This is a genomic window from Streptomyces sp. NPDC101194, from assembly GCF_044767885.1.
Classification (GTDB): domain Bacteria; phylum Actinomycetota; class Actinomycetes; order Streptomycetales; family Streptomycetaceae; genus Streptomyces.
In genome coordinates, this window is the sequence record NZ_JBIWOS010000001.1 from 1,097,942 (window position 1) to 1,155,612 (window position 57,671).

Annotated in this window: 46 protein-coding genes (1 of these 46 cut by a window edge); 28 read left to right on the forward strand and 18 right to left on the reverse strand. The window is 70.2% G+C overall.

The features are described 5' to 3' along the window. Positions 1 to 32: 32 nt before the first annotated feature. Positions 33 to 977 carry a hypothetical protein gene (locus tag ACIRP2_RS04820; protein ID WP_404246546.1) on the forward strand — a complete coding sequence of 315 codons (945 nt, stop codon included), beginning with the start codon at positions 33 to 35 and terminating at the stop codon, positions 975 to 977. A 97-nt stretch (positions 978 to 1,074) separates the two neighbouring features. On the opposite strand, the gene ACIRP2_RS04825 is transcribed toward ACIRP2_RS04820, so the two are convergent. From ACIRP2_RS04825 to ACIRP2_RS04845, 5 genes are all read right to left on the reverse strand, one after another. After that, on the reverse strand, positions 1,075 to 2,592 hold the full coding sequence (locus ACIRP2_RS04825) for a phytoene desaturase family protein (protein ID WP_404246548.1): 1,518 nt from the start codon (positions 2,590 to 2,592) through the stop codon (positions 1,075 to 1,077). A 30-nt stretch (positions 2,593 to 2,622) separates the two neighbouring features. Beyond that, a complete protein-coding gene (locus ACIRP2_RS04830; protein ID WP_404246550.1) occupies positions 2,623 to 3,240 on the reverse strand; it encodes a DUF4126 domain-containing protein in 618 nt (205 codons plus the stop codon). A 387-nt stretch (positions 3,241 to 3,627) separates the two neighbouring features. Beyond that, positions 3,628 to 4,239, reverse strand: coding sequence for a TetR/AcrR family transcriptional regulator (locus tag ACIRP2_RS04835; RefSeq protein WP_376280292.1), 612 nt, complete (start codon positions 4,237 to 4,239; stop codon positions 3,628 to 3,630). Positions 4,240 to 4,268: 29 nt separating this feature from the next. Next, positions 4,269 to 6,356, reverse strand: a complete 2,088-nt coding sequence (locus tag ACIRP2_RS04840; protein ID WP_404246552.1) for a YhgE/Pip family protein — start codon at positions 6,354 to 6,356, stop codon at positions 4,269 to 4,271. Continuing rightward, on the reverse strand, positions 6,328 to 7,107 hold the full coding sequence (locus ACIRP2_RS04845; RefSeq protein ID WP_404246554.1) for an ATP-binding cassette domain-containing protein: 780 nt from the start codon (positions 7,105 to 7,107) through the stop codon (positions 6,328 to 6,330). The genes ACIRP2_RS04840 and ACIRP2_RS04845 overlap by 29 nt, the downstream gene beginning before the upstream one ends. Before the next feature lie 167 nt (positions 7,108 to 7,274). Here ACIRP2_RS04845 and ACIRP2_RS04850 point away from each other — a divergent pair, with 167 nt between their 5' ends. The 3 genes from ACIRP2_RS04850 (at position 7,275) to ACIRP2_RS04860 (ending at position 9,351) form a co-directional block, all read left to right on the forward strand. Beyond that, entirely contained in the window at positions 7,275 to 7,802 is a 528-nt protein-coding gene (locus tag ACIRP2_RS04850; RefSeq protein WP_404246556.1) for an SAV_6107 family HEPN domain-containing protein, read from the forward strand. A gap of 102 nt (positions 7,803 to 7,904) precedes the next feature. Next, entirely contained in the window at positions 7,905 to 8,663 is a 759-nt protein-coding gene (locus ACIRP2_RS04855; RefSeq protein ID WP_404246558.1) for a class I SAM-dependent methyltransferase, read from the forward strand. Between the two features lie 295 nt (positions 8,664 to 8,958). After that, positions 8,959 to 9,351 (forward strand): DUF3040 domain-containing protein, encoded by a 393-nt coding sequence (locus ACIRP2_RS04860; protein ID WP_351078137.1) that lies wholly within the window; start codon positions 8,959 to 8,961, stop codon positions 9,349 to 9,351. A gap of 321 nt (positions 9,352 to 9,672) precedes the next feature. On the opposite strand, the gene ACIRP2_RS04865 is transcribed toward ACIRP2_RS04860, so the two are convergent. The 4 genes from ACIRP2_RS04865 to ACIRP2_RS04880 form a co-directional block, all read right to left on the reverse strand. After that, entirely contained in the window at positions 9,673 to 12,096 is a 2,424-nt protein-coding gene (locus ACIRP2_RS04865) for a DUF3488 and DUF4129 domain-containing transglutaminase family protein (RefSeq protein WP_404246560.1), read from the reverse strand. Further along, positions 12,093 to 13,487, reverse strand: a complete 1,395-nt coding sequence (locus ACIRP2_RS04870; RefSeq protein WP_404246562.1) for a DUF58 domain-containing protein — start codon at positions 13,485 to 13,487, stop codon at positions 12,093 to 12,095. Before ACIRP2_RS04870 ends, ACIRP2_RS04865 begins: the two co-directional genes overlap by 4 nt. Next, entirely contained in the window at positions 13,487 to 14,536 is a 1,050-nt protein-coding gene (locus ACIRP2_RS04875) for an AAA family ATPase (RefSeq protein ID WP_404246564.1), read from the reverse strand. The genes ACIRP2_RS04870 and ACIRP2_RS04875 overlap by 1 nt, the downstream gene beginning before the upstream one ends. 265 nt (positions 14,537 to 14,801) lie before the next feature. After that, a complete protein-coding gene (locus tag ACIRP2_RS04880) occupies positions 14,802 to 15,365 on the reverse strand; it encodes a beta-class carbonic anhydrase (RefSeq protein ID WP_404246566.1) in 564 nt (187 codons plus the stop codon). Positions 15,366 to 15,745: 380 nt separating this feature from the next. Between ACIRP2_RS04880 and rsmH the strand changes: the two genes are divergently transcribed. The 16 genes from rsmH to ACIRP2_RS04960 all read left to right on the forward strand — a co-directional run bounded on the left by rsmH (position 15,746) and on the right by ACIRP2_RS04960 (position 33,734). Further along, the gene (gene rsmH / locus ACIRP2_RS04885) at positions 15,746 to 16,711 is read left to right on the forward strand and encodes a 16S rRNA (cytosine(1402)-N(4))-methyltransferase RsmH (RefSeq protein ID WP_404246568.1); all 966 of its coding nucleotides are present in this window, start codon (positions 15,746 to 15,748) and stop codon (positions 16,709 to 16,711) included. A 49-nt stretch (positions 16,712 to 16,760) separates the two neighbouring features. After that, on the forward strand, positions 16,761 to 17,327 hold the full coding sequence (locus ACIRP2_RS04890; protein ID WP_404246570.1) for a septum formation initiator family protein: 567 nt from the start codon (positions 16,761 to 16,763) through the stop codon (positions 17,325 to 17,327). Positions 17,328 to 17,331: 4 nt separating this feature from the next. Continuing rightward, entirely contained in the window at positions 17,332 to 19,314 is a 1,983-nt protein-coding gene (locus tag ACIRP2_RS04895) for a peptidoglycan D,D-transpeptidase FtsI family protein (protein ID WP_404246572.1), read from the forward strand. A gap of 18 nt (positions 19,315 to 19,332) precedes the next feature. Continuing rightward, positions 19,333 to 21,060, forward strand: coding sequence for a UDP-N-acetylmuramoyl-L-alanyl-D-glutamate--2,6-diaminopimelate ligase (locus tag ACIRP2_RS04900; protein ID WP_404246574.1), 1,728 nt, complete (start codon positions 19,333 to 19,335; stop codon positions 21,058 to 21,060). A gap of 4 nt (positions 21,061 to 21,064) precedes the next feature. Next, complete coding sequence (gene murF / locus ACIRP2_RS04905; protein ID WP_404246576.1) at positions 21,065 to 22,471, forward strand: UDP-N-acetylmuramoyl-tripeptide--D-alanyl-D-alanine ligase; 1,407 nt, start codon at positions 21,065 to 21,067, stop codon at positions 22,469 to 22,471. Continuing rightward, positions 22,468 to 23,538, forward strand: coding sequence for a phospho-N-acetylmuramoyl-pentapeptide-transferase (gene mraY, locus ACIRP2_RS04910; protein WP_351078111.1), 1,071 nt, complete (start codon positions 22,468 to 22,470; stop codon positions 23,536 to 23,538). The genes murF and mraY overlap by 4 nt, the downstream gene beginning before the upstream one ends. Next, the gene (murD, locus tag ACIRP2_RS04915; RefSeq protein WP_404247173.1) at positions 23,535 to 24,962 is read left to right on the forward strand and encodes a UDP-N-acetylmuramoyl-L-alanine--D-glutamate ligase; all 1,428 of its coding nucleotides are present in this window, start codon (positions 23,535 to 23,537) and stop codon (positions 24,960 to 24,962) included. Before mraY ends, murD begins: the two co-directional genes overlap by 4 nt. Positions 24,963 to 25,075: 113 nt before the next feature. Next, on the forward strand, positions 25,076 to 26,521 hold the full coding sequence (gene ftsW / locus ACIRP2_RS04920; protein ID WP_404246579.1) for a putative lipid II flippase FtsW: 1,446 nt from the start codon (positions 25,076 to 25,078) through the stop codon (positions 26,519 to 26,521). A gap of 6 nt (positions 26,522 to 26,527) precedes the next feature. Further along, positions 26,528 to 27,622: an undecaprenyldiphospho-muramoylpentapeptide beta-N-acetylglucosaminyltransferase gene (murG, locus tag ACIRP2_RS04925; protein ID WP_404246581.1), complete on the forward strand. Its 1,095-nt coding sequence runs from the start codon at positions 26,528 to 26,530 to the stop codon at positions 27,620 to 27,622. Positions 27,623 to 27,675: 53 nt separating this feature from the next. Continuing rightward, entirely contained in the window at positions 27,676 to 28,470 is a 795-nt protein-coding gene (locus tag ACIRP2_RS04930; RefSeq protein ID WP_404246583.1) for a cell division protein FtsQ/DivIB, read from the forward strand. Positions 28,471 to 28,747: 277 nt separating this feature from the next. Further along, positions 28,748 to 29,962 carry a cell division protein FtsZ gene (gene ftsZ, locus ACIRP2_RS04935; protein ID WP_404246585.1) on the forward strand — a complete coding sequence of 405 codons (1,215 nt, stop codon included), beginning with the start codon at positions 28,748 to 28,750 and terminating at the stop codon, positions 29,960 to 29,962. Further along, positions 29,959 to 30,717 (forward strand): peptidoglycan editing factor PgeF, encoded by a 759-nt coding sequence (gene pgeF, locus ACIRP2_RS04940; protein ID WP_404246587.1) that lies wholly within the window; start codon positions 29,959 to 29,961, stop codon positions 30,715 to 30,717. Before ftsZ ends, pgeF begins: the two co-directional genes overlap by 4 nt. Positions 30,718 to 30,723: 6 nt before the next feature. Beyond that, on the forward strand, positions 30,724 to 31,443 hold the full coding sequence (locus ACIRP2_RS04945) for a YggS family pyridoxal phosphate-dependent enzyme (RefSeq protein WP_404246589.1): 720 nt from the start codon (positions 30,724 to 30,726) through the stop codon (positions 31,441 to 31,443). Between the two features lie 126 nt (positions 31,444 to 31,569). Then, complete coding sequence (locus ACIRP2_RS04950; RefSeq protein WP_404247175.1) at positions 31,570 to 32,187, forward strand: cell division protein SepF; 618 nt, start codon at positions 31,570 to 31,572, stop codon at positions 32,185 to 32,187. Positions 32,188 to 32,257: 70 nt separating this feature from the next. Then, positions 32,258 to 32,542, forward strand: coding sequence for a YggT family protein (locus ACIRP2_RS04955; protein ID WP_404246591.1), 285 nt, complete (start codon positions 32,258 to 32,260; stop codon positions 32,540 to 32,542). Between the two features lie 49 nt (positions 32,543 to 32,591). Beyond that, positions 32,592 to 33,734, forward strand: coding sequence for a DivIVA domain-containing protein (locus ACIRP2_RS04960; RefSeq protein WP_404246593.1), 1,143 nt, complete (start codon positions 32,592 to 32,594; stop codon positions 33,732 to 33,734). Between the two features lie 227 nt (positions 33,735 to 33,961). On the opposite strand, the gene ileS is transcribed toward ACIRP2_RS04960, so the two are convergent. Beyond that, positions 33,962 to 37,111: an isoleucine--tRNA ligase gene (gene ileS, locus ACIRP2_RS04965; protein WP_404246595.1), complete on the reverse strand. Its 3,150-nt coding sequence runs from the start codon at positions 37,109 to 37,111 to the stop codon at positions 33,962 to 33,964. Positions 37,112 to 37,651: 540 nt separating this feature from the next. Between ileS and ACIRP2_RS04970 the strand changes: the two genes are divergently transcribed. The 4 genes from ACIRP2_RS04970 to ACIRP2_RS04985 are packed head-to-tail and all read left to right on the forward strand — an operon-like array spanning position 37,652 to position 40,538. Then, positions 37,652 to 38,446, forward strand: coding sequence for a TraR/DksA C4-type zinc finger protein (locus ACIRP2_RS04970; protein WP_404246597.1), 795 nt, complete (start codon positions 37,652 to 37,654; stop codon positions 38,444 to 38,446). Between the two features lie 59 nt (positions 38,447 to 38,505). Further along, positions 38,506 to 39,096, forward strand: coding sequence for a signal peptidase II (lspA, locus tag ACIRP2_RS04975; protein ID WP_404246599.1), 591 nt, complete (start codon positions 38,506 to 38,508; stop codon positions 39,094 to 39,096). A 24-nt stretch (positions 39,097 to 39,120) separates the two neighbouring features. After that, positions 39,121 to 40,062 (forward strand): RluA family pseudouridine synthase, encoded by a 942-nt coding sequence (locus ACIRP2_RS04980; protein ID WP_404246601.1) that lies wholly within the window; start codon positions 39,121 to 39,123, stop codon positions 40,060 to 40,062. Then, the gene (locus ACIRP2_RS04985) at positions 40,059 to 40,538 is read left to right on the forward strand and encodes a GNAT family N-acetyltransferase (RefSeq protein WP_404246603.1); all 480 of its coding nucleotides are present in this window, start codon (positions 40,059 to 40,061) and stop codon (positions 40,536 to 40,538) included. The genes ACIRP2_RS04980 and ACIRP2_RS04985 overlap by 4 nt, the downstream gene beginning before the upstream one ends. Positions 40,539 to 40,648: 110 nt before the next feature. On the opposite strand, the gene ACIRP2_RS04990 is transcribed toward ACIRP2_RS04985, so the two are convergent. Next, positions 40,649 to 42,967 carry a glycosyl hydrolase family 95 catalytic domain-containing protein gene (locus ACIRP2_RS04990; RefSeq protein WP_404246605.1) on the reverse strand — a complete coding sequence of 773 codons (2,319 nt, stop codon included), beginning with the start codon at positions 42,965 to 42,967 and terminating at the stop codon, positions 40,649 to 40,651. Positions 42,968 to 43,207: 240 nt separating this feature from the next. Here ACIRP2_RS04990 and ACIRP2_RS04995 point away from each other — a divergent pair, with 240 nt between their 5' ends. Further along, positions 43,208 to 44,794 (forward strand): Na+/H+ antiporter, encoded by a 1,587-nt coding sequence (locus ACIRP2_RS04995; RefSeq protein WP_404246607.1) that lies wholly within the window; start codon positions 43,208 to 43,210, stop codon positions 44,792 to 44,794. Between the two features lie 43 nt (positions 44,795 to 44,837). On the opposite strand, the gene ACIRP2_RS05000 is transcribed toward ACIRP2_RS04995, so the two are convergent. Then, positions 44,838 to 45,962, reverse strand: a complete 1,125-nt coding sequence (locus tag ACIRP2_RS05000; protein ID WP_404247177.1) for a mechanosensitive ion channel family protein — start codon at positions 45,960 to 45,962, stop codon at positions 44,838 to 44,840. Between the two features lie 37 nt (positions 45,963 to 45,999). Between ACIRP2_RS05000 and ACIRP2_RS05005 the strand changes: the two genes are divergently transcribed. Further along, entirely contained in the window at positions 46,000 to 46,578 is a 579-nt protein-coding gene (locus ACIRP2_RS05005) for a dienelactone hydrolase family protein (protein WP_404247179.1), read from the forward strand. Between the two features lie 49 nt (positions 46,579 to 46,627). On the opposite strand, the gene ACIRP2_RS05010 is transcribed toward ACIRP2_RS05005, so the two are convergent. The 5 genes from ACIRP2_RS05010 to ACIRP2_RS05030 all read right to left on the reverse strand — a co-directional run bounded on the left by ACIRP2_RS05010 (position 46,628) and on the right by ACIRP2_RS05030 (position 52,690). After that, positions 46,628 to 47,599 (reverse strand): zinc metalloprotease, encoded by a 972-nt coding sequence (locus ACIRP2_RS05010; protein ID WP_404246609.1) that lies wholly within the window; start codon positions 47,597 to 47,599, stop codon positions 46,628 to 46,630. A gap of 315 nt (positions 47,600 to 47,914) precedes the next feature. Then, complete coding sequence (locus tag ACIRP2_RS05015; RefSeq protein WP_404246611.1) at positions 47,915 to 49,576, reverse strand: alkaline phosphatase D family protein; 1,662 nt, start codon at positions 49,574 to 49,576, stop codon at positions 47,915 to 47,917. A gap of 130 nt (positions 49,577 to 49,706) precedes the next feature. After that, a complete protein-coding gene (locus tag ACIRP2_RS05020) occupies positions 49,707 to 50,522 on the reverse strand; it encodes a DsbA family protein (protein ID WP_404246613.1) in 816 nt (271 codons plus the stop codon). Between the two features lie 49 nt (positions 50,523 to 50,571). After that, positions 50,572 to 51,294 carry a hypothetical protein gene (locus ACIRP2_RS05025; RefSeq protein ID WP_404246615.1) on the reverse strand — a complete coding sequence of 241 codons (723 nt, stop codon included), beginning with the start codon at positions 51,292 to 51,294 and terminating at the stop codon, positions 50,572 to 50,574. A 70-nt stretch (positions 51,295 to 51,364) separates the two neighbouring features. Further along, a complete protein-coding gene (locus ACIRP2_RS05030) occupies positions 51,365 to 52,690 on the reverse strand; it encodes a DUF2252 domain-containing protein (RefSeq protein WP_404246617.1) in 1,326 nt (441 codons plus the stop codon). A gap of 169 nt (positions 52,691 to 52,859) precedes the next feature. On the opposite strand from ACIRP2_RS05030, the gene dnaE reads away from it, so the two are divergent. Beyond that, positions 52,860 to 56,399, forward strand: coding sequence for a DNA polymerase III subunit alpha (gene dnaE, locus ACIRP2_RS05035; protein ID WP_404246619.1), 3,540 nt, complete (start codon positions 52,860 to 52,862; stop codon positions 56,397 to 56,399). Between the two features lie 102 nt (positions 56,400 to 56,501). Here the strand turns inward: dnaE and ACIRP2_RS05040 are convergent, their stop codons facing one another. Continuing rightward, on the reverse strand, positions 56,502 to 56,681 hold the full coding sequence (locus ACIRP2_RS05040) for a hypothetical protein (protein ID WP_404246621.1): 180 nt from the start codon (positions 56,679 to 56,681) through the stop codon (positions 56,502 to 56,504). 224 nt (positions 56,682 to 56,905) lie between these two features. Here ACIRP2_RS05040 and ACIRP2_RS05045 point away from each other — a divergent pair, with 224 nt between their 5' ends. Beyond that, positions 56,906 to 57,671, forward strand: partial view of an NYN domain-containing protein gene (locus tag ACIRP2_RS05045; protein WP_404246623.1) — the 5' portion only. It continues 518 nt past the right edge of the window; only the first 766 of its 1,284 coding nucleotides appear in the window; its start codon is at positions 56,906 to 56,908; its stop codon lies beyond the right edge, outside the window.

Genomic DNA, 57,671 nt, shown 5'->3' on the forward strand with positions numbered 1-57,671 from the left:
ACCCGGGGCGGTGGCCGTAGGAGGGGGCGGGCATGGGCTGGACGGTCCTCTACATCGCGTTCGGAATAGTCGCGCTGTGGCTGCTCGGCGAGGTGCTCCTGCAGTACAAGGCACGCCTGCGCTGGCGGCTGCTCGCCTTCGCGGGCTTCTCCTGTGTCGTCGTCGGCGTGCTGATGCCCTCCGTGTTCGTCATCGCCATCGGCACGATCGCGTTCGCGACCGGCCAGACCTACGTCACGTTGTCCTTCCGGCGGGGCTTCTCCACCGGCTGGGCGATAGGGGGCAGCCCCGGCGCGAGCCGTCGCCGCCGGGGTGGCGGGGAGCGGGCCCGCCGCGAGCCCACCCTCGAGGTGTCGGACCTGGAGATGGAGTACGACGGACAGATCGCGCAGGGGGCGGGTGCCACGGCACCGGCGGCCACGGTCTACGAGCCGGAACCACTGCCGGACGACACCGGGCAGTACGGCGTCTACGGCGATCACCGGCAGTCGCAGCAGGCGCACCAGGGTTCGCAGCCCGAGCAGCAGCCGCAGTACGCCGCCTACGACCCCTACGCCGACCACTCCGCGTACGCGGCGCACGGCCAGGACCCGTACGCCGGTCACGATTCCTTCGGCGGACAGGACTCCCTCGGCGGACAGGACTCCCTGGCCGGCCAGTACGACTACGGCACCGACCGGCAGCAGTTCGCCGCGTATTCCGATCCGTACATCGGGACCGGCACCACCGGCGGCTCCGCGCAGTACGCCTCGTACGACAGCCACGGCAACGGCTTCGACGGCTACGGGGGCCAGCAGCAGTACGCCGCCGACCCGTACGCCCGGGACTACTCCACCGAGACCCCGCCCGGGGGTGTCTGGGTGCCGCAGCAGCGCGAGGGCGAGCAGTACCCGGCCGCGCCCGCGCAGCAGCCCGCCCCGTACCCGAACGGCTACGCCAACGGCAACGGCTACGACGAACAGCAGTACCGCTACTGACGACGGCCCGACCGGGGGCTGCGGGGGAGACCGGGGGCGGGTCGGTGCCCGGAACCACCCGGAACCCCCGGCGCTCCGAGGGCGGATCCCTCCTGCCTCACTGGGAGCCCCGGAAGCCGTCACCCTCCACGATCAGCCCGGCGGCCAGCGCCCCCGACATCCCGGCATGGGCGAGCCCGCCGCCCGGATGCGACCAGCCGCCCGCGGTGTAGAGCCCCGGCAGCCGGGTGCGATTACCCGGATGCAGATACGCGCCCTTTGCCCCCGCCAGCGCGGGCGCGGGCACCGAGCCGCCCTCGGCACCGGTCTCCGCCGCGGTCTCGGCCGGGGTCCGCACCTCGGCGTGGAGCAGTCGCTCCCGTATGCCGGGCACGACCGCGCCGGCCGCCTCGATCAGCGCGTCGGCACACCGCTCGCGCAACGCCGCGTCCGTCCAGTCCACCGCCCCGTGCGGAGCGACCGTCGCCATCAGTGTCACCGCCTCGTGTGCGTCGTCGGGGCGGGTCGTCGGGTCGTCGGGGCGCAGTACCGTCACCGTGGGACGGTCGGCGACCCTGCCGCCGAACACCGCCTCGCGCTCCGCTCCGCCGTCGGCCGGGTGCACCAGCGTCCGGTGCACGGCATCCGCGGGCCGGGCGCCACGCAGCGACAGCAGGACCAGGAACCGGCCCGGCAGCACCCCCTGGCCCGGCCGCGGCTGCACCGCCACGTCGCCGTCGTGCCAAGGCTCCTGACCGGGCACCAGCCCCGGATGCGGACGGGCCCCCAGCACCACATGGGCGGCCTCGGCGACCGTACCGTCCGTCAGCTCGACACCCGCCGCCCGGCCGTCCTTCTCGAGGACCCGGGCCACCTCGCCGCCGAAGACGAACTCCACCTTCCGGGCCAGACACCGCTCGTACACCGCCTGCGCCAGGGCCCGGATCCCGCCGGAGACGTACCAGCTGCCGAAGGTCTCCTCCATGTACGGCAGCAGGGCGGCCGCCGCCGGTGTGCGCAGCGGGTCCAGCCCGTACGACAGGGCGTATCCGTCGAGGAGGGCCGCGAGCCGGGGGTCCGAGAGCTCCCACGCCCCGATCTCCGTCACCGTGCCCGCCTGCCGGGCCGGACGCAGCAGCCTGCGCTGCCGGAGCGCCGGATAAGGGTCGCGCCCGAGCACCTGCCAGTCGGCGCGCAACGGCTCTTCGAGCAGCGGGCGCCTCGACCGGTCCCAGGCGTCCCGCGCCCGGTCGAGGAAATCGCCCCAGGCCGTGCCCGCGCCGCTCCCGAGCGCGGCGTCCAGCGCGGCGACCACTCCGGCCCGTGAGGCATTCGGCAGGGATACCGCCGTGCCGTCCGCGAAGACGTGACGGCTCGCCGGATCGACCTGGGTCATGCCGACGCACCGTTCCAGCGGCTCCTTGCCCGTCTTCACGAACAAGTCACGGTAGACCGCGGGCAGATGCAGCAGTGTGGGACCGGTGTCGAAGGCGAAGCCCTCATGGGCATACCGGCCGACGGAGCCGCCGAAGGTCTCCGACCGCTCGTACACCGTCACCCGGTGGCCTGCCACGGCGAGCCGGGCAGCCGCCGCCATTGCGCCCATCCCGGCGCCGATCACCGCAATACGTGCCATGTCAGTGACCTTAACGGCCGCCTCCGACACTTACTCCAGCGGCCAGTGCGAACCCGCCCCGGCCAGGCGTCTCTCCTCGCGGCGCCGGCTCCTGCGGCGCAGGAACCGGCGGATCCGGGAGGCCAGGAAGAGCAGTGCCACGACGCCGAGCAGCAGCAGCGTCCCGGCGACGACGGCGGCCACCAGCGGATGGAATATCGCGAAGGTGACGATCCCCGCGACGCCCAGGTCCTCGGCCGTGCTCACCGCGATGTTGCTGAACGGCTCGGGGGAGCTGTTCACCGCCATCCTGGTGCCCGCCTTCACCAGATGGCTCATCAGCGCGGTGGAACCGCCGATGGCACCGGCCGCGAGCTCCGGCAGCGAACCGCTCTCCCCGGCCAGCAGGGCGGCCACGACGGCACCGGCGACCGGCCTGACGACGGTGTGCACCGAGTCCCAGACCGAGTCCACGTAAGGGATCTTGTCCGCCACCACCTCGCAGAGGAAGAGGACAGCGGCCACCACGAGGACGTCGGTGCGCTGCAGCGACGCGGGCACCTCGTCGGAGAGGCCGGTCGCGCCGAAGACGCCGAGCAGCAGGACCACCGCATAGGCGTTGATCCCGCTCGCCCAGCCGCTTGTGAACACCAGAGGGAGTACGGACACGGGGGCGATCGTAACCAGAGGGCGCCCGGGCCGGGGTGGGGTTCGGTGCGCAGCCATGAGTATCCGTACCTAGGCGCTGAGATGAGTAGGTACGCGGATGGGCTCCCACCTGCGTTGACGGGAGAGTGGAGCACACGGAGAGGGGCACGGCCCGGCACCGCCGGCACGGGGCGGCGGAACGGGCGCGGTACCCCTTCCGGAACGGGGGAGCACGACGGAGGGCCCGGGGACCACGGGGGAGAACGGGGGTCACGGGGGAAGGTTCTCCGACGGCACGGAAGGCGCCGGTCCGGCGCAGGCTCGGGGGGATCGAGCCTCGCCGGACCGGCGCCTTCCGTGCGTCGTCGCGCCAGGTCGTCGCGGGGCCGGTCGGCCCCGCACCGTGGGTCAGCGCCCGCTGACCCTTCCGTGCAGCAGCAGCGACAGCGCCGAGTGCACATCGTCGATCGACCGCTCCGGTTGGAAGGCCTGCCAGTCCAGGGCCGCCACGAGCACCATCCCGACCAGGGCCGCGGCCGTCAGCGGAATGTCGATCTCCTCGCTGAGCTCACCGTTGTCCACGCCTTCGCGCAGCACCCCCTCGACCACGGCGACGGCCTCCTGACGCACCACCAGGAGGGTCGACTGCCAGGCCCGGTTGGTGCGCCACAGCTCCGCGACGTAGAGCTGGGTGAAGGACGGATAGCGGTCGATGAAGGCCAGACCGGCCCTGATCATCGCGTCCAGGGCCTCGACCCGGGTGCCGCCGCGCGCCCCGGTCCCCTCGGCCGCGGAGCGCAGCGATGCCGTGAGCAGCCCGACGCCGTGGCGCAGCAGCTCCTCGAAGAGCTCGGTCTTGCTCTTGAAGTTGTAGTAGACCGTGCCCTTGGCGACCCCGGCGCGCTCGGCGATCTCGTCCACCGTGGTCGCCGAGAAGCCCTTTTCGGCGATGAGAGTGACGGCCGCCTCGTAGAGCCTCTGCCGGGTGGCCTGGCGGCGTGTGGTGCTACTGCTTTCCATGCCCCCGATTCTCACAGGTCCGGGCGCGCTCACAGGCTCAGCTCCGGGTGAAGCCGGTCCAGCGTCCATACCTGCTTGCGGCGCGCGGAGACCGCGGTGAGGGCCAGCGACCCCGCCGTGAAGGCCAGCAGCACCGCGCAGCCCTGCCAGACCGGTCCGAGACCGCCGCCGGTGATCAGCCGCCGCAGTCCGTCGACGATGTAACTCATCGGCAGATAGGGGTGGATCGCGTTGAAGAATCCGGGGCTGGTCTGGACGGGATACGTACCCCCGGCCGAGGTCAGCTGGAGCATCAGCACCGCGAGCACGAGGATGCGCCCCGCGGCCCCGAACCGGGCGTTGAGCCACTGCACGATCGCGGCGAAGCAGCAGGTGACCAGTGCCAGGAAGCCGATCGTCCCGGCGGCCCGGGTCATCTGCAGCCCGAGTCCCCAGTGCAGTACGGACATCAGAGCGGCCACCTGGAGCAGACCGAGCGCGGCCACCGGCAGCCAGCCCGCGAAGGCGATCCGCCAGGCGGAGGCCCCGGCGGCGAGTGCCCGCCGGTTGAGCGGCTGGATGAGCATGTAGGCCACCATCGCGCCGACCCAGAGGGAGAGCGGAATGAAGTAGGGGGCGAAGCCGGTGCCGTAATTGGGTGCCGCGTGCAGCGACTTGGAGGCCAGCTGCACCGGGTCGGCCATGACCTCGGTACGCGCGTCCCGGTCCTTCTTGTCGTAGTCGGGGATCTTGCCGACGCCGTCGTTGAGCCCCTGGGCGAGGCTCGTCGAACCGTCGCCGAGCCGGATCAGCCCGCTGTCCAGGTCGTTCGCGCCCTTCTTGAGGTTGCTCACGCCGGTGTCCAGGTCGGCGGAGCCCGTCCGGGCCGTGGCCAGGCCGGTGTGCAGTTCGTTCGCCCCCTTGGCGACCTTGTGGGCGCCGGTGTTGAGCGCGTTGACCTTCTCCACGGCGGACTTCAGGTCCTCGTCGAGATGCGGCGCCGCCTTGGCCAGGCCGTCGGCCTGCTGCTGCAGCGTGGTCAGCTGGGTGCGCAGCTTCCTCAGATCGCCGTTCTGGTCGGTGACCAGCGCGTTCACGTCGTCGGCGACCTTCGACACATCGGCCGCCGCGGTCTTCGCACGCTTCAGCGGCGGGCAGACGGTGGGATCGGCGGGCGACTGCTCCGTGCAACTGGTGCGGTAGACCTCGGCCAGGTCGTCGGAGGCCGTGTGGGCGGTGGTGGCCGCGGTGGGCGCCGCCTCCACCAGCAGGTCGAGGTTGTCCCGTACGGTCTGCGCGGAGTCGGCGACCAGCCGGGCGGTGTCGCCGATCGACTTGCCGTTGTCCTTCAGGAACGGGCGTACGTCTCCGGCCACCCCGTTGACCTTGTCGGCCAGCAGCTGGGTGCCGTCGGCGACCTGCCGGGAGCCGGTCTCCAGGTCGCCCGCGCCCTTGTTCAGCCTGACGATGCCACCGGCCAGGTTGCTGCTGCCGTCCTTGGCGTTCTTCAGCCCGTCGGCGAGGTCTTGCGATCCCTTCTTCGCCTTGCCGATGCCGCCCTTGAGGTCATCGGCCCCCTTGGCGGCCTTCGCCGTCGCGTCGTGGAGGTCGGAGAAGTTGATGAAGATCCGGTCGAGGAAGCCGCGCGAGGCGTTGGTCGACGCGGCGGTGCGCACCTCGGAGAACACCGACCGGGAGATCTGCCCGACGATGTAGTTGTTGGCGTCGTTGGTCCGCACCTGGAGTGCGCCGGTCTCGGGGGAGTCGCCCGAACTCGACGCGATCCGCTTGCTGAAGTCCGACGGCATGGTGAGCGAGAGGTAGTACGTGCCGTTCTCGACGCCCTTGTGCGCCTCGGCGGAACCGACCTCGTGCCATTCGAAGGTCTTGGAATCGAGGAGCTTGTCGGTGATCTCGTCGCCGGCCGCGACGCGCTTCCCGTCCGTGGTGACGCCCTTGTCGTTGTTGACCAGCGCGACCGGGATCCTGTCGAGGCGACCGTACGGGTCCCAGAAGGAGCACAGGTACAGGGCGCCGTAGAGCAGCGGCAGCAGCAGGAGCGCGATCAGCGCGGCGACCGGCAGCTTCCCCCTGCCGAAACGCTTCAGTTCAAGCGCGGCCAGTCTCGGCGAACGCATCGGCCGGTCCCTCCTCGGTCGTGGTGTCCTCGGCCTGGGCGTCCGCCGGTGCGGCCGTGGTGTCGGTACGTACGGTGACGGCACCCTCGGGCGCCTGGCTGCACACCGCGAGCACGGTGGTCCCGCTGTCGGCGATGGACCGCAACAGCTCCCAGGCCTCCGCGCGTTCGGCGTCGGACAGCTTGAGGTCGGTGTCGTCGACCGCGAGCAGCCCGGGTCCGCCGATCAGCGCGAGGGCGATGGACAACCGCAGTGCCTCCAGCCGTTCCAGATCCCGCACGGAGGTCCGCTCGGCCTTGGGCAGGGTGGCGGTGTCGAGTCCGGCGGCGGCCAGGGCCGCGTCGATCCGTTCCCGCGCGGCGGCGACGCGTTCGGAGCGCGGCCGCAGCAGAGCGCGCAGCGAACCGTCGAAGCGGTGTTGCAGCAGGGCCCGCTCGCGCAGGTGCTCGGCGACGGTGAAGGCCGGATCGAGCTCATTGACCCCGGGCACCTGGCCCAGTGCAGCGAGGCGACGTACGGCGGCCATCTTGCGGGGCAGGCGCAGCCCGCCGATCTCCGCGTGGCCCTCGGTGGGGCGCATCCGGCCGGTGAGAGCGAGCAGCAGGCAGGTGCGGCCGGAGCCGGACGGGCCTTCGATCGCCACCAATGAGCCTGGGCCGGCCTCGATGTCCACGCCCCGGAAGGCCCAGCCCCGCGGCCCCCTGAGCCCGAAATCCTCCGCGGTGACGGCTGCCCCGTGCGGGCTGTCCACAGACTCCCCCTCGTTTTGAACTGACCAGTCAGTTCAAAAAGGTAGCCCGAACTCGCTGTCGAAGCAAAAGAGCAGGTCACGGGCCGGCCGAGGCCGATTGTCAGTGGTGCCCCTCACGATGGACACATACGGCCACGGAGCCGTTACACGAGACAGGAGGTTTCGTCATGGCCCATTCGTCCGCAGCAGCGGCGCCCCGGCGCCGCGCGGCCGGCCCTGCCCCCTCACTGACCGGTCCGGCACACGACGTCCATCCCGTTCCGCGCCGCACCGCGGCGCCGCCGGCCGCCCTCGATCTGCTCGCCCAGGCCCGCGCCGGCCTCGACGAGGCCGCCGTTCTCGATGTACCGAACGAGCGGTACGCCACCGCCCACCTCGCCGCGCTGCGCATCGCCGCGGCCGTGCTCGCCGCTCGGGGCCGTCCCGAAACCTCCCGGCGGCGCCGGGAGCGGATCCGCAGCGCCTGGGAGGTCCTTCCGGAAATAGCCCCGGAGCTGACCGAATGGAGCGCGCTGTTCGCCTCCGGGGCCCGCCGCAGGGCTCGGGCGGAAGCCGGGATACCGGGCGCGGCCAGTCGGCGGGACGCCGACGACCTGCTGCGGGACGTGGCGATGTTCCTGCGCCTGGTGGAGCGGTTGCTGGTCCTTCAGCCGGTGCTCCCGCAGGCCCGGAAGGAGCGGCCCGACGCGCGATGACGGTGACGGCGGTGCGAGGCAATAGGGTGGACAGCACCTGTACCACCTGCACTGTTCACGCTCCGCCGTCAGCGGCGGCACCGTGCCGAGGAGTCATCTGCCGTGTCGGACCAGCTGCGCCCCCGCGCCTCCCTCCGTACCGCCGTGGTCTGGGAGGTCCTGAAGGACGCCCTCGACCACCAGGTCAAGGCGACCGGCAGGGACGCCCTGGATGTTCTGGACACCGGCGGCGGCACCGGCATCTTCGCGGTGCCGGTCGCCCGTCTTGGCCACCGGGTCACCGTCGTCGACCCCAGCCCCAACGCGCTCTTCGCCCTGGAGCGCCGCGCCGCCGAGGCCGGGGTCGCCGACCGGGTCCGCGGCGTCCAGGGCGACATCCACGGCCTGTTCGACGTGGTGGAGCGCGGCGGCTACGACGCGGTGCTGTGTCACGGAGTCCTGGAGTACGTGGACGACCCCGCCGAGGGTGTGCGCAACGCCGTCGAGGCGCTCCGTCCGTCCGGTGCGCTCAGCCTGCTCGCCGCCGGGCTCGGCGGAGCCGTCCTGGCACGCGCACTCGCGGGGCATTTCACCGAGGCCAGGCGTGCGCTCAGCGACCCGGCGGGTCGCTGGGGCGACGGGGACCCGATGCCTCGGCGCTACACCGCGGAACAGCTCACCGAGCTGGTCTCCGCGGCGGATGTCGAGGTCGGCGCGGTCCACGGCGTACGGGTCTTCGCCGACCTCGTCCCGGGCGTCCTGGTGGACACCGAGCCCGGTGCCATGGAAGCCCTGCTCAAGCTGGAGGCGGCCGCCGCCGAACTGCCCGCGTTCCACTCGGTCGCGACGCAGCTGCACGTTCTGGGCACGAAGCGCGCCTGAGCGCGAGGCCGCCGACCGGTGGTGGCTCGGCCTCAACGTGGCTGATCAGGGACGCAACCGCAGATGGAGTACGTCTCGGGACCCCCGATCGGGGGCTTCGCCACGTATGATCGGGGGACACCATCCGGCATGACGGATCGGAGGTTGGGGAATCAACGCCTCAGCAGCCGAGCCGTCGTGGCGGCCCGGACTGGTTGATTGGCAAAGAGGGCGGGTTTCACGGGGGCGAATCCCTGCCTATCCTGGAAGGGCCGCATACCGGCCGCCCCCCGCGGCCGACGACGAGGAGGACTCCGTGCCGCTCTCGGAGCACGAGCAGCGAATGCTCGAGCAAATGGAGCGAGCGCTGTACGCCGAAGATCCCAAGTTCGCGACAGCGCTCGAGGGAAGCGGGCTGCGTACGTACACCCGGCGACGGGTCTACCAGGCGGTCGCAGGTTTTCTGGTGGGTATCGCGCTCCTCATGGCCGGAATGGTCGCCCAGCAGATCTGGATCAGCGTGGTGGGGTTCCTCGTCATGCTCGGCTGTGCGGTTCTTGCGGTCACCGGTTGGCGCAAAGCCCCGAAGCCGGGCGAGCAGCAGGCGGCCGGAGGCAGCGGCGGACGCCGACAGCCCAGGCAACGCCGGACCGTCATGAATCGGATCGAGCAGCGGTGGCAGCGTCGCCGTGACGAACAGGGGCAGTAGGGCCTCGGACACTCTTGGGTGAGGGGCGGCCGCGTCTGCGCGGCCGCCCCTCACCTGTGTGCGCCGCAGCATCCCGGCCGGTCTTCGGCCTTTGTCCGCAGCCGGGCCGGCCCGGCGATCGACGGCGTGTCCTCGTCCGGCCGGAGCGAGAAGGCCCCGGCCGGACGACCGCTCCGGGACACGGGACCGGGGTCTCGCGTTCGGATCGGGCCGGATCAGCGAGCGGGGCGACGAAAGAAACCGGACAGGCTCAGTGACACTGCTCACCCGGCCGCAGGGCGGCCGGGGCCAGGGGGCGCCGACCGCAGCCCACGCCCCTCGTCACCCCTGCTGGCGGGACGGTCGCCGCAGCCAACCCGTCCACGGGCCACGGCGCAACCGCGCCGCCCACTTGCCGGTGAAAGCCACCCAGCGTTCCGACGCCGCCCAGATCACCCGAATGGCCGAGCGTGGCGCCGCGACTGCGCGGATTCGGGCGAACCGGTCGGCCGATGCACGCAGACCGGCCCGCACCGTCTCCACGTCCGCGGCGAGCCCGGTGCCCGACCGGGGTTCCCGGGCATAGAGCACCTGCTCCACCGCCCCGGCCACCCGGTGCACTGCGGCGGCCTCATCCGGTTCGAGCCGGCCCAGGCGCACCACCCGGGCCGCCGCTTTACGGGGCGTCCGGGAGTCGTCCGGCTCGATACCGTGGTCCCAAGCCGTGTCGGTGATCTCCCGCCAGGCCGCCAGCGTTCTGGCCGTCGCATCCGCCCGCGTACGCCCGGCGGAGAAGCCCAGCCGACGCCTGCGCACCCGAAGCCGCCAGAGCATCGGCAGCAACGGCAGCACCACGATCACCAGGGCGACCAGGGACAGACCGAGCACGGTGCCCAGAGGCGTTCCGGAATCAGTCGGCGTCACCACCCCCGACGCCACCGGGCCGCCGCACTCGCCCTGCTTGCGCAGCTGGGCCGGGCAGCTGTCCGAGACGGACGGGGCGGCCGTCGGGGCGGCCGAGGCGCCCCTCTCGGGCAGAACCGGGTCCTCGGCGCCACCGGCCGGGGCATCCGACTGCGTGTAGGCCGGGACGGTGCCCCGCGTCGGGGTCGGCTCGAAACGGGTCCACCCGACACCCTCGAAATACAGCTCCGGCCAGGCATGCGCATCGCGCAGTCCGACCGAGACCGAGCCGTCCGGTTGCGCGGTGCCGGGAGTGAAGCCCACCGCGACCCGGGCCGGTATGCCCAGCGTCCGCGCCATCGCGGCCATCGTGAACGAGAAGTGGACGCAAAAGCCCCGCCTCTCCTTCAGGAACCGTCCGATCGCCGCGCTCCCGGTGCCCGAGGTCACCGCGGTGTCGTAGCTGAAACCGCCCTCCGAGGCGAAGTAGTCCTGCAGCTTCACCGCCCGCTCGTAGTCGTTGGCGGCACCCTTCGTCACCTCGTCCGCGGTTTGCCCGACCACCTTCGGCAGGGAGTCGGGAACACGGGTGTACTCGCGTCGCAGAGCGACCGGCGGGGCGCCCGCCGCGGCGAGCTGATCGGCGGTCGGCTGGACCACCAGACTGGAGACCTGGTACTGCGCGCCGCGGGTCGTCTCCCCGCCGTCACCGACGAGCGTCCGTCCCCTCGGTTCGTACCGCCAGCGTCCGCCGACTCGGACCTCGGACGCGGGGTAGGGGAGCGGCAGATAGGTCTGCTGGTAGGAGCGGGACGCGGAGATGGTCGAGTTGATCTCCGTGACCGGGACGTCCGGGCCCAGGCCCTCCGGGGTCGGCAGCCGCTTGGGCACGTCCTCCAGACGGCGTGTGGAGGGCCGCCACTCGTTCCCGTTGAACTGGTCCAGGGCCAGGATCCGCAGATAGAAGCCCTGCGGATCACCGGAGTCGGTGCGGTAGGACATCACCTGCCGGTTCTCCGGCTGGTTCAGATTGTTCTGCAGCGAGACCAGCGGGTTCACCGCGGAGATGGTGCCGCCGCCCCCGCCCTTGCCGTTCCCGCCCCCCGCACCGGTCAGCAGCCCGCCGTCCAGCGCGGGCAGGGCCGCCGGAACGACCAGCGAGACCCCCAGCGCCAGCGCACCGATGCGGCGGCCGGTGCGGACCGGGGCCGTCGGGCGGCCGTCGGAGATCGCCGCACGGACCGCCGAACCCCTCGGGGATCCGGACGCGCCGCTGAAGACCCGTCCCCACTGGGAGAGCCGGTCCCGGCCCTCGGCCAGCAGAAGCAGCAGGTAACCACCGGCCGCGAGCAGGAACCAGAGCCAGTCCGCTCCTCCCTCGGACAGTCCCGCCGCGACCGAGTACAGCGCGAGGAGCGGCAGACCCGCCGGAGCGGCGCTGCGGAACGTCACCGCGAGGGCGTCCACGGCCAGGCCGACCAGCAGCACACCGCCGATCAGTATCAGCCGGATGCCGTCCGTCACGGGCGCCGGAGCGGCATACCGCCCGACGTCCTCGGCGCCCGACGTCAGCAGGTCCGCAAGCCGCTGGACGGCCTCCGGCCCCGGCAGGACACCGACGAACGCCTGCCCCCTGGCGAACACCACCGTCAGCAGAACCAGGGTGACCAGTGTCTGCGCCGCGACGATCAGCATCCGGGGCATGGGCACCCGGCGGGCGAGCACCCCCGCCCCGCTCTGGAGCGCCAACAGGAACGCGGCCTGAAGAATCCAACCGGCCGGCTCGACCAGCGGCAGCATGGAACCCGCCGCCAGCAGCGTCGCCGCGAAGGCGCACAGCGTCAGCCGACCACGACCGCTCATGACCATCCCCCGGAGAAACTTGTCGTGTCACCTGTGCCGCCGCCGACGGCGGTCGACTGCGCGGTCACGCCCGGCTGTCCCGCCGCCTGCTGCCAGTACCGGGCGAGACCGGCCCCGGGCGCCACCGCCACCGCTGTCCAGCCCGATTCGCGCAGCAGCCGCAGCCGCCGCTCGAACTGCGTGTCCGACCCCGTGGGCGGGGCGGCGCCCTGCGTCCAGGCCGCGCTGTCGAGTACGAACGCGACGGCGCCACCACTGCGCTGCCGCATTCGGGCCGCCACCGCCGCCTGCTCCTCGTCCAGATCACCGAAGAACGCGATCAGCAGTCCTTCGTTGCCACCGCGCAGCACGTCGTACGCGCGCGACAGACCGCCCCCGTCGGAATGATCGACCACCGCCAAGGTGTCCATCATCAGCCCCGCGGAGTCGGCGGACTCCTGCGTCGATCCGGCGAAGCCCTCCATGCCCTCGCCCGGAACGGCGTTCCCGTCGTCGGTCAGCAGCCGGACCGCGAAGCCGCGCTCCAGCATGTGCACCAGCGCGGACGCCGCCCCCGAGACCGCCCACTCGAAGGCCGAGTCGGGCCCCGTCCCCTGATAGGCGATCCGCCGGGTGTCCAGCAGCACCGTGCACCTGGCCCGCTGCGGCTGCTCCTCGCGGCGCACCATCAGCTCGCCGTAGCGCGCGGTGGAACGCCAGTGGACCCGGCGAAGATCGTCGCCGTGCCGGTAGCCGCGCGGAATCACGTCGTCGTCACCGGCCAGCGCCAGCGAACGCTGCCGTCCCTCGCCGTATCCCGCGGCCTCGCCCGCCAGCCGTACCGGTGGCAGCGGCTCGGTCCGCGGAATGACGACGAGGGTGTCGTAGGCACTGAACGAACGGGTCAGCTCGCACATCCCGAACGGGTCGCTCAGCCGCAGCTGCAAGGGGCCCAGCGGGTAACGCCCGCGCAGATCCGACCGCACCCGGTAGGACACCTCGCGACGGCCGCCCGCCTCGACCCGGTCCAGCACGAACCGGGGACGCGGCCCGAGCACATAGGGAACCCGGTCCTGCAGCATCAGCAGCCCGGTGGGCAGCCGTGACACGTTCTCCATCCGCAGATGGACCCGCGCCTCCGTGCCCGCAGGCACCCGCGACGGCGAGAGCCGCCGGGTGCCCGCCACCCGATAGCGGGTGCGGAGGAGCACCACCACACAGACCAGCGGCAGCGCGGCGAGCAGCAGCCCGACCCGCAGCAGATCCGCCTGGCCCAGCACATAGGCGCACACCGCAGCGGCGACACCGGCCGCGAGGAAGGACCGCCCACGCGTGGTCAGCCCGCTCAGCGCGGCCCGCAGACCGCTCCTGTCGTCGCCGTCGTCCATGGCGGCCGGCCCCCCGGCCGCCATCAGGCCCGCCGTGCGCCGGGCTGCTGCCGGCCGTAGGCCGGACGGTCCGGCCGGTGCTGGGGCTGGACCTGCGTGACGCCACCGCCGGCGGTCGGTACCGGTGTCTGCTGGAGGATCTCCAGTACGACCTGCTCGGCGGTACGGCGGTTCAGCTGGGCCTGCGCCGTCGGCAGCAGCCGGTGTGCGAGCACCGCGACCGCCAGGGCCTGCACATCGTCCGGCAGGCAGTAGTCCCGGCCGCTCAGCGCCGCGGAGGCCTTCGCCGCGCGCAGCAGATGCAGGGTGGCTCGCGGCGAGGCACCGAGCCTGAGATCGGGATGGCCACGGGTGGCCCCGACGAGCTCCACCGCGTACCGCCGCACGGCGGCGGCCACATGGACCGTCCGTACCGCGTCGATCAGCTTCACCACGTCATGGGCGTGGGCCACCGGCTGCAGATCGTCGAGCGGCGAGGGCCCGCCGTGCACATCGAGCATCTGAAGCTCGGCCTCCGCACTCGGATAGCCGATCGACACCCGCGCCATGAAGCGGTCGCGCTGGGCCTCGGGCAGCGGATACGTGCCCTCCATCTCGACCGGGTTCTGGGTGGCGACCACCATGAACGGATCGGGCAGCTCGTACGTGTGCCCGTCGATCGTGACCTGGCGCTCCTCCATCGACTCCAGCAGCGCCGACTGGGTCTTGGGCGAGGCGCGGTTGATCTCGTCGCCGATCACGATCTGGGCGAAGATCGCGCCAGGCTTGAATTCGAAGTCGCGCCTCTGCTGGTCGAAGATGGACACACCGGTGATGTCCGAAGGCAGCAGGTCCGGCGTGAACTGAATGCGTCGCACCGAGCAGTCGATGGACCGCGCCAGCGCCTTGGCCAGCATCGTCTTGCCGACGCCGGGGACGTCCTCGATGAGGAGATGTCCCTCCGCCAGCAATACGGTCAGCGAAAGCCGTACGACCTCGGGCTTGCCCTCGATCACACTCTCCATCGACCTGCGCACCCGCTCCACGGTCGTGGTCAGATCTGTGAGGCTCGCTCGATCGTCATAGGTCGTCACCCGGCCCTCCTCGGCCCTGCCCCACGCTCACCAGGAGCAGGGGATACCCCATTCACGGGCCGGCGCGCGTGCGGCGGCCCGGCCCACCCCGAAACACGGACACCCCTCCGGAGACGTCCGGCGAGATGTCACATGCGCATTCTTGTTGCCGTTACCGCTTCGTGTCACTCGCCTGTGGACAAGTGGGGGCGGTATGTCGGGTTCGGTGGGGTTATCGATTCCGATGGCGCTGTCCCGGGAGATCGGACGAGCACCGTCCGGGCGGTCAGGCGGCGGGAAGGATCTCGCGCAGCAGGCCGGTGGTCACATCGAAGACGAAGCCGCGGACGTCGTCGGTGTGCAGCAGGAACGGCGAGGTGCGCACCCGCTGCATCGACTGCCGTACGTCCTGGTCGGCGTCCTTGTACGCCTCGACCGCCCAGACCGGACGCTGACCGACCTCCTTCTCCAGATCCTGGCGGAATTCCTCGGTGATCGATTCCAGGCCGCAGTTCGTGTGGTGGATCAGTATGACGCTGCGGGTGCCCAGGGCCCGCTGGCTGATGGTCAGCGAACGGATGACGTCATCGGTGACCACGCCGCCCGCGTTGCGGATGGTGTGGCAGTCGCCGAGTGACAGACCGAGGGCGTCGTGCAGGTCGAGCCGGGCGTCCATGCAGGCGACCACGGCGACGCGCAGCACCGGCTTGGCGTCCATGCCCGGGTCCTCGAACGCGGCGGCGTACCCGGTGTTCGCCTCGACGAGGCGGTCGGTGACCGTTCCTCCGGAACGGGCCCCGTCGGCGGCGGGTGCGGAAGGCTCGGCGGGCGAATGTGCGGAAGTCGACATGGCTATGACGTTAGTCCTCACCAGCGGCCCCGTCGTGCTGTGGGAAGGGACAAAGAACGCCGACGAGGCTTGTTGTGAGGTAACCCACAAGCCTCGCCGTCGTTGGTTCGACCGGGTGAACGGGGGCCGGGACGACGCGCTGCCGGGCTGATTGATCGGGAATCGATCGAATGGCAGGGTGGACTAAAGTGACGGGAAGTTACCGACACCCTGCACATTCCGAAGATTTCCCCCGTGTGTGCGGCGTACGTACGGTCCGGCCCTCTCCCGCTCGCCGGTCGACCGACGCCCCTTCCCCGGCGCCGGCCGACCTCCCCTTCTGAGCGGGTGGGGACCAGGCCGTACGTGGAGCCACACGGGACCTGAGCCTGAGAGGGCACATGAGCCAGACCCGACACGTCCCGGTGATGCTCCAGCGGTGCCTGGACCTGTTGGCCCCGGCTCTGGAGGTGCCGGGCCCGCAGCAGCCCGTGGTCGTCGACTGCACCCTCGGGCTCGGCGGACACAGCGAGGCACTGCTCTCGGCGTTTCCCTCCGCGCGGCTGATCGCGCTGGACCGGGACAAGGAGGCGCTGCGGCTCTCCGGCGAGCGGCTCGCCCCGTACGGCGACCGGGCGACCCTGGTGCACGCGGTCTACGACGAACTGCCGGAGGTGCTCGCCAGGCTCGGCGTCCCGAAGGTCCAGGGCGTCCTGTTCGACCTCGGCGTCTCCTCCATGCAACTGGACGAGGCCGACCGCGGATTCGCGTACGCCCAGGACGCCCCGCTGGACATGCGCATGGACCAGACGACGGGCATCGGCGCGGCCGAGGTGCTCAACACCTATCCGGCCGGTGAACTGGTACGGATCCTGCGGGCCTACGGCGAGGAGAAGCAGGCCAAGCGGATCGTCTCCGCGATCGTGCGTGAGCGCGAGAAAGAGCCGTTCAGCAACAGCGCCCGGCTCGTCGAACTGATCCGTGACGCGTTGCCCCAGGCAGCCAAGCGCACCGGTGGCAACCCCGCCAAGCGCACCTTCCAGGCGCTGCGCATCGAGGTCAACGGCGAACTCACCGTGCTGGAACGGGCCATTCCGGCCGCCGTGCAGAGTCTCGCGGTCGGCGGGCGCATCGCCGTTCTCTCCTACCACTCGCTGGAGGACCGGCTGGTCAAGCAGGTCTTCGCGGCAGGTGCCGCCACCACGGCGCCGCCCGGACTGCCGGTCGTGCCCGAGCGCTACCAGCCCCGGCTGAAGCTGCTGACCCGTGGCGCGGAGCTGCCCACGGAGGAGGAGGTCGCCGAGAACCGGCGTGCCGCCCCCGCCCGGCTGCGCGGCGCCCAACGGATCCGCGAGGAGGAACGATGAGTGCCCGACGACCGGGGACCCGGACACCGGTGACGCCCGGGGCGGCGCGGTGAGCAAACCGGCCGGGCAGTTGAGAGGGCGGGCGGCGCGGCTCGCCAGGTTGATGCCGTCCGGGCCCAGCACCGCGGCCCGTACCCCCTTCGTCCTGCTGGTCGTGCTGCTTCTCGGCGGCGGGCTGATCACGCTCCTGGTGCTCAACTCGGCCCTCAACGAAGGATCGTTCAGGCTGAGTGAGCTGAAGAGGAAGACCACCCGGCTCACCGACGAGCAGCAGGCCCTCCAGAACGACGTCGACAACTACTCCGAGCCGGACGCCCTGGAGCGCCGCGCCCGCAAACTGGGCATGGTGCCCGGTGGAAGCCCCGTCTTCCTCGGCCCGGACGGCAAGGTCCGAGGCGTACCCGCCGAGGCCAGTGCCGAGCCGATCCCCGCAGCACCGCCGCGGAAGCCCCGTACACCCTCGGCGCCCCCCGCGACCCCGCGGTCCACCGGCTCGCCCTCCTCCTCGGCATCGGCCACCCCTTCCGGTACTGCCGTGACGCCCGGCCCCTCCGCGGCCCCGCCCGCCGGGTCGCGCGCCCCGGCGGACCAGCCCTCGACGAGCCCAGGCAGGTGACGCAGTGCCCCCCAAGGAACCACCGCGCCGCCGGGTCCCCGGTCCCGCGCGTCCCCGCGGCGCCTCCGGCGGCCAGGGACGCCCCCGGCAGGCCGGCCGCCGCCCGTCGTCCCCGGCCCCCCGCGCCAGGACGTCCCGCAACCGCCCCGCGTCCCCGCTCCGTCTCGGCAGCCCGCGCCCCCGGCTCCGCCTGGTCAGCCTCGCCCTGACGCTCGTCATGCTGACGTTCGTCGTCCGGCTCCTCCAGGTCCAGGCCGTCGACGCCGACGCGTACGCGGCCAAGGCCAAGGTGAACCGCTATCTCAGCTACACGATCTCCGCCGAGCGCGGTCAGATCACCGACCGCAGCGGCATCGCACTGGCGACCAGCGTCGACGCTTACGACATCACCGCCGACCCGTCCATGTTCACGCCCGAGTTCAGCAAGGCCCCCGACGCACCCCAGCAGGCGGCGGCCCTCCTCGCCCCGATCCTCGGCGCCGATGCCGCCGAACTGACCGCCAAGCTGTCCAGGAAGGGCCGCTACACCGTCCTGGCCCGGCGGCAGACCCCGCAGGTCTGGAATCAGATCAAGGACCTCAAGTCCGTCTTCGCCGAGAAGGCCACGAAGGACAAGGCGGCGGGCGGCCCCGGAGCCAATGTGCTGGCAGGGATCTTCCAGGAGGCGACCACCAAGCGGGTCTATCCCAACGGCGGGCTCGCCGCCGGGATACTGGGTTACGTCAACGCCGACGGCAAGGGCGCGGGCGGCCTCGAATCGCAGCTGGACAAGGAGCTCGCGGGCGAGGACGGCAAGATCAAGTACGCCCAGTCCGGCGGTCGGCGGGTGCCCACCGCGGGTACCCAGGAGGTCCCGGCCGTCGCCGGGTCCGACATCGAGCTGACCATCGACCGCGACATCCAGTGGGCCGCCCAGCGGGCCATCACCGACCAGGTGAAGAAGTCCAAGGCGGACCGCGGCTACGTGGTCGTGCAGAACACCAGGACCGGCGAGGTCCTCGCCATGGCCAACGCACCGGGCTTCGACCCCAACGACCTCTCGCAGGCCGACGCGGCCTCGCTGGGCAACGCGGCGCTCCAGGACGCGTACGAGCCCGGCTCCACCAGCAAGGTCATGTCCATGGCTGCGGTGCTGGAGGAGGGGGTCGCGACCCCCGGCACCCATGTCACCGTCCCCAACCGGCTGCACCGCGGCGACCGGCTCTTCAAGGACGACATCGACCACCCCGTCTGGTACCTGACGCTCAACGGCGTACTCGCCAAGTCCAGCAACATCGGCACCATCCTGGCCACCGGAGAACTCGGCAGGAGCCAGGCCGAGGCCAACCAGGTCCTCTACTCCTACCTGCGCAAATTCGGGATCGGCTCGCCGACCGGTCTCGACTACCCGGGCGAGACCGCCGGCATCCTCGCCAAGCCCAAGGACTGGTCGACCTCGCAGCAGTACACGATCCCGTTCGGCCAGGGGCTCTCCCTCAACGCCATGCAGGCCGCCTCCATCTATTCGACGATCGCCAACGGCGGGGTCCGTGTCGCGCCCACCCTGGTGCGCGGCACCAAGGGCCCCGACGGCCACTTCGAGGCCGCCCCCGCTCCCGAGCGGACCCGGGTGGTCAGCGAGAAGACCGCCAAGTCGCTGGCCACCATGCTGGAATCGGTGGTCGGTGACGAGGAGGGCACCGGAACGAAGGCCAAGATCCCCGGCTACCGCGTGGCGGGCAAGACCGGTACGGCCAACCGGGTCGACCCGCTCCGCGGCGGCTACCACGGCTACACCGCGTCCTTCGCGGGCTTCGCACCCGCGGACAACCCCCAGATCACGGTCTACTGCGCGATCCAGAACCCGACCGAGGGAAGCTACTTCGGCGGTCAGATCTGTGGACCGATCTACAAACAGGTCATGGAGTTCGCTCTCAAGACCCTCCAGACCCCACCGTCCGGCAGAGAGCCAGCGCGGCTGCCGGTGTCCTTCAATCCCGGCGAGTGAACACGGGGAAACCAACCAGTGACAACCATCACCCCCGATCCCGGGAACCGGAACGGGAACCACCAGAACCTCGGCCCCTCACTTCGCGAGAGGCCGGGTGCGCCCGGTACGCTCACCGCCGTGCCCCACGCTGATCAGTTCCAAACCACCCAGAAGGACGCCCCTGTGAACTACCCGGGAGCGCCCCGCCCGGATCGGCTCAGGCCGACACCCCTCGGCGAGCTGGCGGCCCGGCTGGGAGTCGAACCGCCGGGAACCGGCGAGGTCACCGGCATCACCCACGACTCGCGGGCGGTCCGCCCAGGTGACGTGTACGCGGCCCTGCCGGGCGCCCGGTTCCACGGCGCCGACTTCGCCGCCCAGGCGGCCGGCCTCGGCGCGGCGGCGGTCCTCACCGATCCGGCCGGCGCCGAGCGCGCCGCTGCCACCGGACTGCCCGTCCTGGTCACCGATGACCCGCGCGGCCGGATGGGCGAACTCGCCGCCGAGATCTACGGACGACCCGGTGCCGACCTCCTCCAGATCGGCATCACCGGAACCTCCGGAAAGACCACCACCGCGTACCTCATCGAGGGCGGCTTCCGCGGCGCCGGGCGCTCCACCGGGCTGATCGGCACCGTGGAGACGCGGATCGGCGACGAGCGCATCAAGTCCGAGCGCACCACCCCCGAAGCCACCGATCTGCAGGCCCTGTTCGCCGTCATGCGCGAACGCGGGGTCGACGCGGTGACGATGGAGGTCTCCAGCCACGCCCTGGTGCTCGGCCGGGTCGACGGCTGCGTCTTCGACGTCGCGGTCTTCAACAACCTCAGCCCGGAGCACATGGAGTTCCACTCCGGGATGGAGGACTACTTCCAGGCCAAGGCGCAGCTCTTCACCCCGCGGCGCAGTCGGCAGGGCGTCGTCAACTTCGACGACGAGTACGGCCGCAGGCTGATCACCGAGGCATCCGTCCCGGTCGTCACCTTCTCCGCCGAGGGCCACCCGGACGCCGACTGGCGCGCCGAGGACGTCGAAGTGGGGCCGCTGGGCTCCACGTTCACCGTCGTCGGCCCCGAGGGCGACCGGATCGCGGCCAGGGCGCCGCTGCCCGGTCCGTTCAACGTCGCCAACACCCTCGCCGCGATCGTCACGCTCGCCGTGGCGGGCCTGGACCCGCAGGCCGCGGCCGACGGCGTCGCCGCCGTGCCGGGCGTCCCCGGCCGACTGGAACGTGTCGACGCCGGACAGCCGTACCTCGCGGTCGTCGACTACGCGCACAAGACCGATGCCGTCCAGTCCGTCCTGCGCTCGCTGCGCAAGGTCACCAAGGGCAGGCTGCACATCGTCCTCGGCTGCGGCGGCGACCGCGACGTCACCAAGCGCGGCCCGATGGGCGCCGCCGCGGCCCGCCTCGCCGACACCGCCGTACTGACCTCCGACAACCCCCGTTCCGAGGACCCCCTCGGAATCCTCGCCGCAATGCTCGCGGGCGCCGCCGAGGTGCCCGTGCACGAGCGGGGCGACGTCCTGGTCGACGCCGACCGGGCCGCCGCCATCGCCGCCGTGGTCGCCCGCGCCGAGCCCGGTGACACGGTGCTGATCGCCGGCAAGGGCCACGAGCAGGGCCAGGACATCCACGGCGTGGTCCGCCCCTTCGACGACCGCGTGGTCCTGCGCGCGGCCATCGAGCGTTCCCTGGGGCACGGCGGCACCGAGAGTGCCGCCCACCGCGCCCACACCTACGAGAACAACAGTCAGGGATGACCAAGTGATCGCCCTTTCCCTCGCCGAGATCGCCGAAATCGTCGGCGGGCAGTCGCACGACATACCCGATCCGGCAGCAACCGTCAGCGGGCCCGTCGTCATCGACTCCCGAGAGGTGAAGCAAGGCAGCCTGTTCGTCGCGTTCGTCGGCGAGCGGGTCGACGGCCACGACTACGCGCAGCGCGCCGTCGAGGCGGGCGCGGCAGCCGTGCTGGCCGCCCGCCCCGTCGGTGTTCCGGCGATCGTCGTCGACGACGTCGTGGCCGCACTCGGCGCGCTCGCCCGCGCCGTCGTGGGCCGCCTCGGCACCACCGTCGTCGCCCTCACCGGTTCCGCCGGAAAGACCTCCACCAAGGACCTCATCGCCCAGCTCCTCGAACGCAAGGGGCCCACCGTCTACCCGGCGGGCAACCTCAACAACGAGATCGGCCTGCCGCTCACCGCGCTGCGTGCCACGGAGGAGACCCGCCACCTCGTCCTCGAAATGGGTGCACGCTACATCGGCGACATCCGTTATCTCACCGGTCTCGTCCCGCCCCGTGTCGGCCTCGTCCTCAACGTCGGCACCGCCCACATCGGCGAGTTCGGCGGCCGGGAGCAGATCGCCCAGGCCAAGGGCGAGATGGTCGAGTCGCTGCCCGAGGACGGCCGAGCCGTGCTCAACGCCGACGATCCGCTCGTGCGTGCCATGTCCTCCCGTACGAAAGCCCCGGTGCTGCTCTTCGGCGAAGCCGCGGATGCGGACGTACGGGGCGAGAATGTCCGTCTCACCGACGACGGCCGCCCCACTTTCAAGCTCCACACACCCACCGGGTGCAGCGACGTGACCATGCGCCTGTACGGTGAGCACCACGTGTCGAACGCGCTCGCCGCGGCCGCCGTCGCCCATGAGTTGGGCCTGTCCGCAGACGAGATCGCCGAAGGGCTCTCCGAGGCGGGCACCCTCTCCCGCTGGCGCATGGAGGTCACCGAGCGTCCGGACGGCGTGACGTTCGTCAATGACGCCTACAACGCGAACCCCGAATCCATGAGAGCAGCGCTGCGCGCGCTGGTCGCCATGGGGAAGGGCCGGCGTACGTGGGCGGTGCTCGGCCCCATGGCCGAGCTCGGCGACGCCTCGCTCGCCGAGCACGACGCGGTCGGACGGCTCGCCGTCCGGCTCAACGTCAGCAAGCTCGTCGCGGTCGGGGGCAGAGAGGCCTCCTGGCTGCAACTGGGCGCATACAACGAGGGTTCGTGGGGTGAGGAGTCGGTGCACGTGTCCGACGCACAGGCTGCCGTCGACCTGCTGCGCAGTGAACTGCGCCCGGGAGACGTCGTGCTGGTGAAGGCGTCCCGGTCGGTCGGCCTGGAGCAGGTCGTCATGACGCTGCTGGAGAACACGTCCGAGGGCGAGGTCGCCGGCCGATGAGGCAGATCCTCTTCGCGGGGGCCATCGGGCTCTTCCTGACCCTGGTCGGAACTCCGCTGCTGATCAAGCTGCTGGCCCGCAAGGGATACGGACAGTTCATCCGGGACGACGGGCCGCGCACCCACGGGTCCAAGAAGGGCACGCCCACCATGGGCGGCATCGCCTTCATCCTGGCGACGCTCATCGCGTATCTCGCGGCGAAGCTGATCACCGGGGAGGAGATGCGCTTCTCCGGTGTGCTGGTGCTCTTCCTGATGACCGGCATGGGTCTCGTCGGCTTCCTCGACGACTACATCAAGATCGTCAAGCAGCGTTCGCTGGGTCTGCGGGCCAAGGCGAAGATGGCGGGCCAGCTGATCGTCGGTATCGCCTTCGCGGTGCTCTCGCTGCAGTTCGCCGACTCCCGGGGCAACACCCCGGCCTCCACCAAGCTGTCGTTCGTCGCGGACTTCGGCTGGTCGATCGGCCCCGTGCTGTTCGTCGTCTGGGCACTGTTCATGATCCTCGCCATGTCCAACGGTGTGAACCTGACGGACGGCCTGGACGGTCTGGCCACCGGTGCGTCGGTGATGGTCTTCGGTGCGTACACCTTCATCGGGCTGTGGCAGTTCCAGGAGTCCTGCGCCAACGCGGACACCCTGACCAACCCGAATGCCTGTTTCCAGGTACGCGACCCACTCGACCTGGCGGTCGTCGCCTCGGCGCTGATGGGCGCCTGCTTCGGCTTCCTGTGGTGGAACACCTCGCCCGCCAAGATCTTCATGGGTGACACCGGTTCGCTCGCCCTCGGCGGCGCCCTCGCCGGTCTGGCGATCTGCTCCCGCACCGAGTTCCTGATGGCCATCCTCGGCGGCCTCTTCGTGATGATCACCATGTCCGTGGTCATCCAGGTCGGTTCCTTCAAGATGACCGGCAAGCGGGTCTTCCGCATGGCGCCGCTCCAACACCACTTCGAACTCAAGGGGTGGTCCGAAGTCCTTGTCGTGGTCCGCTTCTGGATCATCCAGGGCATGTGCGTGATCGTCGGACTCGGTCTCTTCTACGCGGGATGGGCAGCCGAGAAGTGAGCAACCAGGACTGGCAGGGCAAGCACGTCACCGTCGCGGGACTCGGGGTGTCCGGAATCCCGGCGGCCAAGGTGCTGCACGGCCTCGGCGCCGTCGTCACGGTGGTCGACGACGGGGACGACGAACGGTCCCGTACGCAGGCCGCGGAGCTGGAGGCGCAGGGCATCACCGTGCGCCTCGGCGACGGAGCGACCCTGCCCGAGTCCACCGAGCTCATCGTCACCACCCCCGGCTGGAAGCCCGACAAGCCGCTGTTCGCAGCAGCCGCCGAGGCGGGCGTCCCGGTCTGGGGCGACGTCGAACTCGCCTGGCGGCTGCGCGGCCTGGACGGCAGGGAACCGGCGCCCTGGCTCGCGGTCACCGGAACCAACGGCAAGACCACGACCGTACGGATGCTCGCCTCGATCCTGGAGGCGGCAGGGCTGCGCACGGCCGCCGTCGGCAACATCGGCGTCTCGCTCCTGGACGCCGTCCTCGGCGACGAGAAGTACGACGTACTCGCCGTCGAGCTGTCCAGCTTCCAGCTGCACTGGGCGCCCTCGCTGCGCGCCCACTCGGCGGCGGTCCTCAACCTGGCGCCCGACCATCTCGACTGGCACGGCTCCATGGAGGCGTACGTCGCGGACAAGGGCCGGATCTACGAGGGCAATCGCGTCGCCTGCGTCTACAACGCGGCCGAGAAGGCGACCGAGGACCTGGTGCGCGAGGCCGATGTCGAGGAGGGGTGCCGTGCCATCGGTTTCACTCTGGCCACACCCGGCCCGTCCCAACTCGGTGTCGTCGACGGCATCCTCGTCGACCGCGCCTTCGTGACGAACCGGCAGAAGCAGGCCCAGGAGCTCGCCGAGGTCTCCGACGTCGACCCGCCGGCCCCGCACAACATCGCCAACGCCCTGGCGGCCGCGGCCCTGGCCCGCGCCTTCGGTGTCGAGCCCGCGGCCGTACGGGACGGACTGCGGGCCTTCCGCCCCGACCCGCACCGCATCGAGCACGTCGCGGATGTCGGCGGGGTCGCGTACATCGACGACTCCAAGGCCACCAACACCCACGCCGCCGTGGCCTCCCTCGCCGCCTACGACCCGATCGTCTGGATCGCGGGCGGCCTCGCCAAGGGTGCCGCCTTCGATGAACTGGTGACGGGGGCGGCCGGGCGGCTGCGGGGCGTCGTACTGATCGGCCGCGACCGGGCGCTGATCCGCGAAGCCCTCGCGCGACACGCCCCCGAGGTCCCGGTGGTGGACCTCGACCGGACCGACACTGGGGCGATGTCCGAGGCGGTCCGCGAGGCGACACGGCTCGCCCGGCCGGGGGACACCGTACTGATGGCCCCGGCCTGCGCCTCGATGGACATGTTCGTCAATTACAACAAGCGGGGCGAGGCGTTCGCGGACGCGGTCCGCGCACTCGCCGCCGAGAGAGCCTGACGGGCCCGGCCTCCGCGCCGTACTGTCCCGGACGACCGGGCGCGGACGGCCGCGCCACGGGCCCCGGCCCTCGGCGGCGGCCCCGGGCACGAGCAGTGGAGGGGACAGCGACAATGCCGGCCGAAGAGAGCTCCGCCGCGCCCCGTAGGGCCTGCTCACGGGGCGCGGCGAACAGCCGGGCACTCATCCCGCCCCTCCTTGCGGGCGCGGGCCGCGGCGCACCGCTCGGTCCCGCCCTGCGGGTCAGATCGGTCGTCGGCTCCCGGCGTCCCTCGGCGGCACGCCCCAAGGGGCGCTCCACCGGCACCCCCCGTGCCCCGCGCGGCGGCGGGGTGCGGCGGATGTACGAGCAGGCGCGCCGGGCCTGGGACCGCCCTCTGACCGCGTACTACCTGATCCTGGGCGCCGGCCTGCTGATCACCGTGCTCGGCCTGGTGATGGTCTACTCCGCCTCGATGATCAAGGCTCTCGAGCTGCACAAGCCCAGCACCTACTTCTTCCGCAAGCAGTTCCTCGCCGCCGTCATCGGGGCCGGACTGATGGCGCTCGCTGCCCGGATGCCCGTCAAACTGCACCGGGCCTTCGCCTATCCGCTGCTCGTGGGGACCGTCTTCCTGATGGCGCTGGTCCAAGTGCCGGGGATCGGAATGTCGATCAACGGCAACCAGAACTGGCTCTCGCTGGGCGGTCCCTTCCTGCTCCAGCCCAGCGAGTTCGGGAAGCTCGCCCTGGTCCTGTGGAGCGCGGATCTGCTCGCCCGCAAACAGGACAAACAGCTGCTGACGCAGTGGAAACACATGCTCGTGCCCCTTGTCCCGGTCACCTTCGTCATCCTCGGGCTGATCATGCTCGGCGGCGACATGGGCACTGCGATCATTCTCACGGCGATCCTGTTCGGACTGCTCTGGCTGGCCGGGGCCCCCACCCGGCTCTTCGCGGGGGTGCTCGGCTTCGCCGGGGTGATCGCGTTCGTGCTGATCAAGACGAGCCCGAACCGGATGTCCAGGCTCGCCTGCGTCGGCGCCAGCGATCCCGGGCCCGGGGACTCCTGCTGGCAGGCCGTGCACGGCATCTATGCTCTGGCGTCCGGCGGATGGTTCGGTTCCGGGATCGGTGCGAGTGTGGAAAAATGGGGTCAACTGCCTGAACCGCACACGGACTTCATCTTCGCCATCACCGGGGAGGAACTGGGGTTGGCGGGGACGCTGTCGGTACTCGCCCTCTTCGCGGCTCTAGGCTATGCGGGTATCCGCGTGGCCGGACGCACGGAGGACCCCTTCGTGAGGTACGCCGCGGGAGGTGTGATCACCTGGATCATGGTGCAGACCGTGATCAATATTGGTGCGGTGCTCGGCCTGCTGCCGATCGCCGGTGTCCCGCTCCCGCTGTTCTCCTACGGAGGGTCGGCCCTGCTGCCGACCATGTTCGCTGTCGGGCTGCTGATCGCGTTCGCGCGAGAGGACCCCGCCGCGAAGGCGGCCCTGGCCATGCGGAGGCCCGGGGTGAGATGGAAGACGATGAGACGGCGCGTCAAGAAGCGTCCGTCCGGAGAGCGGTGAATTTCGGTGCATGTCGTACTCGCCGGTGGGGGGACCGCCGGCCACATCGAGCCCGCGCTTGCCCTCGCGGACGCCCTGCGCAGGCAGGACCCGAGCGTGGGAATCACTGCCCTCGGCACGGAGCGCGGACTCGAGACCAGGCTCGTACCCGAGCGGGGGTACGAACTCGCCCTGATCCCGGCCGTACCGCTGCCGCGCAAGCCCACCCCGGAACTGATCACGGTCCCGGGACGGCTGCGCGGCACCATCAAGGCGGCCGAGCAGGTCCTGGAACGCACCAAGGCGGACTGCGTCGTGGGCTTCGGCGGCTATGTCGCGCTGCCCGGCTACCTCGCCGCCAAGCGGGTCGGTGTGCCGATCGTCGTCCACGAGGCCAATGCCCGGCCGGGCCTGGCCAACAAGATCGGCTCCCGGTACGCCCACGGGGTCGCCGTATCCACCCCCGACAGCAAGCTGCGCGGTGCCCGCTACATCGGCATCCCGCTGCGCCGGACCATCGCCACCCTGGACCGGGCCCGGGTCCGTCCCGAGGCGCGTGCCGCCTTCGGGCTCGACCCCAATCTGCCGACGCTGCTGGTCTCCGGCGGCTCGCAGGGTGCCCGCCATCTCAATGAGGTGGTCCAGCGGGTCGCCCCGCTGCTGCAGCGCTCCGGGATCCAGATCCTGCACGTGGTCGGTCCGAAGAACGAATTGCCGCGTGTCGACAACATGCCCGGGATGCCGCCCTACATCCCGGTACCGTACGTGGACCGGATGGATCTCGCGTACGCGGCGGCCGACATGATGCTCTGCCGCGCGGGCGCGATGACCGTCGCCGAACTCTCCGCCGTCGGGCTCCCCGCCGCCTACGTCCCGCTGCCCATCGGCAACGGTGAACAGCGGCTCAACGCCCAGCCGGTGGTCAACGCCGGCGGCGGTCTGCTGGTGGACGACGCGGCGCTCACTCCCGAGTGGGTGCAGGGGAACGTCCTTCCGGTGCTCGCGGATCCGCACCGGCTGTACGAGATGTCCCGAGCCGCCGCCGAGTTCGGCCGCCGGGACGCCGACGACCTGCTCGTCGGCATGGTGTACGAGGCGATTGCCGCACGCCGAGGCGCGTGAGGCGGCGGACGGGTCCGGGGGCGCCGCCCTCGGACCCGGCATAAGGAGCGAGCGTGGCCGGACCGACAACCGCCCAGCGCGGTGCAGAGCAGCAGGAGGACTCCCCGGCCCGCCCGTCGCGCCCGCGCCCGAAGGGGCGCAGAGGGCCCGGCCGCAGACAGTTGATCGTGATCGGCGTGCTGGTGCTGCTGCTCGGCTCCGGCGCCGTCTGGGCGCTCTACGGCTCCTCCTGGCTCCGTGTCGAACAGGTCAGGACCAGCGGGGTCGACGTGCTGACTCCGGCCGAGGTGGAGGCCGCCGCGGCGGTTCCGATCGGCGCTCCGCTGATCTCCGTGGACACCGATGCCATCGCCGATCGGTTGCGCAAGAAGTTGCCCCGTATCGATTCGGTGGATGTCGCGCGGTCGTGGCCGCACGGAATCCGACTTGAGGTGACCGAACGACAGCCGGTCCTGTTGATAAAAAAGGGTACAAAGTTCATTGAAGTGGACGCGAAGGGCGTTCGTTTTGCAACAGTGGACAAATCGCCCGGTCGTGTACCGCTGCTGGAATTGACGCCTGGCCGGTCCGCGAGCCTGCGTCGCTTCGGCAGTGCCCGGTTGGTGCGGGAGGCGGTCCGGGTCGCGGGCGGTCTTCCGGGCGGCATCGCCAGGGACACCGAGGTCGTGCGGGTCACCTCGTACGATTCGATCTCCCTGGAGCTCACCCGGGGGCGGACGGTGGTCTGGGGCAGTGGTGAGGACGGGCCGGTGAAGGCGAGAGTCCTCACCGCTCTGATGAAAGCCGCCCCCAAAGCGGGACACTTCGACGTGAGTGCACCCACCGCCCCGGCGGTGTCGGGCAGTTGACGCACATTTGGCCTGGCCAGCACCCTGGTTGGTCAGCGCTACGGGTGATCACATAGGGTGAAAAGAAAAACGGGAGGTTCGGCGTGTTCGTTGAACGCGCGCCACTTGTCGACTTAGTGTCCTGTTCGGAAGAGTCCATGAAGCAGACACACTGGTAACCCTAAACTTCAACGTTAGGGTTTGGGTCGGCGTTTCGGACCGCCCCAATCGGCATCCGTCGTCGCGGCGGGACTACCGCGAAGCGACGACACGTAACTCGAGGCGAGAGGCCTTCGACGTGGCAGCACCGCAGAACTACCTCGCAGTCATCAAGGTCATCGGTGTCGGCGGCGGTGGTGTCAATGCCATCAACCGAATGATCGAGGTCGGTCTCAAGGGCGTCGAGTTCATCGCGATCAACACTGATGCGCAAGCCCTGTTGATGAGCGACGCCGACGTCAAGCTCGACGTCGGCCGCGAACTCACCCGCGGCCTCGGCGCCGGGGCCAACCCGGCCGTCGGTCGCAAGGCGGCAGAGGACCACCGTGAGGAGATCGAGGAGGTCCTCAAGGGGGCCGACATGGTCTTCGTCACCGCCGGAGAGGGCGGCGGCACCGGCACCGGCGGCGCACCCGTCGTCGCCAACATCGCGCGCTCGCTCGGCGCCCTGACGATCGGCGTGGTCACCCGCCCGTTCACCTTCGAGGGCCGACGACGCGCGAACCAGGCGGAGGACGGCATCGCCGAGCTCCGCGAAGAGGTCGACACCCTCATCGTCATCCCCAACGACCGGCTGCTGTCCATCTCGGACCGCCAGGTCAGCGTGCTCGACGCGTTCAAGTCGGCCGACCAGGTACTGCTCTCGGGTGTCCAGGGCATCACCGACCTGATCACGACGCCCGGCCTGATCAACCTCGACTTCGCCGACGTCAAGTCGGTCATGTCCGAGGCCGGTTCGGCACTCATGGGCATCGGCTCGGCCCGCGGCGACGACCGTGCGGTGGCCGCCGCGGAGATGGCGATCTCCTCGCCGCTCCTGGAGGCGTCCATCGACGGCGCCCGCGGTGTCCTGCTCTCCATCTCCGGCGGCAGCGATCTCGGTCTCTTCGAGATCAACGAGGCCGCCCAGCTGGTGAGCGAGGCGGCGCACCCCGAGGCGAACATCATCTTCGGTGCGGTCATCGACGACGCGCTGGGCGACGAGGTCCGCGTCACCGTGATCGCGGCGGGCTTCGACGGCGGGCAGCCGCCGGCCCGGCGTGAGAACGTCCTGGGCGCGAACACCGCCAAGCGCGAAGAGCCGGCCGCGCCGGTCCGGACCGCCGAGCCGGTGCGTCAGAGCGGCGGACTGGGCTCCGTGCCGCCGCGCGAGGAGCCTCCGGTCCAGGCCGAGCCCGTGGCGGCGGTCAGCGAGAGCCACCTGCCGCCGGTCACTCCGCCGCACATCCCGCCGGCCCGTCCCTACCAGGACTCCCAGGCCGAAGAGCTGGATGTTCCGGACTTCTTGAAGTGATAGGTCCACATCACGCAGGTCCCGCAGCACCTTCAGTGTCCTCAGCGGATCGCGCGCACTTCGCCTTCACCGACAGGTGGGGCGGAGTGAGCGCCGCTCCGTACGAGGAGCTCAACCTCGGCGGCGCGGTCGGAGACGACCCCGCCGCCGTTCTGGCCAATCGGGAACGCGCCGCGAGGGCCCTCGGCCTGGACCCGGCGCAGGTTGTCTGGATGAACCAGGTGCACGGCCGGGACGTCGCGGTGGTCGACGGCCCGTGGGGGGATGCCGCGGAGATCCCCGCGGTGGACGCGGTGGTGACCGCACGGCGCGGGCTGCCGCTCGCCGTGCTCACCGCCGACTGCACCCCCGTACTGCTGGCCGACCCGGTCGCCGGGATCGCGGCGGCGGCGCACGCGGGCCGCCCGGGTCTGGTCGCGGGTGTGGTCCCCGCCGTGGTCGAGGCCATGGTCGGACTCGGTGCAGAGACCCACCGGATCATTGCCCGCACCGGACCGGCTGTCTGCGGGCGGTGCTACGAAGTCCCGTCGGGGATGCGTGCCGAGGTCGCCGAGAGCATCCCGGCCGCCTGGTCCGAGACCAGTTGGGGCACCCCGGCCGTGGATGTCACCGCCGGGGTCCTGGCCCAGCTCGAAGCCCTCGGGGTCGAGGACCGGCAGGCGTCGCCGGTCTGCACGCTCGAATCGGGCGATCACTTCTCGTACCGCCGCGACCGCACCACCGGGCGGCTCGCCGGATATGTCTGGTTGGACTGATAGGTCATGACGGACCGTAGGACACAACTCGCCGAAAATCTGGCACGGGTGGAGGAACGCATTGCTTCCGCCTGTGTCGCCGCGGGCCGCAAGCGGGAAGAAGTGACCCTCGTCGTGGTCACCAAGACCTACCCCGCGAGCGATGTGCGGATCTTGCATGAACTCGGTGTGCGTCATGTCGCGGAGAATCGTGACCAGGATGCGGCACCCAAGGCAGCCGAATGTTCGGATCTGTCGCTCATCTGGCACTTTGTCGGTCAATTGCAGACGAATAAGGTTCGTTCTGTGGCCAGTTATGCCGATGTCGTGCAGTCAGTGGATCGGATCAAATTGATCACGGCGCTGTCGGCGGCGGCCGTGCGCGAGGAGCGCGAACTCGGCTGCCTCATCCAGGTCGCGCTCGACGCGGAGAGCGGCGAACGGGGTGACCGCGGCGGTGTCGCGCCGGACGGGATCGAGGAGTTGGCCGCTGCGGTCGACTCCGCCCCCGGGTTGCGGCTCGACGGTCTGATGACCGTCGCGCCGCTCGCCGGCCCGTACGCGGGACGGCAACGCGCCGCCTTCGACCGGCTGATGGAATTCTCATCCCGCCTGCGCGGGAACCATCCGGCTGCGAACATGGTCTCTGCGGGGATGAGCGCGGACCTCGAGGACGCGGTTGCGGCCGGAGCGACACATGTGCGCGTCGGTACGGCGGTACTCGGAGTCCGACCGAGGCTCGGGTAACGTCGCCAAGCAGGTCGGACCACAGCAGAAAATATGGTCATTCCCGCCTATGGCGGGCAGGCCTCAGTGGATCGCGGAGCACTTGGTGACAGATGCCGATCCACCACAGAGCGGAGGACTCAGAGCATGGCCGGCGCGATGCGCAAGATGGCGGTCTACCTCGGCCTCGTGGAGGACGATGGGTACGACGGTCCGGGGTTCGACCCCGACGACGAATTCGAACCCGAGCCGGAGCCCGAGCGGGACCGGCGGCGGCACCAGCCCGCGCATCAGGTGGAGCGGGACCGTGAACGGGACGAACCGGTACGAGTGGCGCAACCCCCCGCGCAGCGGGAGCCGGTTCAGATCCCGGCGGAGAGGGAGCGACCCGCCCGAATCGCACCCGTGGCATCCATCACACCTGAACGCCCGAACATGGAGAAGAACGCACCGGTGATCATGCCCAAGGTTGTGTCCGAGCGGGAGCCGTACCGCATCACCACGCTGCACCCCCGGACCTACAACGAGGCCCGTACCATCGGGGAACACTTCCGTGAGGGCACTCCGGTGATCATGAATCTCACGGAGATGGACGATACGGACGCGAAGCGACTTGTCGACTTTGCTGCAGGACTCGTCTTCGGTCTCCATGGCAGCATTGAGCGCGTGACGCAGAAGGTGTTCCTGTTGTCGCCTGCTAACGTCGATGTCACGGCGGAGGACAAGGCCCGCATTGCTGAGGGCGGATTCTTCAACCAGAGCTGAGAACACGACACCAGGAACGACCCGGCCGTGAGGCCGGAGCTACGAGAGCCAGGGGAGAGGGAAGCGCGAAATGGGCGTCGCACTGCAGGTTGTCTATATCGCGTTGATGTGTTTCCTCATCGTGCTGATCTTCCGGCTGGTCATGGACTACGTCTTCCAGTTCGCACGTTCATGGCAGCCCGGCAAGCCGATGGTGGTCATACTTGAGGCCACCTACACAGTCACGGATCCACCGCTCAAGCTTCTGCGGCGGTTCATCCCGCCGCTGCGTCTCGGGGGCGTGGCACTCGACCTGTCCTTCTTCGTTCTGATGATCATCGTCTACATCCTGATCAACATCGTGATCAGGCTGTGAGCGATACGGTCCTGCCGACTGCCGACGACTACGTAGAGGTGAAGAAGAGATGCCGCTGACCCCCGAGGACGTGCGGAACAAGCAGTTCACGACCGTCCGCCTCCGAGAAGGCTATGACGAGGACGAGGTCGATGCCTTCCTCGACGAGGTCGAGTCCGAGCTGACGCGCCTGCTCCGTGAGAACGAGGACCTCCGCGCGAAGCTGGCCGCCGCCACGCGTGCCGCCGCGCAGAACCAGCAGCAGGGAATGCGCAAGCCGGAGCCGCAGGACCGGCCCGGGGCACCTGTGCCCGCCGCCATATCGGGTCCGCCGGTCCAGCAGCAGCCCCCGCAGATGGGTCCCCCCCAGCTGCCCGGTGGTGCTCCGCAGCTGCCCGCCGGTCCCAGCGGTCACGGTCCTGGTCCCCAGGGCCAGCACGGCCCCGGCCCGCAGGGCCCGCACGGCCCCGGTCCGATGCAGGGCGGTCCCATGGGTGGTCCCATGGGCGGCCCCATGGGCGGTCACGCCCCGCAGCAGCAGATGCAGCAGATGCAGCAGCCGCCGCAGATGCAGCAGCCCGGTCAGGGCCCCGGCGGCGACAGTGCCGCCCGTGTCCTGTCGCTCGCGCAGCAGACCGCCGACCAGGCGATCGCGGAGGCCCGTTCCGAGGCCAACAAGATCGTCGGCGAGGCGCGCAGCCGCGCCGAGGGACTGGAGCGGGACGCGCGTGCCAAGGCGGACGCGCTGGAGCGGGACGCGCAGGAGAAGCACCGCGTGGCGATGGGCTCGCTGGAGTCGGCCCGCGCGACGCTGGAGCGCAAGGTCGAGGACCTGCGTGGCTTCGAGCGCGAGTACCGGACCCGGCTGAAGTCCTACCTGGAGAGCCAGCTGCGTCAGCTGGAGACCCAGGCCGACGACTCGCTGGCCCCGCCGCGGACCCCGGCGACCGCTTCGCTGCCGCCGTCGCCCTCGCTGGCTCCGGCCGGTGCGGGCGCCATGGGTCACACCATGGGCGGCAACCACGGTGGTCACGGCAACCCGCCGATGAGCGGCAACCCGTCCATGGGTGGCGGACCCTCGTACGGCGGTCAGCAGCAGATGTCGCCGGCGATGACCCAGCCGATGGCGCCGGTGCGGCCGCAGGCGCCGCAGCCGATGCAGCAGGCCCCGTCGCCGATGCGTGGGTTCCTGATCGACGAGGACGACAACTGAGCCCGGTGCGCGCGCTGAGCGCGTAGCCGTCGGCAGGCTGAGGGCCGGGCCCCGGGGTTTCCCCGGGGCCCGGCCCTTTTGCCGTGCGCGGGGAGCGTGGGCGGTGTGCGGGTGGGACCCCGTTCCCTTCCTGCCGCTTCCCGCAGCCCGGGGCCGGGCTGCGTCGGGAGCGTGCAGGAAGGCCCGCCCGGAACACCTGTTCCGGGCGGGCCTTCGATGCGTCCGGGCTACTGCTCCGTCTTGCGGAGACGGAACGTCAGGGACAGGCCCTCGTCCTCGAACGGCCGGCCGTACTCCGGGTCCGCCTCGCCCTGTGCGTAGTCCAGGGCCAGGACCTCGTCCGCGATCAGGTCCGCGTGCTCGGTCAGGGCCTCCACGGTGGCGGGGGAGGCCGACGTCCAGCGGACGGCGATGCGGTCCGCGACGTCCAGGCCGCTGTTCTTGCGCGCTTCCTGGATGAGGCGGATCGCGTCACGGGCCAGGCCCGCGCGGCGCAGCTCCGGGGTGATCTCCAGGTCCAGGGCGACCGTCGCGCCCGAGTCGGACGCCACCGACCAGCCCTCGCGCGGGGTCTCGGTGATGATCACCTCGTCGGGGGCGAGGCTCACCGTCTCGCCGTCCACCTCGACCGATGCCGTGCCCTCGCGCAGGGCCAGCGACAGAGCCGCCGCGTCGGCGTTCGCGACCGCCTTGGCCACCGCCTGGACGCCTTTGCCGAACCGCTTGCCGAGCGCGCGGAAGTTGGCCTTCGCGGTCGTGTCGACCAGCGAGCCCCCGACTTCGGAGAGCGAGGCCAGCGAGGAGACGTTCAGCTCCTCCGTGATCTGCGTGTGCAGTTCGGGGGAGAGGGACTCGAAGCCCGACGCCGCGACCAGGGCCCGGGACAGCGGCTGGCGGGTCTTGACGCCCGACTCGGCACGGGTGGCCCGGCCCAGCTCGACCAGGCGGCGCACCAGCGCCATCCGGGTGGAGAGGGTCGGGTCGATGGCCGCGAAGTCCGCCGTGGGCCAGGCGGAGAGATGGACCGACTCGGGGGCGTCCGGGGTGACCGGAACGACCAGGTCCTGCCAGACCCGCTCGGTGATGAACGGGGTGAGCGGGGCCATCAGCCGGGTCACCGTCTCGACGACCTCGTGCAGGGTGCGCAGCGCCGCCTTGTCGCCCTGCCAGAAGCGGCGGCGCGAGCGGCGCACGTACCAGTTGGACAGGTCGTCGACGAACGCGGACAGGAGCTTGCCGGCGCGCTGGGTGTCGTAACCCTCCAGAGCCTGCGTGACCTGGTCCACCAGCGCGTTCAGCTCGCTCAGCAGCCAGCGGTCCAGGACCGTGCGGTCCGCCGGGGCCGGGTCGGCGGCGGAGGGCGCCCAGTCCGACGTACGGGCGTACAGGGCCTGGAAGGCGACCGTGTTCCAGTACGTCAGGAGGGTCTTGCGGACGACTTCCTGGATCGTGTTGTGGCCGACGCGGCGCGCCGCCCACGGGGAGCCGCCCGCCGCCATGAACCAGCGCACCGCGTCCGCGCCGTGCTGATCCATGAGGGGGATCGGCTGAAGGATGTTCCCGAGGTGCTTGGACATCTTGCGGCCGTCCTCGGCGAGGATGTGGCCCAGGCAGACCACGTTCTCGTAGGACGACTTGTCGAAGACCAGCGTGCCGACAGCCATCAGCGTGTAGAACCAGCCGCGGGTCTGGTCGATGGCCTCCGAGATGAACTGCGCCGGGTAGCGGCTCTCGAAGATCTCCTTGTTCTTGTACGGGTAGCCCCACTGTGCGAAGGGCATCGAACCCGAGTCGTACCAGGCGTCGATGACCTCGGGGACGCGGTACGCCTCCAGCTGGCAGTTCTCGTGCGAACAGGTGAACGTGATCTCGTCGATGAACGGGCGGTGCGGGTCGAGGCCGGAGAGGTCGGTGCCGGTGAGCTCGCTCAGCTCGGTGCGTGAGCCGACGCAGGTGAGGTGGCTGTCCTCGCAGCGCCAGATCGGCAGCGGGGTGCCCCAGTAGCGGTTGCGGGACAGTGCCCAGTCGACGTTGTTGTTCAGCCAGTCGCCGAAGCGGCCGTGCTTGACCGAGTCCGGGAACCAGTTGGTCTTCTCGTTCTCTTCGAGCAGCCGGTCCTTGATGGCGGTCGTACGGATGTACCAGGACGGCTGCGCGTAGTAGAGCAGCGCGGTGTGGCAGCGCCAGCAGTGCGGGTAGCTGTGCTCGTACGGGACGTGCCGGAAGAGCTTGCCGCGGGCGTCCAGGTCCTCGGTGAGCGCCTCGTCGGCCTTCTTGAAGAAGATGCCGCCGACCAGCGGCAGGTCCTCTTCGAAGGTGCCGTCGGGGCGGACCGGGTTCACGACCGGGAGGCCGTACGCCTTGCAGACGACGAGGTCGTCGGCGCCGAACGCGGGGGACTGGTGGACCAGACCCGTGCCGTCCTCCGTCGTCACGTACTCGGCGTTGACGACGTAGTGGGCCTCGGCCGGGAAGTCGACCAGGGTGAACGGGCGCTCGTACGTCCAGCGCTCCATCTCGCGGCCGGTGAAGGTCTGGCCGGTGGTCTCCCAGCCCTCGCCCAGCGCCTTCCCCACGAGCGGCTGCGCGACGACGAGCTTCTCCTCGCCGTCGGTCGCGACGACGTAGGTGACGTCGGGGTGCGCGGCGACGGCGGTGTTGGAGACCAGGGTCCAGGGAGTGGTCGTCCAGACGAGGAGGGAGGCGTCGCCGGCCAGGGGGCCCGAGGTGAGGGGGAAGCGTACGAAGACCGACGGGTCGACGACCGTCTCGTAGCCCTGGGCCAGCTCGTGGTCGGAGAGGCCCGTGCCGCAGCGGGGGCACCAGGGGGCGACGCGGTGGTCCTGGACCAGCAGGCCCTTGTTGAAGATCTCCTTCAGTGACCACCACACCGACTCGACGTACTCGGGGTCCATCGTGCGGTACGCGTCGTCGAGGTCGACCCAGTAGCCCATCCGGGTCGTGAGCTCGGTGAACGCGTCGGTGTGACGGGTCACGGACTCGCGGCACTTGGCGTTGAACTCGGCGATGCCGTACGCCTCGATGTCCTTCTTGCCGTTGAAGCCCAGCTCCTTCTCGACCGCGAGCTCGACCGGCAGTCCGTGGCAGTCCCAGCCGGCCTTGCGGCCGACGTGGTAGCCCTGCATGGTGCGGAAGCGGGGGAAGACGTCCTTGAAGACGCGGGCCTCGATGTGATGGGCGCCGGGCATGCCGTTGGCGGTCGGCGGGCCCTCGTAGAAGACCCATTCGGGGCGGCCCTCGGACTGTTCGAGGCTCTTGGCGAAGACCTTGCTCTCACGCCAGAAATCGAGCACGGCGTGCTCGAGCGCGGGCAGGTCGACCTGGGCGGGTACCTGGCGGTACTGCGGCGATGTCATGGGCGGACTTCCTCCGGCGGACGTTTTCCACTTCCGTCGGAGGGACGAGGGCCTCATCGGCTCCCGCGGTACCACCCTCCTTGGCCCCGGGCGTGCACCCGTGGCCCCCTCATTGGGGTCGCGATGCCGGTTCTACTTGCCTTGCGGCGTTCTTCCGACGGCTCCGGGTGATCTTCACGACGCGCTCGCCCCCGGGCTCCCACCGTCCCCGGGTCGCTCCTGGCTGCGTACGACGCTACTCGTCCCATCCACGCCTCTCGCTGAGGCCAGTGTACGGGCCCGTCCGGGCGACGGCCGACCGGTTTAACCCGTGGGTCGGGGCGTGACCCGAATGGGCAGACGCGGGCCGATGGAGTCCCGGCGGGGGCCCGGAGGCGGATTACCCGGCGGGGAGCTGGGCACAACGGATTCAGACGCGTCGGTATCCGGACACGGGGAGGGGCGATTCGGCGGCGTGCCCCGTTGCCGCAGGGCTGGGGTCGATTTATCGTCCCAGCACGATTCGCGTGCAAGATCACAATATGTGAAGGGGCCGCGACCATGGTGGCGAAGAAGACCGCCGCGAAGAAGCCGGCGTCGGCGAGTTCCACGGGTGCGACGGCCGGGAGGACGAGCGGAGAGGCTGCCGAGAAGACCGCGGTGAAGAAGACCGCGGACAAGAAGACCGCCGCGAGGAAGACCGCGGCCCGGAAGAGGACGGCGCCCGCCCGGCACGCGGATGCCCAGCACGCGGCGCCGGCAGGGAAGGCGCCTGCGAAGAAGAGCGCGGCCAAGAAGGCTTCGAAGAAGGCCGCTGCGGCGGCCACGGTGGCGGCCGAGGCCGCCGAGCAGACGGGAGCCCACACGGTGGTAGCCAAGAAGAGCGCGGCCCGGACCCGCGCGCCCGGCAAGGGCTCCGCGCCCGTGCACCCGGCCGGTGGAACCGCCACGGCGGACCCCGGCGAGCTGGCGGTCCGGCCGGGTGAGGACCCCTGGACGCCGGAGGAGGTCGAAGAGGCGCGGTCCGTGCTGAGCAGCGAGATCGATCGCCTGCGCAGCGAGCTGGAGGCGGCGGGCGTGGCGCTCGCCGGGCTGATGCGGGACTCCGGCGACGGGGCGGGTGACGACGAGGCGGACACCGGCACCAAGAACATCACCCGCGAGCACGAGATGTCGCTCGCCGCCAACGCCCAGGAGATGCTGGACCAGACCGAGCGGGCGCTGGCCCGGCTCGACGCCGGGACGTACGGGCTGTGCGAGGTCTGCGGCAATCCGATCGGCAAGGCACGGATGCAGGCGTTCCCCCGCGCCACGCTCTGCGTCGAGGACAAACAGAAACAGGAGCGACGCGGTTGATCCGTGGCGGTGTGCCGTACCCTCGTGCTCAGTCAGGAACCTAGGGTTGAGGGACTCACGTGGCAGAGGCGGAGCGCATCATCGGTACGCCGGACATCCCCGATGCCGAGGGGACCGAAGGGGACGAGGCCGGGGGTCGGGTCGAGGAGGCCGCCCCGAGCAAGGGCAAGCGGAAGATCGCGGTGCTCTTCGTCATGGCAGCCTTCGCCTTCCTGCTCGACCTGATCAGCAAGATGGTCGTGGTCGCGAAGCTGGAGCACCACCCTTCGGTCGAGGTCCTCGGCAACTGGCTGAGGTTCGAGGTGATCCGCAACTCGGGCGCCGCGTTCAGTTTCGGCGAGGCGTTCACGGTCATCTTCACCGTCATCGCCGCCACCGTGATCGTCGTGATCGCCCGGATCGCCCGTAAGCTCTACAGCCTGCCGTGGGCCATTGCGCTCGGTCTGCTGCTCGGCGGAGCGCTCGGCAACCTCACCGACCGCCTCTTCCGCGCTCCCGGCATCTTCGAGGGCGCGGTGGTGGACTTCATCTCCGTCGAACACTTCGCCGTCTTCAACCTCGCGGACTCCGCGATCGTCTGCGGCGGCATCCTGATCGTGCTCCTCTCCTTCAGGGGCCTGGACCCCGACGGGACCGTGCACAAGGACTAGCGGGCGCAAGGCATACTCGATCAGGTGAGTACGTATCCCGAGGTCCGCACCCTGCCCGTACCCGACGGTCTGGAGGGCGAGCGCATCGACGCCGCCATTTCCCGGATGTTCGGTTTCTCCCGCACCAAGGCCGCCGAACTGGCCGCTGCCGGGAAGGTGCAGGTGGACGGTTCGGTGGTCGGGAAGTCCGAGCGGGTGCGGGGCGGTGCCTGGCTGGAAGTGGAGATGCCGCAGGCACCCGCTCCGGTGCAGATCGTCGCCGAGCCCGTCGAGGGCATGGAGATCGTGCACGACGACGACGACATCGTCGTGATCGTGAAGCCGGTCGGGGTCGCCGCCCACCCGAGCCCCGGCTGGACCGGCACGACCGTCATCGGTGGTCTCGCCGCGGCCGGCTACCGGATCTCCACGTCCGGAGCGGCCGAGCGCCAGGGCATCGTCCACCGTCTCGACGTGGGCACCTCCGGTCTGATGGTCGTCGCCAAGTCCGAGCGTGCCTACACCCTGCTGAAGGCGCAGTTCCGCGACCGGGTCGTCGAGAAGAAGTACCACGCGCTGGTGCAGGGGCACCCGGACCCGATGAGCGGCACCATCGACGCCCCCATCGGGCGCCACCCCAACCTCGACTACAAGTGGGCCGTCACCGCCGACGGAAAGCCCTCCGTGACGCACTACGACCTCATCGAGGCCTACCGTGCCGCCAGCCTTCTGGACATCAAGCTGGAGACGGGCCGCACCCATCAGATCCGGGTGCACATGTCCGCCCACCGCCACCCCTGCGTCGGCGACCTGACCTACGGCGCCGACCCGACGATGGCCAAGCGCCTCGGCCTGACCAGGCAGTGGCTGCACGCCGTCCGGCTCGGCTTCGAGCACCCGGCCGACGGCAGCTGGGTGGAGTTCTCCAGCAAGTACCCCGACGACCTCCAGCATGCCCTGGACAAGATCACCGCGGAGAGCGAGTGAGCGGCACGCCTGCCCCGTACACCACCCGTACGGTCATCGACGAGCGGGACCGTGCCGCCTGTTTCCAGGTCCGCAAGGACGTCTTCGTCGGTGAGCAGAACGTGCCCGAGGAGATCGAGTACGACGCCTACGACGCGGACGCGGTGCATGTGATCGCCGTCGCGGCGGACGGATCGGCGCTCGGTACCGGGCGGCTGCTGCACGGCCCGGCCGCGGCGGCCAGGACCGGCAACCTCGCCGTCGGCTCGCTCGGCCGGCTGGCGGTGATCAAGCGGGCGCGCGGCCTCGGTGTCGGCGTGGCGCTGGTGAGGGCCGTCGAGGACGCGGCCCGTGAGCTGGGTCTGGCCGCCGTCGACCTGCACGCCCAGACCCATGCGCTCGGTTTCTACGAGCGGCTCGGGTACGCGGCGTACGGTCCCGAGTTCCCGGATGCGGGGATTCCGCACCGGTCGATGCGACGCTCTCTGCACGACTAGGGCCTCTCGTCCGGCTCACGCCGGGCCCGATCCGGACGAAAGATCCCGGCGCCGGACCCCGGCGCGGGGTGCTGCTCCGGTCCACCGACGCGGCAGCACCCCGGCGGTCGTCAGGGGCGGTCCGGCAGGCCCCAGCGTGTCCACGTCCCGTTCGACGGCACGTCGCGCGGTTGTGTCCCGGACAGGCGCGCACCGTGCGGAGTGACCACCGCCGTGCCTCCGCGCGGCAGGCTCAGCGCGATCCGTCCCGGTCCGGTCTCCCGCCAGCGCAGCGGCCGCCCGTGTGCGTCGCGCACGTCGATCCGGCCCGTGATCGAGTGGTCCAGGGTCAGCGGGGCGCCCGCTTCGCTGTGCACCCGTACCCAGCGCGTGGCGCCTTTGGAGCGGTCCGCGTCCACGAGGAACGCGCCCTGGGTGCGCAGTGAGGCGATCGACGCGTCCGCCCAGCGGTCCGAGACAGAGGGGAAGACCTTCACGACTCCCTCGTGGCCCTGCACCACCATGTCGAGCATCGACTGGGCCGCGGACAGCGGACTCTCCAGGGCGAGGTTCTTGCCCTCCCGGTACATGGTGTTGACCGTCATCTGACAGTCCGCGACCACCTTCAGATCGGTGAAGAAGGTCAGGAAGTCGAGAGCCTTCTCCGGTTCGTCCATCACCGAGTACATGGACGAGGCGGTGGCGTAGCTGTAACCGTGCCACAACTGCTGCATGGAGACCCAGTGGTCCATGGAGCGCCGCATCACGTCGCGGTCCGCGGCCCGGTCCCAGTTCCGCTCGCGCAGCGGGTGGAGCCAGAGCAGATGCGAGTGGTGCCGGTGCGAGTCGGCGAGCGGGACGTCCCTGCCGATCATGACGCCGGCCACCGGGTCCTCGGCGTACGGGGTGAGCCTGCGGTCGATGTCCTGCCAGCGCTTCAGCCGGGGGTCGTCGTTGCGCAGCAGCTTCGCGGAGGCGATGAGGGTGCGCACGCCCCAGCGGACGAGCGAGAGGTCGTAGGTGCAGTCCGCGGCGTTGGCGTACTCGGGGGAGCGGGTCTCCAGCAGATGCAGCCTGCCGTCGGGGCCCTCGTGCAGGAAGTGCGCGTAGAAGTTGATGGCCTTCGCCAGGATCGGGTACACCACGTCACGCAGGACGGACAGGTCCATCGAGTGCCGGTAGGACTGCCAGACGTTGTGCAGGGCCCAGGTGAGGTTGCCGAAGTTGTCGGAGATGTGGTCCGAGCCCGGGGCGCCGACGTCGTACGTGTCCCCCGCGCGCAGCTGCCAGTCGGAGGGGTGGCCCAGCGCATAGCTCTCGCCGTCGCGGTGGTCGACGGGGACCGAGGCCGGGAGGTTGTGCTCGAAGCGGCGGAAGGCGCCCGTCACCGAGTCGAGTTCGGGGTGGTTGGAGCCGTGGACGGGTGCCATACCGATCTGGACGTTGAGGTTCCACCAGACCGCGGTCCAGTTGTTGCCGACTTCGGGGAACCACGGGCCCCATTCGGAGATCGTCGGGCCCTCGGCCCTGGTCGACGCGGCGAGCTTGTAGAGCTGGATGAGGTAGAAGCTCTGCAGCCGCTTGTCCGGCACGGAGAGGAAGCTGCGCCGGTAGTACGCGTGCCACCAGTCGCGGTGCCGGTCCACCAGCCGGTCGAGGTCGGAGGCGAGGGTGCGGTCCACGGCCCGGAGCGCGGCGGTGGTCGCCTCCGACACCCGGCCGGGAAAGCGGTACACGAGGTGCGCGGCGAGCAGCCGGCCGGTGCCCTCGCGGCGTTCGCGCCAGGCGGTGGTCCAGCCGCCGCCCGCGAGCAGCGGCTGCTCGACGAAGCCGTCGCCGATGCGTGGGTCCGGGTTGGGCGTGTAGTCCTCCGGCTTGCCGCTGTTGCGGGTGGTGGCGGCCTGCAGCCACTGGAAGGACCAGGCGGCGGACTCCTCGCCGGGGGAGGGCCGGGTGGAGATCAGCAGGGCGCCGGTGTCGTTCTGGACGAGGGCGGAGAAGGCCAGCGAGCCGCGGCTGGTGGTGACCGTGCCCCGCAGCTCGGCGTCGTACGGATCCAGGGTCCAGTCGACGCCGGTGATCTCCCCGGCGAGGGTCAGGGTGAAGTACCCGATGGGGAGGCGGGAGAAGCCGATGCCGCCGCGCCACTGACCGCGCTGGTCCTGCACCTGGCTGTGACTGAGCATCAGCTTCAGCGTGTCGGCGGTCTTTCCCGCGTACAGCTGGGCGCCGAGGTAGCCGTTGGCGAGGAAGGGGGCCTGCTGCCAGCCGGTGGGGAGGGTGCGCCAGGTCATGGCAGCGTCGCGGACGGTTCGTTCGTGGACGTCCGCACCCGGGCGGCCCGCCGGGCCGGGGGTGGGCGCAGCCCATGCGGTGGCTGGGCCGGCGAGCCAGAGCGCGGATGTTCCGGCAGCGGCGCCGACGAAATGCCTTCGGGAGAACGCGGTCACGTGGTTTCTCCTGCCAGTCATGTATGTGGTGAGGGTTCTTGTCCCTGAATCACGCACGCCGCATACTGCCCGCCCCGCGGAGGGAGCGGAAGGGGGGTGACCGCATAGACATCGGAGGAATGATCGGCCGATCGGGGCCGTGACGGGGGTGTTGTCTGGATTGTGGGCCTTGCGTGGCAGGCTTGAGGTCCATGTCGGCCGATCAGGGTGGCCGGCTCACCGCGTTCCGGAAGGCACCTCGTGGACCAAATGGCACTGCTCCTCATGCTGTTGCTCGGAGCTGTGGTCACGGTGCCGCTGGGGGAGCGTCTGGGGCTGCCCGCACCGGTGCTGATGACGCTCGCCGGAGTCGGCATGGCGTTCCTCAGCTTCGTACCCAATGTGGACATCCCGCCCGAGATCATTCTTCCCGCGCTGCTGCCGCCGCTGCTCTACGCCTCCGTGCAGCGCACGTCCTGGCGGCAGTTCGCCGCCAATAAACGACCGATCTTTCTGCTGGCCGTGGCGCTGGTCTTCATCACGACGGCCGCCGTCGCCGCCGTGGCCAACGCGATCGTCCCGGGGCTGCCCATCGCCGCCGCAGTGGCGCTCGGAGCGCTCGTCGCCCCGCCCGACCCGGTCGCGGCGACGGCCGTCGCGGGCTCGGTCGGACTGCCGCGCAGGCTCGTCTCCATCCTGGAGGGCGAAGGGCTGTTCAACGACGTGACCGCGATCGTGCTCTACCACGTGGCGATCGCCGCCGCGGTGAGCGGCACGTTCTCACTGCCGAAGGCCTTCGGGCTGCTCATACTCTCCGCGGTCGTGGCCGTGGTCGTGGGCCTCGCGCTCGGCTGGATCACCATCAAGCTCATGGGCCTGCTCGGCGACGCCACGCTCCAGGTCGGTCTCACCCTGCTGGTGCCGTTCGTGAGTTACGTGCTCGCGGAGGAGCTGATGGGATCGGGTGTCCTCGCCGTCCTCACCACCGCGCTCTTCCTCGCCGAGCACACCGCCGACGCCGACGACGTCCTCGGGCGGCTCACCGGCCGCAGCTTCTGGGAGATCGTCGACACCCTCGTCACCGGAGTCGCCTTCGGACTGATCGGCCTCGAACTGCACAACGTCTTCGGGACGTCCGACGGCCGCGAGCTCCAGATGCTCGGCTGGGGTCTGGCCGTCGTCGCGGTCGTCGTCGGTGTACGGCTGCTGTATCTGCTGCCGGCGACCTGGCTCGCCAAGCGGCTGCACACCCGGCGCGACGTCAGTGAGGAGATCCCCACCAGCTGGCGGGAGACCGTCGTCATGTGGTGGTCCGGGATGCGCGGTGTCGCTTCGGTCGCGCTGGCGCTCGCGATCCCGCTGCAGACGGACGACGGGAAGCCGTTCCCGGGACGCGACGAGATCGTCTTCATCGCCTTTGCCGTGATCATGGCCACGCTCGTCGTCCAGGGACTCACCCTGCCGTGGCTGGTCCGCAAGCTCCGGGTCCGGGCCGACACGGACGTCGAGGAGGCGCTGGAGAAGGACCTCGCGATCCGCGCCGCGAAGGCCGCGAAGCAGCGCCTCAAGGAGATCCGGGAGGTCGAGGAGTTCCCGGACGAAGTCGCGGAGCGGCTGCAGCGGTTGGCGTACGACATGGGGGCGCGGATCAGTCCCGACATGGTCGACGAGGAGCGCCGCGAGGCGTATGCGAAGCGCGCCGAGCGCTTCAGGGCGGTCAACCGCGTCCAGCGCGAAATGATGTCGGCCGCCCGCCACGCGGTGCTGTCGGCCCGCAACGAGGCGGGTACGGATCCGGAGGTCGTCGACCGGGTGCTGCGACAGCTGGATGTACGCAGCCTGCGGTGAGGCGGCCGGTCGGCCCGCCGGAGCTGCGGGAACCCGGGCCGGATCAGCCGCGTCCCGTGCGGGGCGACTTGTCACGGTCGGCCGGTTTCTCGTCCGTCGGGTGGGACGGGCGCGGCCACGCGTCATCGGGCGGAAGCGTGGCGGGCGCCGTCGCGATGCGCGGCAACGCGTACGGATGGTGGTCGCGCAGCCAGCCGATGAGCTGCTCCCGGACGGCGCAGCGCACCGTCCAGATGTCGTCCGCGTCCTTCGCCGTGACCACCGCGCGGACCTGGATCGTCGACGGTGTGGTGTCCGTGACCGCCAGGGACCAGTTGCGTCCGTCCCAGGCGGCGCACTCGCCCAGGATGTCCCGCAGCTGCTCGCGCATCGCGGCGACCGGGGCCGAGTGGTCGAGGTGGAAGAAGACCGAGCCGGTCATCTGGGCACCGCCGCGCGACCAGTTCTCGAACGGTTTGCTGGTGAAGTACGAGACCGGCATCGTGATCCGACGCTCGTCCCAGGTCCGTACGGCGAGAAAGGTCAGTGTGATCTCCTCGATCGTGCCCCACTCGCCGTCCACGACCACCGTGTCACCGATGCGCACCATGTCGCCGAACGCGATCTGCAGCCCCGCGAAGAGGTTGCCGAGCGTCGACTGGGCCGCGATGCCCGCGACGATGCCGAGGACACCGGCCGAGGCCAGCATCGAGGTGCCGAACGTCCGCATCGCCGGGAACGTCAGCAGCATCGCGCCGACCGCGACGGTCGCCACGATCGCCGTGACCACCCGCTGGATCAGCGTCACCTGCGTACGGACCCGCCGCACCCGCGCCGGGTCGCGGGTGCTCGCCGCGTACCGGGCGTAGACGGAATCGACCACGGCCGCCGCGATCCGCACCACCAGCCAGGCCGAGGCGCCGATCAGCACCAGCGACAGAATCTGGCCGATCCCCGCCCGGTGGTCGTCGACCGATTCGAGCCGGGTGTGGGTGTACGTGCCCCTCAGCAACGCCGTGCACAGGGTCAGCTGGAGCGGGACCCGGCAGCGCCGCAGCAGACCCCACAGAGGTGTCTCCCGGTGGCGGTCGTCGGTCCGTCTCAGCAGCAGATCGACCAGCCAGCCGACCAGCAGCGTGATCACGACCGCGCCACCGACCACGATCAGCGGACGCAGCACGCTCTCCATCCCGTCGCTCTCCATGCTCTCGACCGTAGCTGGCACCATGGGCCTCATGAACATCATGCTTTTCCACTCGACGTACGGTCTGCGCCCCGCGGTGCACGCTGCCGCCGACCGGCTGCGTGCCGCCGGGCACGAGGTGCACGTGCCCGATCTCTTCGAGGGGCACACCTTCGAGACCGTCGAGGAGGGCCTGGCCTTCAAGGAAGAGGTGGGCAAGGACGAACTGCTCAGGCGGGCCGTGCTGGCCGCCGCGCCCTACTCGGACCGGGGCCTGGTGTACGCCGGGTTCTCCTTCGGCGCGTCCACCGCGCAGACCCTGGCGCTCGGCGACGAGAAGGCGCGCGGCCTGCTGCTGTTCCACGGCACCTCGGACATCGCGGAGAACGCCTCGGTGGACGAACTGCCCGTACAGCTGCATGTGGCCGACCCCGACCCGTTCGAGACGCACGACTGGCTGAACTCCTGGTATCTGCAGATGCAGCGGACCGGTGCCGATGTCGAGATCTACCGCTACCCGGGGGCGGGGCATCTCTTCACGGACCCCGAACTGTCCGACTTCGACCTGGCGTCGGCCGAGCTGGCCTGGAAGGTCTCGCTCGGTTTCCTCGCCACGCTGTGACCGCGCGAAGGGCCCCGCACGCCGCGGGGCCCTTCGTACGGACGGCGGATCAGCCCCGGTAGGCAGTCCAGCTGTCACTCATCCGCTGCACCTGGCCCGGTGTGAACTGGTACATGCACGAGTCGTACGTGTAGTCCATGAAGTTGTGGATCGGGTCGACACCGGTCTTGTTGGTGCAGGTGTCGCGTCCGGTCGGGCAGGCGTACGCCGCGCTCGCCTCGGCCGGGGTGTCGGCGACGTAGTCGCCGTTGCCGTTACAACCGCCCTGGAAGGTGTGGTACAGCCCCATCCAGTGGCCGACCTCGTGGGTGGCGGTGTCGCCCTCGTTGTAGTTGGTGGCCGACCCGCCGGGCAGCGAGGCGTCCAGGATGACGACGCCGTCCATGCTCGGGCTGGACGTGTACGAGCTGGGGAAGGTGGCCCAGCCCAGCAGGCCGCCGCCGAGGTTGGCGGTGTAGATGTTGAGCGCGTTCTTGCCGCCCTTGCGCAGCGTCGACTTCATCGACTTCTCGGCGGCGGAGCCCGACGAGAGGTTGTACCAGGAGGCGTTGTCCGTGTAGTCGGTGCCGGCCAGCGAGAACTGGAAGCCGGAGTTGGTGTTGCCGGTGCCCTGGCCGCTGTAGGCCGCGTTCAGCACGTTCATCTGGCTGCTGATGTTGCTCGCGGTGAGCTTGCCGGTGGTGCCGGAGTGGATGACGTGGAAGTAGACCGGGATGGTCGCTCCGGCGGCGAGCGTGGGGCCGCTCACCCGGCGGTCCGCGAGTCTCTCCTTGAGCTGCGTGTCGATGGCCTTGGCCTGGGCCGCGGTCAGTTCATTGGGGTCCGCGGCGTGCTTGGTGCCCGTGGGGCGGGCCGCGCGGGCGGTGGCGCCGGCGCTCGTCCCGCTCGCGCACTTCTCGGCGGACGCGGTGGACGCGGCGGAGGTGGACGTCTTTGCGGCAGCGGTGCCGGCGGTGGCGGAGAGCGGTGCTATGGCCAGAGTTCCGGCCAGGACGGCGGTGCCGATCGCACGGTTACGCATACGCGGCGATATACGGGCAAGAGTGCGCACAGGGACTCCTCGCGGATGTGTGGGGGAGGGATTTCCTCACCCGCCGCCGGGAGATTACGTGCGCATGTCAGATCTTGAAGAGAATTGATCAAGCCCAATCAATCATGGGGCAAAACGGGAAAGCTGGAAGAAATAATTCTGTGTGTTCCAGAGTTTGAGACGTCGACGTAACGTCCCGCGTCACCCCGGCGGGCGGTGTGTCCCCATTGGGGTCGGGAGACACACCACCCGCCGTAGTGACGTAATACGCCGTCAACATGGCCTGGAGTGGCCGAAAACGAATCCTCAGCGCACCGGCTGGTTCACCCGCTCGACCTTCTGGGTTCCGCTGAGCGTCCGGTAGGAACGTGTCCAGGCGGCGGTCGCGTCCCGCTTCGTCCGGTCGGAGACCACGTAGTAGTCCATCTGCGAGCGCTCGGCGGTGACGTCGAGGACGCCGTAGCCGTGCGAGTCCATGTCCACCCACTTCACATGGCGGTTGGCCGCCTTGACCGCCGCGCCCGCGACCACCGAGAGGGTCCCCGGTGCGACATGCAGGATGTCGTCCAGGTTGTCCGAGGTCACCGATGTCACCACGAACTCGGTGGCGGCCGAGGCCGAGAGCGGATACGTCGCCGCCTTCACCGGTACGTCATTGGCCCACGCCATGTGGATGTCGCCGGTCAGGAAGACCGTATTGGTGATCGACCGGTCCCGCAGATGCGTGATCAGCTCCTTGCGGTCGTCCGTGTAGCCGTCCCACTGGTCGACGTTGACGGCGAGCCCCTCCTTGGGCAGCCCCAGCATCTCGGCCAGCGGCCCCAGCAGATGCGCGGGTACGGAACCGAAGGCGACCGGCGAGATCATCACCGAGGTGCCGACCAGCTTCCACGTGGCGTCCGAGCCGGCCAGGCCCGACTTCAGCCAGTCCAGTTGGGCCCGGCCGGTGATCGTGCGATCCGGGTCGTCGACCGAGCCGTTGCCGATCGTCGACTGCTGGGAGCGGAAGCTGCGCAGATCGAGGAGGTGGAGATCGGCCAGGTTGCCGAAGCGCAGCCGCCGGTAGACGGTGCCCTCGGTGGAGGTGCGGACCGGCATCCACTCGAAGTACGCCTGCTTGGCCCCCGCGACCCGGTCGGCCCAGGCGCCCTCCGTGCCCGGCGTGTGGTTCTCGGCCCCGCCCGACCAGGCGTCGTTGGCGAACTCGTGGTCGTCCCAGATCGCGATCACCGGGTGGGCGGCGTGCAGCGCCTGGAGGTCGGTGTCCGTCTTGTAGTTGCCGTGCCGGGTGCGGTAGTCGGCGAGGGTGAGTATCTCGTGCCGCGGCTCGTGCGGCCGCACGACGTACTTCGCGGCCGGGTAACTGCCCGAGGCGTACTCGTAGATGTAGTCGCCGAGGTGCAGCACCGCGTCGAGATCGGCGCGGGCGGCGAGATGCCGGTACGGGGAGAAGAACCCGGCCTCCCAGTTGGCGCACGAGACCACCCCGAAGCGCACACCGGGCGTGGCGGCCCCCGCCGCGGGCGCGGTGCGGGTGCGGCCCGTCGGCGACCAGGTCCGCGTGCCGTCGCCCGCCGAGAAGCGGAACCAGTACGTGGTGGCCGGGCCCAGGCCCCGTACATCGGCCTTCACGGTGTGGTCGGACGCGGCACTCGCGACGGTGGAACCCTGCGCGACGACCCGGGCGAACTCCTTGTCCTCGGCGACCTCCCAGCGCACCGCCGTATCGACGCCACAGCCGGAGCCGGGCACGGCGTCGGGGGTCGGGGTGACCCGGGTCCACAGGAGTATGCCGTCGGGCAGGGGGTCGCCGGAGGCGACACCGTGCAGGAAGGCGGGTCCGTCCGCGGCACGCGCGGTGGTGGCGGAACCCAGCACGGGGGCCATGACGGCGCCGGCGGCAGCGGCCTTGACGACCGTGCGGCGGCTGGGAGCGGAGAGCGGCGAAGGAGCGTGTCGACTGGTCACGGAGCAGAACCCTACTGACCGGTACGGCGAACGGGCAGGCGAATGAAGGAAGTTCGCCCGCCCGTCGAAAAGCCGCAGCCAGGGGTTCGCCGGCCGGACGGGGCCCGTCCGGCCCCGTCCGTCGGAGGTCCTATCCCTTCAGCGCGGCGGTGATCGCGGTGTTGAAGTCGGCCACCGTCATCGGAGCGTTCTCGCTCTTTCCGTCGGTGAGCGTCTTGCCGTCCATCTTCAGCGTCGGGGTGCCCCTCACCCCGCTCTTGTCGAACGCGGCGGACATCTTCATCGCCCAGCTGTCGTACGTACCGTCCTCGACGTCCTTCTGGAACGCCTTGTTGCCCTTCAGCGCGTCCACCGAGTCGGCGATCTTGATCAGATACGCGTCGTCCTTGAACTTGTCGTCGGTCTCCTCCGGGTGGTACTTCGCGGAGTAGAGCGCGTACTTGTAGTCGAGGAAGGCCTCCGGGCTGACATTGAGCGCCGCGCCGAGCGCGCTCAGCGCGTTCTTCGAGCCCTCGCCGTTGGAGGCGTTGTCGATGAACGTGGCACCGACGTACTTGATCTTGTACTTCCCGGCGTCGACGTCCTTGTGCACCGTCTCGCCGATGGTCTGCTCGAACGTGGCGCAGATCGGGCAGCGCGAGTCCTCGTAGAGCTCCAGGGTCTTCTTGGCGGTCGACTTGCCGATGACGACGGTCGTGCCGTTCTCGCCCGAGGTGTTCTTGGGCGCCGTCACGCTCTTCGCGTCCTTGGCCGCCTCCCAGTGGGACGGCTTGTTCAGCTGCATGACACCCCAGCTGGCGGCGCCGACGACGGCCAGTGCGCCGACGATCGAGACGCCGACGACGATCTGCCTGCGGGCCTTGTCCTTCTTGGCCTGGCGCTCGCGCTCGGCGCGCAGACGCTCGCGGGCCGCCGCCTTGTTTGCCTGGCTGTTGCGCTTGCTCATGTTCGTTTCTCCATGGGTGTGGGTGGTACGTCGTCGGGGATGTGCGTGCTCAGGCGATGGCGCAGGCCGAGCGCGGCGGTCCCCTCCGTCCCACGGAGTGCACGAGCAGACGGGCGGGTGCGAGCGGGTGCGGGCCACATCCGGCGGGACGCGCCTCGCGTCGTACGGAGTGGCGGGCCGTACCCACCACGGCGACCGCGATCAGCAGCGGCCGGAACGCCAGGACCGCGGCCGCGCGCAGCAGGCCGGCGAGCGCCGACTCGCCGCGCCGCAGCCAGGCCGCGGCGAGCAGCCCGACCGTCACATGGGCGGCGAGCAGCAGCCACGGCACCGCGGGACCCGGGGAGGCCAGCAGAGCGGCCGTCGTGTGTCCGGCACCGGTGACCGTGGCGAACGGGGTGCCGACGTCACCGACCCGGGCCGCACCTGCGCCGACGTCGCCGCCGCCGCACAGCACATCGACGCCGACCGAGCGCAGCGGGCCCGCGATCGGGCCGCCCGCCGCTCCGTAACAGAGGTGCTGGCCGGTGGTGAAGACGGTGTCGGCGACCAGCTCCAGCGGGATCAGCAGCCCGGCGATCGATCCGAAGCCGCGCTCCCGGCCGGCCAGCGCGTACGCCACGGCGAAGACGGCACCGGCCAGCAGCGCGACGACGTTCAGCGGCAGCGCGACCCGGGAGAGCAGCACATGGGACGCCGAGGAGAGCGTCACGACGAGCGCTGTGAAAAGCGCCGCGCGAACGACTCTGAGCTGCGTCCCGGATATGTCCATCGTCGAGGAGTGTCGCATGCGAACCTGTAGGCGTCCCCCGAAGGGGCGCGAACGGTTCCGCGCGAGGGGCCTACAGCCCCGGAATCCGGCCGTTGCGGAAGAGATCGACGAAGATCTGGTGGTCGGCGCGGGCCCTGGCGCCGTAGCTGTGGGCGAAGTCCACCAGCAGGTCGGCGAAGCCCTCCTCGTCCGCCGCGATCGCCGCGTCGATCGCCCGTTCCGTGGAGAACGGCACCAGCGAGTGGCCGCTCTCGTCGTCGGCCGCGGAGTGCATCGTCGCCGTCGCCCGGCCGAGGTCGGCGACGACCGCGGCGATCTCCTCCGGCTCGTCGATGTCGGACCAGTCCAGGTCGACCGCGTACGGGGACACCTCGGCGACCAGCTGTCCGGCCCCGTCCAGCTCGGTCCAGCCCAGCCACGGGTCGGCGTGCGCCTGCAGGGCGCGCTGCGAGATGACCGTGCGGTGTCCCTCGTGCTGGAAGTAGTCGCGCACGGCCGCGTCGGTGATGTGCCGGGAGACGGCGGGGGTCTGCGCCTGCTTGAGATAGATCACCACATCGTTCTCCAGGGCGTCGCTGTTGCCCTCCAGGAGGATGTTGTAGGAGGGCAGACCGGCCGAACCGATGCCGATGCCGCGACGGCCGACGACATCCTTCACCCGGTAGGAGTCGGGGCGCGTCAGGCTCGATTCCGGCAGCGTCTCCAGATAGCCGTCGAAGGAGGCCAGCACCTTGTAGCGCGTCGCCGCGTCCAGATCGATCGAGCCGCCGCCCGCCGCGAACCGGCGCTCGAAGTCCCGGATCTCCGTCATCGAGTCCAGCAGCGAGAACCGGGTCAGCGACCGGGCGTCGCGCAGCGCGTCCAGCAGCGGGCCCTCGGCCGTGTCCAGGGTGAAGGGCGGCACCTCGTCGTTCTTCGCGCCCGACGACAGGGCGTGGATCCGCTCGCGGTAGGCCGCCGCGTAGATCCGGACCAGCTCGGTGATCTGGTCGTCACCCAGCGCCTTCGCGTACCCGATCAGCGCGACGGAGGCGGCGAACCGCTTGAGGTCCCAGGTGAACGGGCCGACGTACGCCTCGTCGAAGTCGTTCACATTGAAGACCAGCCGGCCGTTGGCGTCCATGTACGTGCCGAAGTTCTCCGCGTGGAGATCGCCGTGGATCCACACCCGGCCGGTCCGCTCGTCCAGATACGGGCCGCCGTGCCGCTCCCGCTCCAGGTCGTCGTAGAACAGGCACGCCGTGCCCCGGTAGAAGGCGAACGCGGAGCCCGCCATCTTGCGGAACTTGACCCGGAAGGCAGCCGGATCGGCGGCCAGCAGATCCCCGAACGCCGTGTCGAAGACCTCAAGAATCTGCTCCCCGCGCTGCGCCGCGCCGGTCTGCGCTTCCGACATCTGTGGGTGCCTCCTGGTACCTGACGTGCATGAACAAAGGGGACGGGCTTCTCAGCCCCTTCAACGCGCGACCGCACCCGGGAGTGCCCCTCGATCGCCGGCTCGGAGACGTAGACTTCCACGCTGTCCCCCCAGTCAGTCATCGCCCGTTTCCCGGAGGCACAGCGCCGTGACCAAGCCGCCCTTCACGCACCTTCACGTCCACACCCAGTACTCGCTGCTGGACGGTGCCGCGCGGCTCAAGGACATGTTCAACGCGTGCAATGAGATGGGCATGTCGCACATCGCGATGACGGACCACGGCAACCTGCACGGGGCGTACGACTTCTTCCACTCGGCCCAGAAGGCGGGTGTCACACCGATCATCGGGATCGAGGCGTATGTCGCGCCGGAGTCGCGCAAGCACAAGCGGAAGATCCAGTGGGGGCAGCCGCACCAGAAGCGCGACGACGTCTCGGGTTCGGGCGGTTACACCCACAAGACGATCTGGGCGGCGAACTCGACGGGGCTGCACAACCTCTTCCGGCTGTCGTCGGACGCGTACGCGGAGGGCTGGCTGCAGAAGTGGCCGCGTATGGACAAGGAGACCATCGCCCAGTGGTCCGAGGGGCTGATCGCCTCGACCGGCTGCCCCTCGGGCGAGGTGCAGACACGGCTGCGGCTCGGTCAGTTCGACGAGGCGGTCCAGGCGGCCTCGGACTACAAGGACATCTTCGGTGAGGGCAAGTACTTCCTGGAGCTGATGGACCACGGCATCGAGATCGAGCGCCGGGTCCGTGACGGGCTCCTCGAAATCGGCAAGAAGCTGAACATCCCGCCGCTGGTGACCAACGACTCGCACTACACCTACGCCCACGAGGCGACCGCGCACGACGCGCTGCTGTGCATCCAGACCGGCAAGAACCTCTCCGACCCGGACCGCTTCCGCTTCGACGGCACCGGCTACTACCTCAAGACCACCGACGAGATGTACGCCGTCGACTCCTCCGACGCCTGGCAGGAGGGCTGCGCCAACACGCTGCTGGTCGCGCAGCAGATCGACACCGCCGGGATGTTCGAGAAGCGCGACCTGATGCCGAAGTTCGACATCCCGGACGGCTACACGGAGATCACCTGGTTCCAGGAGGAGGTCCGGGTCGGCATGAACCGGCGCTTCCCGGGCGGAGTCCCCGATGACCGGCAGAAGCAGGCCGAGTACGAGATGGACGTCATCATCCAGATGGGGTTCCCGGGGTACTTCCTGGTGGTCGCGGACTTCATCATGTGGGCGAAGAACAACGGCATCGCGGTCGGCCCCGGCCGAGGTTCCGCGGCCGGTTCGATCGTGGCGTACGCGATGGGGATCACCGACCTCGACCCCATCGAGCACGGGCTGATCTTCGAGCGGTTCCTCAACCCCGAGCGCGTCTCCATGCCCGATGTCGACATCGACTTCGACGAGCGTCGGCGCGTCGAAGTGATCAGGTACGTGACGGAGAAGTACGGCGCCGACAAGGTCGCCATGATCGGCACGTACGGCAAGATCAAGGCGAAGAACGCCATCAAGGACTCCGCCCGCGTCCTCGGTTACCCGTACGCGATGGGAGACCGGCTCACCAAGGCCATGCCCGCCGACGTCCTCGGCAAGGGCATCGACCTCAACGGCATCACCGACCCCAAGCACCCGCGCTACAGCGAGGCGGGCGAGATCCGGGGGATGTACGAGAACGAGCCGGACGTGAAGAAGGTCATCGACACGGCGAAGGGTGTCGAGGGCCTGGTGAGGCAGATGGGTGTGCACGCCGCGGGCGTGATCATGTCCAGCGAGCCGATCGTCGACCATGCCCCGGTCTGGGTGCGGCACACCGACGGCGTCACCATCACGCAGTGGGACTACCCGCAGTGCGAGTCGCTCGGCCTGCTGAAGATGGACTTCCTCGGCCTGCGCAACCTCACCATCATGGACGACGCCGTCAAGATGGTGGAGTCCAACAAGGGCGTCAAGCTGGACCTGCTCAGCCTCCCGCTGGACGACCCGAAGACCTACGAACTGCTCTGCCGCGGCGACACGCTCGGCGTGTTCCAGTTCGACGGCGGCCCGATGCGCTCGCTGCTGCGCCAGATGCAGCCCGACAACTTCGAGGACATCTCCGCCGTCTCGGCCCTGTACCGGCCGGGCCCGATGGGCATGAACTCGCACACGAACTACGCCGAGCGCAAGAACGCCCGGCAGGAGATCACGCCGATCCACCCGGAGCTGGAGGAGCCGCTCAAGGAGACGCTCGGCCTGACCTACGGCCTGATCGTCTACCAGGAGCAGGTGCAGAAGGCCGCCCAGATCATCGCCGGATACTCGCTCGGCGAGGCCGACATCCTGCGCCGCGTGATGGGCAAGAAGAAGCCCGAGGAACTGGCGAAGAACTTCGTCCTCTTCCAGGAGGGCGCCAAGAAGAACGGCTACTCGGACGCGGCGATCCAGGCGCTCTGGGACGTCCTGGTGCCGTTCGCCGGATACGCGTTCAACAAGGCGCACTCCTCCGCGTACGGACTGGTCACCTACTGGACCGCGTACCTGAAGGCGAACTACCCGGCCGAGTACATGGCGGCTCTGCTGACCTCGGTCAAGGACGACAAGGACAAGTCGGCGGTCTATCTCAACGAGTGCCGTCGCATGGGCATCAAGGTGCTGCCGCCCAATGTCAACGAGTCCCTGTCGAACTTCGCCGCACAGGGCGACGACGTGATCCTCTTCGGCCTCACGGCCGTCCGCAACGTGGGCCAGAACGTCGTCGACTCGATCATCCGGTGCCGCAAGGCGAAGGGGAAGTACAGCAGCTTCCCCGACTTCCTGGACAAGGTCGAGGCGGTCGTCTGCAACAAGCGCACCGTCGAGTCACTGATCAAGGCCGGCGCCTTCGACGAGATGGGCCACACCCGCAAGGGGCTGGTCGCCCATCACGAGCCGATGATCGACAACGTGGTGCAGGTCAAGCGCAAGGAGGCCGAGGGGCAGTTCGACCTCTTCGGCGGGATGGGCGAGGAAGAGAGCGACGAGCCGGGCTTCGGGCTCGACGTGGAGTTCTCCGACATCGAGTGGGAGAAGTCCTACCTGCTGGCGCAGGAGCGCGAGATGCTCGGCCTGTACGTCTCCGACCATCCGCTCTTCGGCCTGGAGCACGTGCTGTCCGACAAGGCCGACGCCTCGATCTCGCAGCTGACCGGCGGGGAGCACGCCGACGGCGCGATCGTCACCGTGGGCGGCATCATCTCCGGTCTCCAGCGGAAGATGACCAAGCAGGGCAATGCCTGGGCCATCGCCACGGTCGAGGACCTGGCCGGTTCCATCGAGTGCATGTTCTTCCCCGCCACGTACCAGCTGGTCTCCACCCAGCTCGTCGAGGACACCGTCGTCTTCGTCAAGGGACGCCTCGACAAGCGCGAGGACGTGCCCCGCCTCGTCGCCATGGAGATGCAGGTCCCCGACATCTCGTCGGCCGGCACCAACGCCCCCGTGGTCCTGACCATCCCCACGGTCAAGATCACCCCGCCCATGGTCAGCCGCCTCGGCGAGGTTCTCAGCAACCACAGAGGAGACACCGAGGTGCGGATCAAGCTCCAGGGCCCCCGCAAGACCACGGTGCTCCGGCTCGACCGGCACCGGGTGAAGCCCGATCCGGCGCTCTTCGGTGACCTGAAGGTGCTGCTCGGCCCGTCCTGCCTGGCCGGCTGAGCCGGTTCACCGCCGACGTACGAGAGGGGCGCCCCGCGAACGCGGGAGCGCCCCTCTCGGTCATCCGGCCGGTGTCCGGGCCGGGGCCGGCGGTCCGCCCGGTCAGTTGTGGCCGAAGCGCCGCTGGTGCTTACGAGCAACATCGGCAGGGCTGCCCTGGGCCTGCGACTGAGGCTGTATCTGCGACTCGTACGCGGTCGACTTGTTCTCTTCCGCACCGTGCTCCGGACTGGTGGCACGGTTCTGTCGGCTGCCCTGCTTGCGGTTCTTGTTCTTGGCCATGGTGTTCCTCCTGTGGGGACTCTCGGGGCCAGGACCGCGTTCAGATTCACATAATGGTGTAAAGCATGCATGTTGGATCATTACCGTGCGTAGTGATCGGGTATCATGCGCCGTTTTCCGGATCCGCCACGCCGATGATCGAGTTCCGGCCGTCAACCCCTGCGTGGTCGGGCAGACTCGACGGAAACCCTTGGCAAAGACCGCACCCGAACTTCTGGAAGAGGGTGGAACGCGTGGACCGTTGCGTCGTCCTGGTGGACGCCGGCTATCTGCTGGGCGCGGCAGCGAGCCTGCTGGCCGGAGAGCCCGCCCGTTCCCGCATCACCGTCGACCACGCGGCCCTCATCCGGGGCCTGCGCGAGCTGGCCGAGGCCGACACGCAGCAGCCGCTGCTGCGGATCTACTGGTTCGACGGAGCCCCCGACCGGGTACCGCAGCCCGAGCATCGCAGGCTGCGTGTGATGCCCCGGGTGACCGTCCGGCTCGGCGCTCTCACCCGCAGCGACGGGCGCTGGGCGCAGAAGGGCGTCGACGCCGCGATGCACGCCGAACTCACCGAACTGGCCAGGAACCGGGCCTGCTCCGACGTGGTGCTGGTGACCGGCGACGGTGATCTGCTGCCCGGCCTGATGTCCGCCAAGGAACACGGCGTCGCCGTCCATCTGTGGGCCGTCCAGGCCGCCGACGGCGACTACAACCAGTCCGAGGACCTGGTCGCCGAGGCCGATGAACGCAGGGTGCTCGACCGGGCCTGGATCACCGGGGCCGTAGGTGCCAAGGAGATCGGCGGCATCTGCGCCCCACCGCCCGCTCCCCGCCCGGAGATCGCCGCGATCCTCTCCGCACCGCTGCCCGAGGCGGCCCTCGCAGCCTCCGCCGAGCGGGCCGCGGAGGCCCGGGCGACGGACGCCGCCGACAGCGCCGCCGCACCGCCCGAGGAGAGCCCCGCCGCCGACCGGCCGGGCCCGGGCGGAAGGGGTGTCCCCACCC

What these genes read in the sequence shown, in the direction of transcription:
- ACIRP2_RS05020 (WP_404246613.1), bottom strand. Translation starts at nt 50,522, where the DNA reads ATGAGCAAGCGCAACAGCCAGGCAAACAAGGCGGCGGCCCGCGAGCGT.
- ftsW (WP_404246579.1), top strand. Translation starts at nt 25,076, where the DNA reads ATGCCGGCCGAAGAGAGCTCCGCCGCGCCCCGTAGGGCCTGCTCACGG.
- ACIRP2_RS05030 (WP_404246617.1), bottom strand. Translation starts at nt 52,690, where the DNA reads ATGTCGGAAGCGCAGACCGGCGCGGCGCAGCGCGGGGAGCAGATTCTT.
- ACIRP2_RS05010 (WP_404246609.1), bottom strand. Translation starts at nt 47,599, where the DNA reads ATGCGTAACCGTGCGATCGGCACCGCCGTCCTGGCCGGAACTCTGGCC.
- ACIRP2_RS04820 (WP_404246546.1), top strand. Translation starts at nt 33, where the DNA reads ATGGGCTGGACGGTCCTCTACATCGCGTTCGGAATAGTCGCGCTGTGG.
- mraY (WP_351078111.1), top strand. Translation starts at nt 22,468, where the DNA reads ATGAGGCAGATCCTCTTCGCGGGGGCCATCGGGCTCTTCCTGACCCTG.
- ACIRP2_RS04950 (WP_404247175.1), top strand. Translation starts at nt 31,570, where the DNA reads ATGGCCGGCGCGATGCGCAAGATGGCGGTCTACCTCGGCCTCGTGGAG.
- ileS (WP_404246595.1), bottom strand. Translation starts at nt 37,111, where the DNA reads ATGACATCGCCGCAGTACCGCCAGGTACCCGCCCAGGTCGACCTGCCC.
- ACIRP2_RS05005 (WP_404247179.1), top strand. Translation starts at nt 46,000, where the DNA reads ATGGGCCTCATGAACATCATGCTTTTCCACTCGACGTACGGTCTGCGC.
- ACIRP2_RS04825 (WP_404246548.1), bottom strand. Translation starts at nt 2,592, where the DNA reads ATGGCACGTATTGCGGTGATCGGCGCCGGGATGGGCGCAATGGCGGCG.
- ACIRP2_RS04865 (WP_404246560.1), bottom strand. Translation starts at nt 12,096, where the DNA reads ATGAGCGGTCGTGGTCGGCTGACGCTGTGCGCCTTCGCGGCGACGCTG.
- ACIRP2_RS04840 (WP_404246552.1), bottom strand. Translation starts at nt 6,356, where the DNA reads ATGCGTTCGCCGAGACTGGCCGCGCTTGAACTGAAGCGTTTCGGCAGG.
- rsmH (WP_404246568.1), top strand. Translation starts at nt 15,746, where the DNA reads ATGAGCCAGACCCGACACGTCCCGGTGATGCTCCAGCGGTGCCTGGAC.
- ACIRP2_RS04880 (WP_404246566.1), bottom strand. Translation starts at nt 15,365, where the DNA reads ATGTCGACTTCCGCACATTCGCCCGCCGAGCCTTCCGCACCCGCCGCC.
- ACIRP2_RS04970 (WP_404246597.1), top strand. Translation starts at nt 37,652, where the DNA reads ATGGTGGCGAAGAAGACCGCCGCGAAGAAGCCGGCGTCGGCGAGTTCC.
- ACIRP2_RS05000 (WP_404247177.1), bottom strand. Translation starts at nt 45,962, where the DNA reads ATGGAGAGCGTGCTGCGTCCGCTGATCGTGGTCGGTGGCGCGGTCGTG.
- ACIRP2_RS04945 (WP_404246589.1), top strand. Translation starts at nt 30,724, where the DNA reads ATGACGGACCGTAGGACACAACTCGCCGAAAATCTGGCACGGGTGGAG.
- ACIRP2_RS04960 (WP_404246593.1), top strand. Translation starts at nt 32,592, where the DNA reads ATGCCGCTGACCCCCGAGGACGTGCGGAACAAGCAGTTCACGACCGTC.
- ACIRP2_RS04955 (WP_404246591.1), top strand. Translation starts at nt 32,258, where the DNA reads ATGGGCGTCGCACTGCAGGTTGTCTATATCGCGTTGATGTGTTTCCTC.
- ACIRP2_RS05040 (WP_404246621.1), bottom strand. Translation starts at nt 56,681, where the DNA reads ATGGCCAAGAACAAGAACCGCAAGCAGGGCAGCCGACAGAACCGTGCC.
- ACIRP2_RS04870 (WP_404246562.1), bottom strand. Translation starts at nt 13,487, where the DNA reads ATGGCGGCCGGGGGGCCGGCCGCCATGGACGACGGCGACGACAGGAGC.
- ACIRP2_RS04835 (WP_376280292.1), bottom strand. Translation starts at nt 4,239, where the DNA reads ATGGAAAGCAGTAGCACCACACGCCGCCAGGCCACCCGGCAGAGGCTC.
- ACIRP2_RS04850 (WP_404246556.1), top strand. Translation starts at nt 7,275, where the DNA reads ATGGCCCATTCGTCCGCAGCAGCGGCGCCCCGGCGCCGCGCGGCCGGC.
- ACIRP2_RS05025 (WP_404246615.1), bottom strand. Translation starts at nt 51,294, where the DNA reads ATGGACATATCCGGGACGCAGCTCAGAGTCGTTCGCGCGGCGCTTTTC.